General features: G+C 36.2%; 52 protein-coding genes and 5 pseudogenes (1 of these 57 cut by a window edge). 37 read left to right on the top strand and 20 right to left on the bottom strand.

Annotation, left to right across the window (positions count from 1 at the left end; all coding sequences use genetic code 11):
* Positions 1 to 427 precede the first annotated feature (427 nt).
* Positions 428 to 1,012, bottom strand: coding sequence for an SUKH-4 family immunity protein (locus tag M014_RS0104205; protein WP_026590602.1), 585 nt, complete (start codon positions 1,010 to 1,012; stop codon positions 428 to 430).
* A 466-nt stretch (positions 1,013 to 1,478) separates the two neighbouring features.
* Between M014_RS0104205 and licT the strand changes: the two genes are divergently transcribed.
* From licT to M014_RS0104185, 4 genes and pseudogenes are all read left to right on the top strand, one after another.
* Positions 1,479 to 2,339 carry a BglG family transcription antiterminator LicT gene (licT, locus tag M014_RS0104200; RefSeq protein WP_026590601.1) on the top strand — a complete coding sequence of 287 codons (861 nt, stop codon included), beginning with the start codon at positions 1,479 to 1,481 and terminating at the stop codon, positions 2,337 to 2,339.
* Between the two features lie 183 nt (positions 2,340 to 2,522).
* Positions 2,523 to 4,370, top strand: a pseudogene (locus M014_RS0104195) (beta-glucoside-specific PTS transporter subunit IIABC); the annotation flags it as partial.
* A 161-nt stretch (positions 4,371 to 4,531) separates the two neighbouring features.
* On the top strand, positions 4,532 to 5,968 hold the full coding sequence (locus M014_RS0104190; RefSeq protein ID WP_026590599.1) for a 6-phospho-beta-glucosidase: 1,437 nt from the start codon (positions 4,532 to 4,534) through the stop codon (positions 5,966 to 5,968).
* A gap of 84 nt (positions 5,969 to 6,052) precedes the next feature.
* Positions 6,053 to 7,498 carry a glycoside hydrolase family 1 protein gene (locus tag M014_RS0104185; RefSeq protein WP_026590598.1) on the top strand — a complete coding sequence of 482 codons (1,446 nt, stop codon included), beginning with the start codon at positions 6,053 to 6,055 and terminating at the stop codon, positions 7,496 to 7,498.
* A 236-nt stretch (positions 7,499 to 7,734) separates the two neighbouring features.
* Here the strand turns inward: M014_RS0104185 and M014_RS0104180 are convergent, their stop codons facing one another.
* Complete coding sequence (locus M014_RS0104180; protein ID WP_026590597.1) at positions 7,735 to 8,943, bottom strand: MFS transporter; 1,209 nt, start codon at positions 8,941 to 8,943, stop codon at positions 7,735 to 7,737.
* A 192-nt stretch (positions 8,944 to 9,135) separates the two neighbouring features.
* On the opposite strand from M014_RS0104180, the gene M014_RS0104175 reads away from it, so the two are divergent.
* The 4 genes from M014_RS0104175 to yhaM all read left to right on the top strand — a co-directional run bounded on the left by M014_RS0104175 (position 9,136) and on the right by yhaM (position 15,943).
* Complete coding sequence (locus tag M014_RS0104175) at positions 9,136 to 10,014, top strand: LysR family transcriptional regulator (protein WP_026590596.1); 879 nt, start codon at positions 9,136 to 9,138, stop codon at positions 10,012 to 10,014.
* A 771-nt stretch (positions 10,015 to 10,785) separates the two neighbouring features.
* Positions 10,786 to 12,033, top strand: a complete 1,248-nt coding sequence (locus tag M014_RS0104170) for a metallophosphoesterase family protein (RefSeq protein ID WP_026590595.1) — start codon at positions 10,786 to 10,788, stop codon at positions 12,031 to 12,033.
* Positions 12,030 to 14,957, top strand: a complete 2,928-nt coding sequence (locus tag M014_RS0104165) for an ATP-binding protein (RefSeq protein ID WP_026590594.1) — start codon at positions 12,030 to 12,032, stop codon at positions 14,955 to 14,957. The genes M014_RS0104170 and M014_RS0104165 overlap by 4 nt, the downstream gene beginning before the upstream one ends.
* Positions 14,958 to 14,998: 41 nt before the next feature.
* On the top strand, positions 14,999 to 15,943 hold the full coding sequence (gene yhaM, locus M014_RS0104160) for a 3'-5' exoribonuclease YhaM (RefSeq protein WP_026590593.1): 945 nt from the start codon (positions 14,999 to 15,001) through the stop codon (positions 15,941 to 15,943).
* 307 nt (positions 15,944 to 16,250) lie between these two features.
* Here yhaM and M014_RS0104155 read toward each other — a convergent pair whose 3' ends face one another.
* Positions 16,251 to 16,682 carry a VOC family protein gene (locus M014_RS0104155; RefSeq protein WP_026590592.1) on the bottom strand — a complete coding sequence of 144 codons (432 nt, stop codon included), beginning with the start codon at positions 16,680 to 16,682 and terminating at the stop codon, positions 16,251 to 16,253.
* 199 nt (positions 16,683 to 16,881) lie between these two features.
* Between M014_RS0104155 and M014_RS0104150 the strand changes: the two genes are divergently transcribed.
* Both M014_RS0104150 and M014_RS0104145 read left to right on the top strand, forming a co-directional pair.
* A complete protein-coding gene (locus M014_RS0104150) occupies positions 16,882 to 17,976 on the top strand; it encodes a Rap family tetratricopeptide repeat protein (RefSeq protein WP_026590591.1) in 1,095 nt (364 codons plus the stop codon).
* Positions 17,976 to 18,167: a Phr family secreted Rap phosphatase inhibitor gene (locus tag M014_RS0104145; protein WP_026590590.1), complete on the top strand. Its 192-nt coding sequence runs from the start codon at positions 17,976 to 17,978 to the stop codon at positions 18,165 to 18,167. Before M014_RS0104150 ends, M014_RS0104145 begins: the two co-directional genes overlap by 1 nt.
* Positions 18,168 to 18,223: 56 nt before the next feature.
* Here M014_RS0104145 and M014_RS29085 read toward each other — a convergent pair.
* The 5 genes and pseudogenes from M014_RS29085 to M014_RS0104120 all read right to left on the bottom strand — a co-directional run.
* Positions 18,224 to 18,340: pseudogene (locus tag M014_RS29085) on the bottom strand (SMI1/KNR4 family protein); the annotation flags it as partial.
* A gap of 112 nt (positions 18,341 to 18,452) precedes the next feature.
* Positions 18,453 to 18,761: a hypothetical protein gene (locus M014_RS0104135; RefSeq protein ID WP_026590589.1), complete on the bottom strand. Its 309-nt coding sequence runs from the start codon at positions 18,759 to 18,761 to the stop codon at positions 18,453 to 18,455.
* Positions 18,762 to 18,813: 52 nt separating this feature from the next.
* A pseudogene (locus M014_RS27825) lies at positions 18,814 to 18,915 on the bottom strand (YrhA family protein); the annotation flags it as partial.
* Positions 18,916 to 18,975: 60 nt separating this feature from the next.
* Positions 18,976 to 19,263, bottom strand: coding sequence for a hypothetical protein (locus M014_RS0104125; RefSeq protein WP_026590588.1), 288 nt, complete (start codon positions 19,261 to 19,263; stop codon positions 18,976 to 18,978).
* A 93-nt stretch (positions 19,264 to 19,356) separates the two neighbouring features.
* Positions 19,357 to 19,818, bottom strand: coding sequence for an SMI1/KNR4 family protein (locus M014_RS0104120; RefSeq protein ID WP_026590587.1), 462 nt, complete (start codon positions 19,816 to 19,818; stop codon positions 19,357 to 19,359).
* A 316-nt stretch (positions 19,819 to 20,134) separates the two neighbouring features.
* On the opposite strand from M014_RS0104120, the gene M014_RS0104115 reads away from it, so the two are divergent.
* The 8 genes from M014_RS0104115 to glpD all read left to right on the top strand — a co-directional run bounded on the left by M014_RS0104115 (position 20,135) and on the right by glpD (position 30,006).
* Entirely contained in the window at positions 20,135 to 20,782 is a 648-nt protein-coding gene (locus tag M014_RS0104115; RefSeq protein ID WP_026590586.1) for a metallophosphoesterase family protein, read from the top strand.
* 284 nt (positions 20,783 to 21,066) lie between these two features.
* Entirely contained in the window at positions 21,067 to 21,957 is an 891-nt protein-coding gene (locus M014_RS0104110; protein WP_026590585.1) for an alpha/beta fold hydrolase, read from the top strand.
* Between the two features lie 223 nt (positions 21,958 to 22,180).
* Positions 22,181 to 24,568, top strand: coding sequence for an immune inhibitor A domain-containing protein (locus M014_RS0104105; RefSeq protein WP_026590584.1), 2,388 nt, complete (start codon positions 22,181 to 22,183; stop codon positions 24,566 to 24,568).
* 144 nt (positions 24,569 to 24,712) lie between these two features.
* Positions 24,713 to 24,913 (top strand): sporulation YhaL family protein, encoded by a 201-nt coding sequence (locus M014_RS0104100; RefSeq protein WP_026590583.1) that lies wholly within the window; start codon positions 24,713 to 24,715, stop codon positions 24,911 to 24,913.
* Between the two features lie 170 nt (positions 24,914 to 25,083).
* A complete protein-coding gene (locus tag M014_RS0104095) occupies positions 25,084 to 25,641 on the top strand; it encodes a glycerol-3-phosphate responsive antiterminator (RefSeq protein ID WP_026590582.1) in 558 nt (185 codons plus the stop codon).
* A 225-nt stretch (positions 25,642 to 25,866) separates the two neighbouring features.
* Complete coding sequence (glpF, locus tag M014_RS0104090) at positions 25,867 to 26,688, top strand: glycerol uptake facilitator protein GlpF (protein ID WP_026590581.1); 822 nt, start codon at positions 25,867 to 25,869, stop codon at positions 26,686 to 26,688.
* A gap of 13 nt (positions 26,689 to 26,701) precedes the next feature.
* Positions 26,702 to 28,192 carry a glycerol kinase GlpK gene (glpK, locus tag M014_RS0104085; protein WP_026590580.1) on the top strand — a complete coding sequence of 497 codons (1,491 nt, stop codon included), beginning with the start codon at positions 26,702 to 26,704 and terminating at the stop codon, positions 28,190 to 28,192.
* A gap of 131 nt (positions 28,193 to 28,323) precedes the next feature.
* The gene (gene glpD / locus M014_RS0104080) at positions 28,324 to 30,006 is read left to right on the top strand and encodes an aerobic glycerol-3-phosphate dehydrogenase (protein ID WP_026590579.1); all 1,683 of its coding nucleotides are present in this window, start codon (positions 28,324 to 28,326) and stop codon (positions 30,004 to 30,006) included.
* A gap of 567 nt (positions 30,007 to 30,573) precedes the next feature.
* Here the strand turns inward: glpD and prsA are convergent.
* On the bottom strand, positions 30,574 to 31,431 hold the full coding sequence (gene prsA / locus M014_RS0104075) for a peptidylprolyl isomerase PrsA (protein WP_026590578.1): 858 nt from the start codon (positions 31,429 to 31,431) through the stop codon (positions 30,574 to 30,576).
* A gap of 321 nt (positions 31,432 to 31,752) precedes the next feature.
* On the opposite strand from prsA, the pseudogene M014_RS30550 reads away from it, so the two are divergent.
* Positions 31,753 to 31,858, top strand: a pseudogene (locus M014_RS30550) (YjcZ family sporulation protein).
* 31 nt (positions 31,859 to 31,889) lie between these two features.
* On the opposite strand, the gene M014_RS26360 reads toward M014_RS30550, so the two are convergent.
* Positions 31,890 to 32,084 (bottom strand): hypothetical protein, encoded by a 195-nt coding sequence (locus M014_RS26360; protein WP_035414548.1) that lies wholly within the window; start codon positions 32,082 to 32,084, stop codon positions 31,890 to 31,892.
* Between the two features lie 119 nt (positions 32,085 to 32,203).
* Here M014_RS26360 and M014_RS0104070 point away from each other — a divergent pair, with 119 nt between their 5' ends.
* Entirely contained in the window at positions 32,204 to 32,539 is a 336-nt protein-coding gene (locus M014_RS0104070; RefSeq protein WP_026590577.1) for a DUF1878 family protein, read from the top strand.
* A 6-nt stretch (positions 32,540 to 32,545) separates the two neighbouring features.
* On the opposite strand, the gene M014_RS0104065 is transcribed toward M014_RS0104070, so the two are convergent.
* Both M014_RS0104065 and M014_RS0104060 read right to left on the bottom strand, forming a co-directional pair.
* Positions 32,546 to 33,103: an HTH-type transcriptional regulator Hpr gene (locus M014_RS0104065; protein WP_026590576.1), complete on the bottom strand. Its 558-nt coding sequence runs from the start codon at positions 33,101 to 33,103 to the stop codon at positions 32,546 to 32,548.
* A 300-nt stretch (positions 33,104 to 33,403) separates the two neighbouring features.
* A complete protein-coding gene (locus M014_RS0104060; RefSeq protein WP_026590575.1) occupies positions 33,404 to 33,766 on the bottom strand; it encodes a YtxH domain-containing protein in 363 nt (120 codons plus the stop codon).
* 80 nt (positions 33,767 to 33,846) lie between these two features.
* On the opposite strand from M014_RS0104060, the gene M014_RS0104055 reads away from it, so the two are divergent.
* Complete coding sequence (locus M014_RS0104055) at positions 33,847 to 34,038, top strand: hypothetical protein (protein ID WP_026590574.1); 192 nt, start codon at positions 33,847 to 33,849, stop codon at positions 34,036 to 34,038.
* 26 nt (positions 34,039 to 34,064) lie between these two features.
* Here the strand turns inward: M014_RS0104055 and M014_RS0104050 are convergent, their stop codons facing one another.
* A complete protein-coding gene (locus M014_RS0104050) occupies positions 34,065 to 34,499 on the bottom strand; it encodes an HIT family protein (RefSeq protein ID WP_026590573.1) in 435 nt (144 codons plus the stop codon).
* Positions 34,500 to 35,076: 577 nt separating this feature from the next.
* Between M014_RS0104050 and ecsA the strand changes: the two genes are divergently transcribed.
* The 7 genes from ecsA (at position 35,077) to M014_RS29885 (ending at position 41,139) form a co-directional block, all read left to right on the top strand.
* Positions 35,077 to 35,820, top strand: coding sequence for an ABC transporter ATP-binding protein EcsA (gene ecsA / locus M014_RS0104045; RefSeq protein ID WP_026590572.1), 744 nt, complete (start codon positions 35,077 to 35,079; stop codon positions 35,818 to 35,820).
* A complete protein-coding gene (locus tag M014_RS0104040) occupies positions 35,813 to 37,024 on the top strand; it encodes an ABC transporter permease (protein WP_026590571.1) in 1,212 nt (403 codons plus the stop codon). Before ecsA ends, M014_RS0104040 begins: the two co-directional genes overlap by 8 nt.
* A gap of 13 nt (positions 37,025 to 37,037) precedes the next feature.
* Positions 37,038 to 37,757, top strand: coding sequence for an EcsC family protein (locus M014_RS0104035; RefSeq protein ID WP_026590570.1), 720 nt, complete (start codon positions 37,038 to 37,040; stop codon positions 37,755 to 37,757).
* A gap of 413 nt (positions 37,758 to 38,170) precedes the next feature.
* Entirely contained in the window at positions 38,171 to 38,353 is a 183-nt protein-coding gene (locus M014_RS0104030; protein ID WP_026590569.1) for a hypothetical protein, read from the top strand.
* A gap of 88 nt (positions 38,354 to 38,441) precedes the next feature.
* Positions 38,442 to 38,918 (top strand): PH domain-containing protein, encoded by a 477-nt coding sequence (locus M014_RS0104025; protein WP_026590568.1) that lies wholly within the window; start codon positions 38,442 to 38,444, stop codon positions 38,916 to 38,918.
* Positions 38,911 to 40,320, top strand: coding sequence for a PH domain-containing protein (locus M014_RS0104020; protein ID WP_026590567.1), 1,410 nt, complete (start codon positions 38,911 to 38,913; stop codon positions 40,318 to 40,320). Before M014_RS0104025 ends, M014_RS0104020 begins: the two co-directional genes overlap by 8 nt.
* A 381-nt stretch (positions 40,321 to 40,701) precedes the next feature.
* Positions 40,702 to 41,139 carry a hypothetical protein gene (locus tag M014_RS29885; protein ID WP_231503896.1) on the top strand — a complete coding sequence of 146 codons (438 nt, stop codon included), beginning with the start codon at positions 40,702 to 40,704 and terminating at the stop codon, positions 41,137 to 41,139.
* 58 nt (positions 41,140 to 41,197) lie between these two features.
* Here M014_RS29885 and M014_RS0104010 read toward each other — a convergent pair whose 3' ends face one another.
* Positions 41,198 to 41,416 (bottom strand): hypothetical protein, encoded by a 219-nt coding sequence (locus tag M014_RS0104010; RefSeq protein WP_026590565.1) that lies wholly within the window; start codon positions 41,414 to 41,416, stop codon positions 41,198 to 41,200.
* 319 nt (positions 41,417 to 41,735) lie between these two features.
* Here M014_RS0104010 and M014_RS0104005 point away from each other — a divergent pair, with 319 nt between their 5' ends.
* Positions 41,736 to 42,212, top strand: coding sequence for a PH domain-containing protein (locus M014_RS0104005; protein ID WP_026590564.1), 477 nt, complete (start codon positions 41,736 to 41,738; stop codon positions 42,210 to 42,212).
* Positions 42,205 to 43,629, top strand: a complete 1,425-nt coding sequence (locus tag M014_RS0104000) for a PH domain-containing protein (protein ID WP_026590563.1) — start codon at positions 42,205 to 42,207, stop codon at positions 43,627 to 43,629. The genes M014_RS0104005 and M014_RS0104000 overlap by 8 nt, the downstream gene beginning before the upstream one ends.
* Before the next feature lie 38 nt (positions 43,630 to 43,667).
* Here the strand turns inward: M014_RS0104000 and M014_RS0103995 are convergent, their stop codons facing one another.
* Both M014_RS0103995 and M014_RS0103990 read right to left on the bottom strand, forming a co-directional pair.
* On the bottom strand, positions 43,668 to 44,093 hold the full coding sequence (locus M014_RS0103995) for a hypothetical protein (protein WP_026590562.1): 426 nt from the start codon (positions 44,091 to 44,093) through the stop codon (positions 43,668 to 43,670).
* Positions 44,094 to 44,198: 105 nt separating this feature from the next.
* On the bottom strand, positions 44,199 to 44,672 hold the full coding sequence (locus tag M014_RS0103990) for an antibiotic biosynthesis monooxygenase family protein (protein ID WP_026590561.1): 474 nt from the start codon (positions 44,670 to 44,672) through the stop codon (positions 44,199 to 44,201).
* Between the two features lie 130 nt (positions 44,673 to 44,802).
* Between M014_RS0103990 and M014_RS0103985 the strand changes: the two genes are divergently transcribed.
* From M014_RS0103985 to hemY, 4 genes are all read left to right on the top strand, one after another.
* On the top strand, positions 44,803 to 46,920 hold the full coding sequence (locus M014_RS0103985; RefSeq protein WP_026590560.1) for a transglycosylase domain-containing protein: 2,118 nt from the start codon (positions 44,803 to 44,805) through the stop codon (positions 46,918 to 46,920).
* 183 nt (positions 46,921 to 47,103) lie between these two features.
* Positions 47,104 to 48,150 carry a uroporphyrinogen decarboxylase gene (hemE, locus tag M014_RS0103980; RefSeq protein ID WP_026590559.1) on the top strand — a complete coding sequence of 349 codons (1,047 nt, stop codon included), beginning with the start codon at positions 47,104 to 47,106 and terminating at the stop codon, positions 48,148 to 48,150.
* A 14-nt stretch (positions 48,151 to 48,164) separates the two neighbouring features.
* Complete coding sequence (hemH, locus tag M014_RS0103975) at positions 48,165 to 49,100, top strand: ferrochelatase (protein ID WP_026590558.1); 936 nt, start codon at positions 48,165 to 48,167, stop codon at positions 49,098 to 49,100.
* 24 nt (positions 49,101 to 49,124) lie between these two features.
* Positions 49,125 to 50,546 (top strand): protoporphyrinogen oxidase, encoded by a 1,422-nt coding sequence (hemY, locus tag M014_RS0103970; RefSeq protein ID WP_026590557.1) that lies wholly within the window; start codon positions 49,125 to 49,127, stop codon positions 50,544 to 50,546.
* Positions 50,547 to 50,698: 152 nt separating this feature from the next.
* Here the strand turns inward: hemY and M014_RS0103965 are convergent, their stop codons facing one another.
* A complete protein-coding gene (locus tag M014_RS0103965) occupies positions 50,699 to 51,532 on the bottom strand; it encodes a LysR family transcriptional regulator (RefSeq protein WP_026590556.1) in 834 nt (277 codons plus the stop codon).
* 121 nt (positions 51,533 to 51,653) lie between these two features.
* Between M014_RS0103965 and M014_RS0103960 the strand changes: the two genes are divergently transcribed.
* A complete protein-coding gene (locus M014_RS0103960) occupies positions 51,654 to 52,394 on the top strand; it encodes an SDR family NAD(P)-dependent oxidoreductase (RefSeq protein WP_026590555.1) in 741 nt (246 codons plus the stop codon).
* Positions 52,395 to 52,981: 587 nt separating this feature from the next.
* Positions 52,982 to 53,509, top strand: a complete 528-nt coding sequence (locus tag M014_RS0103955; protein ID WP_026590554.1) for a DUF4352 domain-containing protein — start codon at positions 52,982 to 52,984, stop codon at positions 53,507 to 53,509.
* A gap of 191 nt (positions 53,510 to 53,700) precedes the next feature.
* Here the strand turns inward: M014_RS0103955 and M014_RS26355 are convergent, their stop codons facing one another.
* Positions 53,701 to 54,075 (bottom strand): 2'-5' RNA ligase family protein, encoded by a 375-nt coding sequence (locus M014_RS26355; RefSeq protein ID WP_231503895.1) that lies wholly within the window; start codon positions 54,073 to 54,075, stop codon positions 53,701 to 53,703.
* A gap of 8 nt (positions 54,076 to 54,083) precedes the next feature.
* Positions 54,084 to 54,344: pseudogene (locus tag M014_RS0103945) on the bottom strand (HD domain-containing protein); the annotation flags it as partial.
* A gap of 264 nt (positions 54,345 to 54,608) precedes the next feature.
* On the opposite strand from M014_RS0103945, the gene M014_RS0103940 reads away from it, so the two are divergent.
* Positions 54,609 to 56,975 carry a DUF6359 domain-containing protein gene (locus M014_RS0103940; RefSeq protein WP_026590552.1) on the top strand — a complete coding sequence of 789 codons (2,367 nt, stop codon included), beginning with the start codon at positions 54,609 to 54,611 and terminating at the stop codon, positions 56,973 to 56,975.
* Positions 56,976 to 57,017: 42 nt separating this feature from the next.
* On the opposite strand, the gene M014_RS0103935 is transcribed toward M014_RS0103940, so the two are convergent.
* Positions 57,018 to 57,671 carry the 3' portion of a hypothetical protein gene (locus M014_RS0103935; RefSeq protein ID WP_026590551.1) on the bottom strand. It continues 204 nt past the right edge of the window, so the window shows 654 of its 858 coding nt (coding positions 205-858); its start codon lies off the right edge, out of view; its stop codon occupies positions 57,018 to 57,020.

Genomic DNA, 57,671 nt, shown 5'->3' with positions numbered 1-57,671 from the left:
TTATTGTTCCATACTATAAAAAGAATGTACAAAAGAGAAGGGTTTTCCTTGTTTTTATACTTTTTGTCTTACAAGTTCTTTCCGTTGATATTGTTTTTCAACTCATAGGTTGGCCGCAATTGGAAGCATAAGTTGACCAGAAAACACTTATTTTTGTAGGTGATTATCTAATTATTCAACGGGATTGGAAGCATAAATTGGCCTTGAGTTAATTATCAACCCATAAGCTTGCCGTGTGTTTTATTCATGTAGCTTTGGAATAAAGTTTAATCAGAAATATTTTGCAAATCCTTATTTAGTGAGAACCAAAAAGAATCCATTTTGAAAAAAGATTGCTCAAAATGGATTCTATTCTTTTTGAATAAACTTTCCGTTTTAAAACAAAGTTTGATCAAACTTTGTTTTATCTTATTTATTTAGAAACAATCTATTTTTCATTTGACTTTTCCAAAAGGAAGTTTAAATGACCTAGATATAAAGAATTCCAAAATTGTCTATTATAGTCATCATCATTTATTAATATGTTATTATCTAATTCCACTAATTTGTTCTTTAATTCATGAAAAGTGTTTATTAGGTCGCGATTCTTGTATTGTTCCTGCTCTATTAGTTGAACCCAATAATTTTTAAAACAATTGAAGCAGCAATACATCTTCTCTATAGAAGAATTGACAAAATTTCTTTCTACTCTTTCCGTAATTTCATGTTCTAACTCATATATTTCTCCTGTTGGCTGGTAGATTGCAATTAGATTACCTGAATCTATATTGCTCCCAATAACGAGGTATGATTTAAATTTCTCTAAACTTGCTAAAAACTTTTCTGTATAGTCTTTATCTAATATAGATAAAGAAAAATCATTTTGTTTTGTCCATTCTACTACATCTAAAAGAAAACCATTAGAATAAGTATAAAAATCCACGTTGAGACATTCGAATTCATTTTCTTTAATTTGATGATTAAGTATAAAATTTTTACTATCTATGGGTAAATTTAATTTGTCTATTTCCAATGTCTTTCCTCCAAATCTTAATGTTTAATATTTTTTTCGTCTCTTCACAAACTCATTTAAATTTTAGCATAAAGAACTAATTTTCTTTAATGAAATCGCTTCGTAGTCTGGCCGGATTGCTGAACAAAAAAATTCTTGCACAAAACAGGATTTTTGATCAAACTTTTTTATAAATTATCAAACTTTGTTTTAAAGCCACATCAAGTCCTGGAAGCATAAGTTGACCAAAACGGCCATCTTATGCTTCTTGTTACAGATATTATTTTATACTGCTCTTGACAAGTATAAAATAATAAGATAAATTAAAGAAAACGCTTACAAATAGAATTGTGGATTGTTACTGTTCGGCAGGCAAAACCTAAGTTTGGATAAGAATGACTAAAGGTTATTCTTATGTGCAAATTTAGGTTTTTTTATTTAATTATTATATGCATCTACAAAATAATTCAATCGAGGACGAGTGCCAATGGAAATAAAAAAAATATTAAATAATAATGTCGCTGTCACGAATAATGAATTAAATCAAGAAATTGTTGTTATGGGTAGAGGGCTTGTTTTTCAGAAGAAAGTTGGAGAGGAAATTGATACCTCAAAAATAGAGAAGACCTTTGTATTAGAAAATCAAGGAGTTTCCGAAAAACTAGCTACATTATTGAAGGATACTTCTGAAGTATATTTGAATATTTCTTCAAAAATTTTGAATTATGCCCAGTCTCAACTGACATATAAATTGGATGAATACTTATATGTTGCGTTAACTGATCATTTAAGTTTTGCGATTAGCAGGCATAAACAAGGGATCCAGCTGAAGAATGCATTATTATGGGAAATAAAAAAATATTATAAGCAGGAGTTTCAAATTGCTTTACATGCATTAGATATAATTGAAAATGATACAGGTATTCGACTTGGAGAAGACGAAGCTGCTTCCGTTGCCCTACATTTAGTTAACAGTCAGTTATCTAGTGAAAACATGGCAGCTGCAGTACAAGCGACTGAAATGGTTAACAACATCTTGAATATTGTAAAGTATCATTTCAAAATAGAAATGGATGAAAATTCGGTCAACTATGAGCGTTTTTTAACACATCTTCGTTTCTTTTCCATACGATTTATACGTAAAGAAAAACAGGCTGAAAGTAATGATCAATTTCTATATGAGCAAGTAAAACAGAAATATCAAGCTGCATCCCAATGTAGTCAAAAGGTTAGGATTTATTTGGAGAATACCTATAATTGGGTGATATCAAATGATGAAGTAGTGTATTTAACATTACATATTCATCGGGTAACCAGTCGACATGAATTTCATCGTACATCAGAGTAAAGTAGTTTCTAACGGTAGCAGTTTAAGAGATAGAATAACTTCTCTTTGAAAATTAAATATCCTTAGGAATGTTACCAGTATTGGGCATAACCTGAGTCAATGTGAACACACACACTATTTTTGTGTGCTCACATTGGCTCAGGTTTTTTATTTCTAAAAAAGTCATAGAAAGTAGGGATCATCATGAAATATGAACAATTGGCAAAAGACATTATTGAAAATGTCGGCGGTAAAGAAAATGTTAATAGTGTTGTTCATTGTATCACCCGTCTGCGCTTTAAGTTAAAAGATGAAGGGAAGGCAAAGACAGAGGTTTTGAAAAATATGGACGGCGTCGTCACTGTTATGAAAAGTGGTGGCCAGTATCAAGTCGTCATTGGAAATCATGTGCCTGATGTCTATAAAGCAGTTGTAGAAATTGGTAGTTTTCATACACAAGCACCTGTAGAAGCAGATGATAACAAAAGTAAAGGAGTATTTAATACATTTATTGATGTCGTTTCTAGTATCTTTACTCCTATTCTCGGTATTTTAGCGGCAACTGGGATGATTAAAGGTCTTACTGCTCTTTTTGTTGCATTGGGTTGGTTGAACAATACTTCAGGGACGTATCAAATATTGAATGCAATTGGAGATTCTATGTTTTATTTCTTCCCAATCTTTCTTGGTTATACCGCTAGCAAGAAATTTGGTGGAAGTACTTTTATCGGTATGGCAATAGGAGCTGCACTCGTTTATCCAGCACTTTCTGGATTAACAACTGGTGAACCACTTTACACATTATTTGCAGGCACGAAGTTTGAATCACCAATTCATATTACTTTCTTAGGAATTCCAGTTATTTTAATGAGATATGCATCATCCGTTATTCCAATTATTCTTGCGACTTATTTCGGAGCAAAAGTAGAGAATGGGTTTAAAAAGATCATTCCAGATGTTGTGAAAACTTTCTTAGTACCTTTTTTTACATTGCTTGTAGTTGTACCAATTACTTTTATCATTATTGGACCAATTGCAACATGGGCTGGTCAGCTTTTAGGACAAGGAACGGTTTGGATTTATCAATTAAGTCCAGTAGTAGCAGGTGTTTTTCTCGGTGGACTTTGGCAAGTGATTGTTATGTTTGGTCTTCACTGGGGACTTGTTCCAATTGGAATCAATAATATTACCACTATGGGATCAGATCCAATTATACCATTGACGTTTGCAGCTTCATTTGCACAAATCGGTGCTGTTCTTGCAGTGTGGTTAAAAACGAAACAGCAAAAATTGAAAACACTTAGTATTCCCGCGTTTATTTCTGGTATTTTTGGTGTGACAGAGCCAGCAATTTATGGGGTTACTCTTCCTTTGAAAAAGCCGTTTATTATGAGCTGTATTGCAGCAGCTATCGGAGGAGGAATCCTGGGAGTAGCCGGTACAGAGAGGTATATGGCTGGTGGGATTGGAATCTTTGGTATACCAACTTATATTAGTCCAAAAGAAGGACTTACTATGGGGTTTTGGGGGTTAATTATCGCCATTGTTGCTTCTTTCGTACTTGGATTTATTCTTACTTATTTATTTGGACTTGGTAAAGAAAAAGGAACTGCTGAAGAAACAGCAGTTACACAAAAAAATGCTAACCGTGAAGAAACTGTGATGAAAGCGGAAGGTGATGTAATTTCTAGTCCATTTAACGGTGAAGTAATGGCTTTATCTACTATTAAAGATGCAGCATTTGCATCAGGTGCACTTGGAAAAGGGGTTGCCATTGAACCTTCAGAAGGTAAATTGTTTTCGCCAGTTTCCGGGACAGTTTCTGCACTATTTCCAACAAACCATGCGATTGGAATTACAACCGATCAAGGAGTTGAACTGTTGATTCATATTGGAATGGATACGGTTCAGCTTGGTGGGAAATATTTCACTGCACATATCGCACAAGGTGCTCGTGTAGAAAAAGGGCGGCTACTTATTGAATTTGATATAGCGTCAATTCAAGCAGAGGGATATATGGTGACAACACCAGTAGTTATCACCAATCCTGACAAATACGACCTAGCGATAACAGAAGAAAAGCAAGTTGCAACTGGTGATCATTTAATTGATTTGGGAGTTAAATAAAGTTTATCAAAAAAGAAGGGAAGCGTTGTTAAGCTTACAAGAAACATGCTTCCTTTCTAGTTTATATATAGTAAAGGAGTGTTAATATGTCTAATTTTGTATTTCCTAACGGGTTTTTATGGGGCGGCGCAATTGCTGCTAATCAGGCGGAAGGAGCATATTTAGAAGGTGGAAAGGGATTAACAACGGTTGATTTATTACCAACGGGGAAAAAACGTTGGGAAGTTATGACTGGGAAAATCAATTCCTTTAAACAGATCGAGGGAGAATTGTATCCTTCTCATGAATCAATTGACTTTTATCATTGTTATAAAGAGGATATTGCCTTATTTGCAGAAATGGGATTTAAAGCGCTGCGTATTTCGATTGCTTGGACACGAATTTTTCCAAACGGTGATGAACTGGAGCCAAATGAAGCAGGTTTACAGTTTTATGATGAGTTATTTGCCGAACTATTAAAATACGGAATTGAGCCAGTTGTTACAATTGCTCATTTTGATGTACCTGTACACTTAGTTGAAAAATACGGAAGTTGGAGAAATAGAAAACTTGTACATTTCTTTGAGACTTATGCCAAAACTATTTTTAATAGATATAAAGATAAAGTGAAATATTGGATGACGTTTAATGAAATTAATATACTTCTCCATTTGCCGTTTTTAGGTGCGGGCCTTGTATTTCAAGATGGAGAGAATAAAACACAAATCCAATATCAAGCAGCACATCACCAGCTTGTTGCAAGCGCACTTGCTGTAAAAGCTTGTCACGAAATGATACCGGATGCAAAAATTGGTTGCATGCTAGCAGCGGGGGCTACCTACCCATATACATGTAATCCAGAAGACATTTTTGATGCGATGGAAAAAGATCGTAAGTCCTTTTTCTTTATTGATGTACAAGCACGAGGCGAATATCCGGGTTATGCAAAGCGATTCTTTAAGGATCATAATTTGACCATTGAGATGGAACAAGATGATGAAGAGATTTTGAAAAATCATACAGTTGATTATATTGGATTTAGTTATTATTCAAGTAGACTAACAAGTAAAGATCCCGAAGTATTAAAAAATATGACAAGCGGGAATGTATTTAGATCTATTGAAAATCCGTACCTAGAAAAATCAGAATGGGGCTGGACGATTGATCCTAAAGGATTCCGAATTACGGCGAACCAGTTGTATGATCGCTATCAAAAGCCTCTGTTTGTGGTTGAAAATGGGCTAGGTGCTGTTGATGAGGTAACTCCTGGAGGGGAAATCAATGACGATTATCGAATTGAATATTTAAAACAACATATCACGGAGATGGGCGAAGCTATCCAAGACGGAGTAGACATTATCGGGTATACAAGTTGGGGGCCAATTGACCTTGTCAGTGCCTCTACAGGGGAAATGAAAAAACGTTATGGCTATATTTATGTAGATAAGGATAATGCAGGTAAAGGATCACGAAAGAGAATGAAAAAGAAGAGCTTTCACTGGTACAAGAAAGTGATTGAATCAAATGGGGAACAACTCGATTAACCAAATGATCTAAGTTTAGAAGATCAAATCTATTTTTAGTAATTTCGTATTGATGAAGTTAAAAAATTGAGGGAGTGGATTGTAATGGAGAAACAAACGAGAAAATTTCCTGAAGGCTTTTTATGGGGCGGTGCTACCGCTGCGAACCAGATGGAAGGTGGATATCATGAAGGCAATAAAGGATTAAGTATTGCAGATACTCTTCCAGGAGGAAAGGGACGAAAAAAGATATTACAAGAGCCTGGATTTCATTTTGAAATTGATAAAACAAAATACAGTTATCCAAATCATGAAGGCATTGACTTCTATCATCGTTATAAAGAAGATATTGCATTGTTTGCGGAAATGGGTTTTAAAGCGTTTCGGATGTCTATTGCTTGGACAAGGATTTTCCCGAACGGTGATGAACTGGAGCCAAATGAGGAAGGTTTGGTTTTCTATGACCGCGTGTTTGATGAATTAGAGAAGCATGGAATTGAACCAGTTGTTACGATTTCTCATTATGAAATGCCAGTAAATCTTGTGAAGAAATATGGTGGCTGGAGAAATCGTGAAGTGGTTACTTTCTTTGAAAGATATGTGAATGCTATTTTCAATCGTTATAAAAATAAAGTGAAATATTGGATGACATTTAATGAAATTAACGGTGGTTTAGTTATGCCGATTATGGGTCTTGGATTTTTAGTAAAAAAAGAAGAGGATAAATATCAGCCGACTTTCCAGGCATTTCACCATCAATTTGTTGCCAGCAGCATTGCTGTAAAAGCCTGTCATGAGATTATTCCAGATTCAAAAATAGGTTGTATGATTTTATTTGCACCAGTATATTCATATGACTGTAATCCGAAAAATGAACTGTATGCACTTCAGGAAGAGCGTTTGTTCAATTATTTCTGTGCGGATGTTCAAGTAAAAGGAGAATACCCAGCATTCATCAAATCTTATTTTAAAAAGCATGGTATTGAGCTGGAAATTCAAGAAGGTGATTTAGAATTAATTAAGAAACATACAGTAGACTATATTGGTTTCAGTTATTACATGTCTCGTACCGACAAAAAAGAAAAGACGGAACAAGAAAAATTGCAAGGAAATATCTTGTCAGGTATGAAAAATCCATTCCTTAAAGCAAGTGATTGGGGATGGGAAATTGATCCAGCTGGTTTAAGGATTTCATTAAATAAATTGTATGATAGATATGAAGTACCGCTTTTTGTAGTTGAAAATGGGCTAGGTGCTTATGATAAGGTCGAAGAAGATGGCACCATCAATGATGAGTATCGGATTGATTATTTGCGAGAGCATATTGTAGCAATGCGTGATGCGATAAATGAAGATGGTGTGGAAATGATGGGTTATACAAGTTGGGGCTGCATAGATTTAGTGAGTGCTTCAACAGGAGAGATGTCTAAGCGTTATGGTTTCATTTATGTAGATAAACATGACGATGGTACTGGAACGTTGGAAAGAAAGAAGAAGAAGTCTTTCTTCTGGTATAAAGATGTTATTGCATCGAATGGAGAGAAGATGTAAAGTCAGTTCTTAAAAAAACTATTTTTCATAATAAAACAAGTAACGTCTCTGCATCTTGTTTTATTCATTTCCATATTACTGTTTTGAAGAAAAAACACATTTCTTTCAATCGCTGTTTTCCTTAATTCTATACAAAAACCCTATAGGGAGACTTTTTTAGTGTCTACCTTATAGGGTACATTTTAAGATCTAAAGGGACTTTCCACTCTTATTATATTCCATGAATTTAAAATCCTCTAAGAAACTTTTTGCTTTACCTTTTTCGCAATAGAACGTGAAGATATTCTACCATGCAGTAAATAGTAAATTCCAATTCCAATTATTGTAAGGAATGAACAATAAAAATATAATGAGCCATGGTCAATTTTAGCTGCTGCAATACCAAAGATAAATGATCCAATACCGAACCCAAAATCGAATATAGAAAGGAATGTAGCCGTAGCCAATGGCCTCTTTTTAGGAGGAGCTACTTGAATGGCAATGGTTTGAAGACTAGGAAACGTGGTTCCCCAACCTAATCCAATAAGGGCTGCTGCTGAAAGAAATAACAAGGATGTATTCGATATACTCAATAAGAACGTACCAACTGCAAAGCATAAAATAGCGGGATAAATTATAGTATTTGCCCCGTATGCATCAAACCATGTTCCAGTAAAAGGTCGGGAAACTAAAAGGACCACTGCGTACACAACAAAGAAATAACTAGAGGCTTCTACTAAACCATGCTCTTTAGCAAATATAGATACGAAGGAAATAATTCCCGAATAAATGAGTGCGAAGAAAGCTGAAACCAGTGATACAGGAATAGCGGAACGCTCTAAAAATTCTCCGATTTTCATGCCTGTTTTTCGTTCAGTTGTCTGTTCTGACATAATAGTTTTCTTAGGTAATTTAACAAATAATCCTGCAACAAGTGCAAAGAGAGAACATAATGCATTTATGATAAACATTAAATGTGTCCCTGCTTGTTGCATAACAGTCAAACCTAAAAAGGGGCCAATAGCCATGCCAAGATTTAGCGTCAGTCCATAGTACCCCATTCCTTCTCCTTTGCGAGATTCCGGGATGAGGTCGGCTACAATTGCTCCAGTGGCAGTTGTTGCCATTCCAAAGCCAATTCCATGAAAAAAGCGAAGAATTAGCAAACCAATAATAGATTGTGGAATAAAATAGAGAATTGAAGCTGCGGAAAGAACCAGGAGGGAACTTATAAAAACGATATACTTTCCTGACTTTTGGATCCATTTACCCGCAAGTGGGCGTGTTAGGATGGCTGCAATCAAAAAAACTGTAGTAATAAGTCCTGCTTCAGATTCGGCGCCGTGCAATTCATGTAAAGAATATATCGGCAGTGTAACCAACAAATAATAAAAGGTTGTAAACACAAGAAAATTAGTAATGGCAATACTGATAAAATCCCTAGTCCATAGTTGGGGTTTATTCAATATTTCCACCTCCCATATAATTAATATTAAGCTCCTACGTTTTGGTCTTTCTCATAAATATCAAAATTCATGTTTGAGTTATTTTCATTCTATTTTATTTGCTTACTTATATTATCACCTGTATATTTATATGGAAAATATCTATAATGTTACTTATATATATCGAAATCATATATATTATGGAGGGAAACGATGGATATAAGACAATTACGCTACTTTCTTAGCATTGCCGAAGAAGGGCAAATTTCTCGTGCTGCTAAAAAACTTCACATGGCACAACCCCCATTAAGCCAGCAACTCCGTCTTATGGAAGAGGAGATTGGTACTGTACTATTAGAACGAAAAAGAAATGGTAAGACTATGGAACTTACTGAGGCAGGTAAAATTCTATATAAAAAAGCCCAGAATATTTTAAATGTATTTGAGGAATCGATATTAGAAGTAAAAGAAGCTGGCGAAGGAATCAGAGGTTCTCTATCCATTGGTATAGTTGTCTCATGTGTTTCTTATCTGCCTAAAAGAATTCAATATTTCCAAGAAAACTATCCAATGATTACTTTTAAACTGCGGGGAGGAGATCCAGTTGAATTGAGTAAACAGTTGGAGAACCGCAATATCGAACTTGCTATTGTTCGTCTGCCTTTAGAAATGGAAGGTCTTTCTATGATTCCGTTGGGAATAGAACCATTTGTTTTTGTAGTGCCGAAAGATTGGGGAAATTTCCATTCAAAAGAAGCTATTCAAATGAAAGATATTGAAGATGTACCTTTATTACTAGTCCACAGAACGAAGGGAGAAGGGCTATATGAAAGGATTATAGAAGAATGTGAGCGATTCGAATTCCAGCCAAATGTTTTGTGCGAATGCCCAGATATTAATATACTTCTTTCTTTAGTTGAAGCTGGCATTGGAGCAAGTATACTTCCTAAATCTTCAGTATCTGCATTTCGTAATATTGGCATTAGGGTATTGGACATCCAAGATTCTTCTCTTCAATCAGAGATAGCATTAGTTTGGTTTAAACAACGATATCTTTCCAAAGCAGCACGTAGATTTATCGAACTATTTTAGCTAACCCTCACAAGTAAGTTATGAATTCCCACTAAATTACAGTGTATACGGCGTAATCATTTATTTTTGGTATCTATAATAGTAAAAAAACCTTCAATATGCATGATTGGAGGGGTTTTACTGGTTGAAAAGATGACGGTTTTCTAATCAAACACGCGAATTATATAGGTTATGACATTACGAATACAAAAGTTGGTCAAATAACTTTTGCGATATAATGATATCACTGTATAGAGGCTTTAAAATTAGTATTTTTCCTTTAATAACTGAAAAAGTAGAGCGTATTCACTATGCGAGAGTAAAATGTGGAAATCTCTCAATATATAATGAACGTTTTTACAATTTTTTAATTGTAGAAAGACAAAAAAGAACCAATGCATCTAATAAAAGCGTTGGTTCTTTCTTGTGAATAGATAAAGAATGTGCGTTTGCGCGTGTTGAGATTATGACATATGCTACCTATTTGAGATAGGTTCACTAAAAATTTTATCATTCTTTGTTCATTATAAAGGTGGAAAATCTGTTTCTAATAACGAAATTTTCAATGGTTTCGTCGTTTGTTTTCTTCATAGCTTCAAATAATTTAGCGAATACTTTGGAACCAGCCTATTCAAAAACTATTCGTGTGCATATACCCATGAAAACTCAATCTAGAATAACTAACCAGAATAGTATATCTGTTTAGTTATGGAACGAACAATTATACAAAAGAAATCTGTGATATATCGTGCTAAAATAAGACTGAGTATCATGGAGAAAGGACGTTACATTGTGAAAGAAGTAAAGTTTATACATGCGGCAGATTTACATTTGGATAGTCCGTTTAAAGGAATGGAAATGAATGTGTCGTCATCTGTTTGGGAGAGAATGAAGCAAAGTACGTTTCGGTCATTTGAACGTATTATCGATAAAGCAATTCAAGAGCGCGTTGATTTCATGCTGATTGCGGGAGATTTATATGATGCGGAAACGAGAAGTCTTAGAGCGCAAGTGTTTGTGAGAGAGCAAATGAAGCGCCTTTCGCAGTATGACATTCCTGTTTATATCATTCATGGTAACCATGATCATTTAGGAGGAAGCTGGGCGGCAATTGAGTTTCCTGAGAATGTTCATGTGTTTACAGAGCCATATGTAGAAGCGAAGCCGTTTTATAAAGATGGTGAACTGCTTGCATCTATTTATGGGTTTAGTTATTTACAACAAGCTGTCACAGATAATATGACAGCGCAGTATGAAAAAATGAGCGATGCGCCTTTTCATATTGGGATGCTTCACGGAAGTGTGGAAGGTGGCGATGCAGAGCATAATCGCTATGCGCCGTTTCTAATTCGTGAGCTGAAGGAGAAAGGGTTTGATTATTGGGCACTTGGTCATATACATAAACGCGAGATTTTAGCAGAGGAGCCATATATCATTTATCCAGGTAATATACAAGGGCGCCACCGGAAGGAAACGGGAGAAAAGGGAGCGTATCTTGTTGAGATTACAGAGCGAAAGGCGAATTGTTCTTTCTTTAGTACGGCAGATGTAGTTTGGGGAGAAATGGAAATTAGTATCGATGAACTACAGACGGTTGATGACCTTATGACGGCTTGTTCAAAAGCGCTGAACGAATGGCGTAAAGAAGAAGAGAAAGGAACTCTTCTGACAGCTGTGTTTACTGGCCAAGGCCCTCTAGCTTCTTATTTACGTGATGAAAAACGTGTGGAAGAGATTTTTCATATTTTAGCAGCGGGAGAAGAGCGTAGAGATTTTGTATATGTAATGAAGTGGAAGAATGAGACGATTTCATTTGCTGAAACCGAGCGTTTAAAAGAGGAAAATCATTTTGTTGGTAGTGTATTGCAAGAACTAGAATCCTTTACGAATATGGATGCGGTGCTGCGAACGATTTGGACATCTCCTGTCGCGCGTAATGTGATTGAGTCTTTTTCAGAAGAGGAGAAAGCAGAGATTCAAAAGGAAGCGGAAAATATTATATTAGAGCAATTATTCCAGCAAGAGAGGGATAAAAAATGAGAATTGAGAAACTCCATATTTATGGCTATGGGAAATTAGAAAATGTGGAAATGGATCTTTCATTGCTGACGGTGTTGTACGGCGAAAATGAAGCGGGAAAATCGACGATTCGTTCGTTTATGAAGAGTATTTTATTTGGTTTTCCAATGAGAGGGCAAAGACGCTACGAACCGAAAGAAGGCGGGAAGTACGGCGGTAGGGTGACCGTTATGACAGAGCAGTATGGAAGACTCAAAATCGAGCGTCTTCCGAAAACGGCTGCTGGAGAAGTGACGGTTTACTTTGAAGATGGAAAAACAGCTGGTGAAGAAGTACTGCAGACTCTGCTAAGCGGGATGAATGAGAACCTGTTTGATTCTGTCTTTTCGTTTGATATGCATGGTCTCCAAAATATACATCATGTTGGAGAAGCTGAAATCGGAAATTATTTGTTTTCGGCGAGTGCAGTTGGAAGTGATGCGCTCTTGCAGTTAGATAAAAAGTTAGAAAAAGAAATGGAGCAGCGTTTTAAGCCGAATGGCCGTAAGCCGGAGATTAATGTGTCGCTTCAAGAAATAAAGAAACTGCAAGAAAAGCTTGGGGCGTGGCAAGGGAAAATTGGTACGTATGAAAAGCTAATGGGGCAGTTAAAAGAAAGTGAAGGGCGTCTTGCTCACATTCGGGATGAAAAAGAGATGGCAGAGAAACGTAAGCAAGACTATGAAGTGTTGGCCACGCTGCAACCTCTTGTCATTGAAAAACAAGCGTATGAAAAAGCGCTAGAAGAGCAGAAGAATCCGTTTCCAGTTCGAGGTGTAGAACGTTATGAAACGATAAAAGCAAAACTGGAGCCGCTTTTGGTGCAACTTGATTCAATCCAGAAACGGATGGAAATGGTGCAATCGGAATTGGATGGGATAGAAGTACAAGAAGAACTGTTGCAAAAAGATAGTTATGTAGAAGAACTTCGTATGCAGCATATGTCATATGAAAATGCGCGCCAAGAAATGCGCGATATTACAGTAAGCATCGGGAATATGAAAGAAGAGATAGAAGAGCTCGAGCAGCAAATTGGTACTACTTTTGAAAAAGAAAAGGTACTGTCATTTGATACAAGCCTTGCGGCAAAAGAAATGATAACGCAAACGGTGCAAAAGGCGAGAGAGTTAGATAATCGGAAAGAGCAGCTTGATGAGCGCTTTAAAGTGGCGCAGGAGCAATTAGAAGAACAGGAAGAAAACGTAGGGCATATTCGGAAGCAGATGTTATCGGATGAAGAGCGGCAGAACCTTGTAGAAAAAGAAAAGTCGTTTCAAGATACAGTCTTGATAGGTACTGGTGCGGAGCGCATTAAGCGTAAATATGAAGAAAGAATGAAAACCGCGCGGGAAAAGAAAAAGCGTTGGCAGACGATTTGTTTCCTTTTGTTAGCTGTTAATACAGTGATATTGCTGACAAGTGTATTTCTAGATAATCATGCGTTGTTATTTACGAGTGTTATCTTTTTTGTCTTAATTGTACTTGCACTTGTTTTGTATAAAGATAATTCTTCAGATAGCTTACAAGAAGAACTGCTCTCGCTGCAGCAAAGTGCAGGTGGAAGGCAAAATGAAGAGGCACTATCTATTCGTTATCAAGTAGAAAAAGATGAAGAAATACGTAAACTATTTGAGCGAGAGTCTTATAAGTTACAACAAATTGAAAGAACCTATGAAAGAGTGGTTTCTGCATATGAAGAATGGGAGCGAGATACGTTTCATGTGGGAGAGCAAGTCGATACATATAATGAGCGTTATTCGTTCCCAAATTTTTATACATATGCGCATGTATTGCCAGCATTTGAACGTGTGGAAAAGATGCAACAGTTATATCGCGAAGTAGGAAAGATGGCAGAGCGAAAAGAGATATTATATGAAATGATTTCGCAGTTTGAACATAAACTAGAGAACGTTATGAAAAATACAGAATGTGATCATCTTCATATGATTCGTGATCGCATTCAAAAGGAAAAAGAAAAAGGGCAAAAGAAGGAGCAACTTGTAGGAAAGCTTGCTGATTGGAAAGAAGAGCGGGAAGTACTGCAGCACCAAGTAAAACAACTTACAGTAGAACGAGATGCGCTCTTAGAAATGGCAGCAGTTACTAATGAAGAAATGTTTTTAGAGGCTGGTAAGAGAGTAGAAAAGCTTGAAGAGGCAGAGAAGCAAGTAGAGCGGCTATCACCTCAAATTGATATGTTAGAAAAGCGTTTAACAAGCTTATCATTAGTGGAACACTACCAAGTGAAAGGATATGAAGAAAACTTAAATCAAGAAGAACTTCGTATACAAGGCTTCCTTTCAGAAGAGAAGAAATTGACCGAGAGTATTGCGGAGCATCGCGTGGAGATTGCGAATTTAGAAGAAGGTAGTACGTACGGTGATTTATTACATGAATGGGAAATGAAAAAATCGCATGTACGTGAGCAAGTGAAAAAGTGGGCTGCATACGCGACTGCTAAAACGGTGTTAACAAAAACAAAGCAATATTATCATGAAGTACAGCTGCCCCGTATTCTACAAAAGGCCGAGGAGTATTTTGTATACTTAACAGGTGAGAAGTATAGTAAGATTTTTTCGCCATCAGAAAGTGAGCCGTTTATTGTAGAACGAAGTGATGGTATGCGTTTTTATAGTCATGAACTAAGTCAGGCGACAGCGGAGCAACTGTATTTGTCACTAAGATTTGCACTAGCCCGGACGTTTGAACATGATTATCCATTTATTATTGATGATAGCTTTGTACATTTTGATGCAATAAGAACAGAACGAACAATCCAATTAATAAAAGAAATTGCGAAGGATAGACAAGTGATTTTCTTTACATGTCATGCCCATCTATTATCATTCTTTACAGAAAAACAGATTATAAAATTAACACATGAACGTAAAGAAAATAAGGTGTAGTGTGCTATACTAAAAGTACTTAAGTTGGTGGAGGAATCAGGATGAAAAAGAAAATTGCAGAATATGAAGTTGGTGAACAAGTCGATGTCTTTTTGCTAATTAAAACAGCAACAAAAGGTATCGCAAGTAATGGGAAGCCATTTTTAACAGTAATCTTACAAGACCAAAGCGGGGATATTGAAGCGAAGCTATGGGATGTATCACCAGAAGTAGAGAAGCAATATGTAGCCGAAACGATTGTAAAAGTAGCTGGAGATATTCAAAACTATAAAGGGCGCATTCAACTTCGTGTGAAGCAAATCCGCGTTGCAAATGCGAATGAAATAACAGATATCTCAGACTTTGTAGAAAAAGCTCCAGTGAAAAAAGAAGATATGGTAGAAAAGATTACACAGTACATATTTGAAATGAGAAATTCGAACATTCAGCGTCTGACAAGACATTTATTGAATAAACATCAAAATGAATTTTTAGAATATCCAGCAGCAACGAAAAATCATCACGAGTTCGTATCAGGACTTGCGTATCACGTTGTGTCGATGCTTGATTTAGCGAAAGCAATTTCTACGCTATATCCATCTTTAGATAAAGATTTACTATATGCAGGCGTTATTTTACACGACCTTGGTAAAGTCATTGAATTATCTGGTCCGATTTCAACAACATATACACTAGAAGGAAACCTACTAGGTCACATTTCCATCATGGTAAACGAAATTGGAAAAGCCGCAGATGAACTGAAAATTGAAGGCGAAGAAGTACTAATTCTTCAACATATCGTCTTATCTCATCACGGAAAAGCCGAATGGGGTAGCCCAAAACCACCATTAGTAAAAGAAGCAGAAATCCTGCATTACATCGATAATTTAGATGCGAAGATGAACATGATGGATCGTGCCCTTGGCCGCACGAAACCAGGTGAATACACAGAGCGTGTCTTTGCCCTTGATAATCGTTCGTTTTATAAACCTACTTTTCACAACTAAATAGTACTTATGAGGCAAGTGATTTTAGCAAACTTCTAACATTGCTTGCCTACAATTTGCCCACGAGATTTTAAAAACTCGTGGGCAAATTGGTTTACGGCTGTTTCCTCTATCATATCTTTCGAGAGGACTCCCACCTGTATGACATTGTTGAGAAAAAGCTGTGTAAAAAGTCAGGGTGTCCTGCCTCATAGAAAAATACATCTACAGAAAATCCTACTGTCATTTTTTGTTAGTCCTTTTTTACCTTGTTTGAAAGTGCTAGTTGGTAAGGTACTTTAATAGTCTACGTTTATCCAAATAATATCTAGAAAGAAAGCATAGCTCCTCTGTCATCAAAGATAGAATCAGGATTCCATGCTACTTCCCAAAGGTTGTTTTCTGGATCGGCAAAATAAGCCGTTCTTCCTCCCCAAAAAGCATCGCTTGGTTCCCTTAAAATTTTTCCGCCTACATTTCGAATTTCCTCAATTGTTGTATCAACTTGTTCAGGCTTATCTATATTGATAGCAAACGTTACACCACGAAAGCTGTTTACATCTTGAGTAATGGAAACACCAGCATCTCTTGCTAATTCCTCAATAGGAAATATTGAAAGAATAACACCTGCCGTTTTAAATGCCGCATAAGTATCTGAACTGATTTCTGTCTCTTCCCACCCTAGACTTTTATAAAATGCCCGAAGAACAGGTAAGTTAAAAGCACCAATTGTTATTAGACTTACTCTTTGTAGTACCATCCGTATATGACCTCCATAATTTTATATCTTTATAAATTCAATATAAGATTTAAATACCCTTTCTTTCACTCAATTCGTAATTGTATTGGTAAAAATCTGAAAATTATTTCTCAACTTATGTAGAAAAGAAATTATATAAAATTTGTGGAAAAATGTTAATATTTAGATAATTACAGAAAGAAATGAGGGGAGAAATTCTATGAGTGCACATGTAGTAACGAAAGAACAGATTAAGCATTCATTAGACGCTTGGTATCAATCGATGCTGAAGCAGCAAGTGGAGAAAGCGACAGAATTGAAAGAAGAAATTGATGAGAAGATTGTTAATGCCGAAGAAGATCAAAATCTATTGTTATATTATTCTTTACTAGATTTTAGATATAAGGTGTTAACTGATAGTTTAAGCATTACAAAAAATAGTTTTGATGTAATTGAATCATGTAACACAGCTTCTGACGAGGTTCTTTCGTATTACTATCACTTTTTCAAAGCGATACATGCCACATTAACAACGAACTATAATGAGGCTAGTGAATATTATGAGAAAGCTGAGAAATTGTTGAAGCATGTGCCTGATGAGTTAGAACGTGCAGAATTCTATTATCGTATTTCTGCATTTTTTTACTATAAAACGCAGCCAATGAATACTATAAAATATGTTAACAAAGCTAAAGAAATTTTCTTAAAGCACACAGGATATGAAAAGAGTATTGCTTTATCTGAAAACCTTTTAGGATTAACTGCTATCCAAATAGGACAATATGAACAAGCTGAGGAATTCTTGAGTTCCGCAATAGATATTTTACAAAAACAAGATAATGAAACTTTGCTTTTGAGGGTGCGTCATAACTTGGGGTGGTTATATGCAAGTCAAAATCTTTCTATATTAGCTATTCGACACCTTTCAGAAGTAACCGGAAAAATGCCGACACATTTTAAAGCGATTTTTCTACAAGCTAGAGAACATCATAAACTAGGTGAAATAAATATTGCTGAGGAATTACTTACAAATGGGTTAAACATTTGTACTGAATTGAATAATGAAGAATATATACATCACTTTACTATTTTAAAAGCACTAAATAATAATGTTCCAACAGAAGAATTAGAAAAGATTATTCTTGAAGGAATTAATTATTTCGACAAAGAATCACTATATAATTACACTCAAGAATATACAGAAAAACTAGCAGTTAAATTTTACGGTGAAAACAATCATGTAAAAGCAAGTGAGTACTTCTACACAGCATTACAGGCAAAAGAAAAAACGTTTGAGAAAGGGGCATTAAAATAATGTTTAAAAAAATTCGTGTGGTGGTAACAGGTTTAGCGTTAGTTGGTATCGTGTCTGTTGGTTTAAATAGTTCATTTACACAGCAAGCTAATCATGGGGATGTACCGGCACCTGCAAACCCTGACTTAGCATACAATGTTGGAGCACCTGATAATAGTCACGCAGACTGCCCAGCACCAAAAGAAATTTAATTGAATTTCCAGCAAAAACAGAAGAACGTTTACCCTCACTAATAGGCGTTCTTCTTTTATTTGTTTTCTTCATCGTCTATACCATCTAAGTTTGGGCCATATTCATAGATATCTTGCCTCAAACGAAAATCCGCAACTGAAAATGGATACATAAACCGATTAAAAAACACCCTATCTTATCCAGCATTAACGGACAGTAAGCCCCCCATCTCAAAGTTCAGTGAAAGTAAAGAAGTTAGGTAGGGGCTTAAGTCCGCCGCTGATTAAGGTTTCACTTTATAAAGCTTATACAATAAACTCAAGGTATTCCGGGAAATCTATCTGATTCATATTTTCCATACCACCATTTTCTCTTACGTGAACATATATTTTGTGAATACATTTATACAACAAGGAAATATGTTTTTTTGGCATATCATCTAGACAAACAAATGCTTCATTAGGGTTAGTTTCATTCTTTAAAACTTTAAAATTCCATCTACTATAAAGATCTGGATATAACATACAAGATTCAGTATTTGGACCAAAACTGTAAATTACATTTTCTTTATCCTCATACTCTTTCATTATTGCAATCAGTGGATATCTTCCCATTGTTTTAAACACTCCTTATTTCTTTGTTAAGGGGGATTGAAGGTATCACACGTTCTCTTAATCTCTGAACCTCAGTATCTAGAGCGGGTGTATTCAGCTTATAACCAACGCTTTTCAGTATGTTTTCAATTTCTAAAATCAAGTTTTTCCACATATAAAAAACTCTTTTTTTAATCTATTTTAGGATAGATAGTATCTTTTGGCATCGGTCAATTTATCTCCAGCGCCATGCGATCGTTGTATCTTCTATGTAAATAGCCGGTATATCGATCCCTAAATATTTACCTTCATTTTCATCTAAAATAGACCAATTACTTTCCGCCAAAAATTCTGAATCTGCGACTTCAAAATCGAATTCATTGTCTTCATCAACCATCCCGTGAAAATATTCATGAAATGGCTTACTATTTTCATTTAAGTGAATCGTCCCATACATCCACGGTGTGTCTGTGGATACTTCTGTAATATCACCTAATTCAATATCCTTAAAGTATAGTTTCATATGAACACCTACTTATCCTTGAAATAAAAAGGCACTTATTATCATGAGAGTTCCATTCAAATAACACGATTGATATTGTGAATCTTTCAATCATCAATTCTCCTCATATTCATAAACGAATAGGCCGTTAATTAGTGTTTCAAAATCAGGAGCTAATTCTAAAGTGAAAATATCTTCTTCCCATTCTAAATCGATGTATAGGATTGGTGGATTTTCTTTTGTGTGTCTATAATCCAGCGCAATCCACCAATGTCCGTCTCCACATAAAAGCAGAATATCTTTTGGTAATTCCCACTCTTCAATGTAATAAGCGCTTGATAGAATTCCTTTTTCTCCAATCCCATTTATGTAGTTAACGCTAACATGGTCTTCTGCCCAACCTGTTGGAACAGAAGTAGGATAAGCATCATAAATTAAATACCCTCCGTTTTGTATTTTACATAAGTCAATATATGATTTCGGTAACTTTACGCCTAGCTTATTTTCAGCGGAAACAACCATTTCATCTGTTAAATCTTCTAGTTTTTTACTAGATGTATCCCAAATGTTTCTCATTTAAATTTCTCCTTTTATTCAAATAAGTTTTTTATTTTATTATAAATAATTCATTCCCTTTTTTACAAAAAATCACAGACATAGATTTATAGTGATTCCAAATAGCTGTTTTCTTCCGCTATTTACGTATATAAAATCCCCGCTTCAAAATTCAGCAAAAGAAAAGAAGTAAGGTGAAGGATGAAGAAAACCCTACTGATTAAAGATTCCCTTTATTAAAATGAGGATGTATGTCTTGCCCTAATTTCACTAGAGGGGTAAGTTAGTTAAAGAGGGATAAACGTTTTCATTTAAAATAAGGAGGAGTCTGTACCCTATGAATTATTTTATTATAGGCGATGTCCATGGGTGTTATTATACATTTAAGAATTTGCTCAATAAATATTGGGATAAAGAGAATGAAATGGTTTTCCAATTAGGTGATTTAATTGATAGAGGAAAAAACTCACCTCAAATGGCCCAATTTGCAATACAATTAAGTGCTGATTTTCCTAGTCAAGTCAAATTTTTAAAGGGGAATCATGAGTTTGAAATAATTAGTCATTTTGATAATCCACCGAATAACAATTGGCTAAGACAGTGTGGGGAAGAGACACTGAATCAATACAGAAAAATGAATAGAGATTATATGAATGATGTTAGATGGTTTAGAAATCTTCCGCTATATTGGGAAAATGAACACCTGTTTCTAAGTCACGCAGGAATTTCCAAACAATCAGAAAATCCATTCATAGAGGAAGATGAGTATGGCGTTTTATGGAATCGCAGTCCGTTAAAGAATATTAATAAATTGCAAATTATAGGACACACACCTTGCGAAAATCCGCATTATGACATTGAAAGTAATACATGGAATATAGATACAGGTGCTGCTTATTTAGGGTATTTGACAGGTGTGAAAATTAAACCTAATGGAGAAATATTAGAATTTATTAGGGAAGATACAGACGTAAGAGATAAATAGAATCATTTCAAGCTTTTAGTAGAGTAAAAGGAATATAAATTTCTCTGAAAAGAATTGACTTACTTTTTATTTGTAACTAAAATAATTACAGGTGAGTTGAATAGTATAAAGGTAATCAAGAAATATTCCAATGCATTCCTATTTAGAGAGAAAGCATATTTTTTTACTATAGTTGTAACCTGATTTGTTACAACTATAGTGGCTATAAAATACGTACAAAATGTAAAAGCTTATTTTAAGTGTATTCGTTCTTGATTCACAGCAATAGAAAGGAGACAGTTAACTTGAAACAATTAAAGTTCTATATAATTAGTGGTCTTGCACTTGTATTATTAGTGGTTTGTAACGTTGTGGAAAAGCCTACAGCGAAGGTACAGGAAGTAAAGGATACAATGGTAACAAGACTGAACACAGAAGAAAAGATGGCGGAAATTGATGGACAAACGATATATTTTAAACAAATTGGTGAAGGAAACTCGCCGCTGCTTATGCTTCATGGCTTTGGTGGTTCTTCTGATGGATTTGGTGATATTTATCCAGGATTAGCGAAAGATCATACGATCATTGCGGTTGATATTTTAGGATTTGGTCGTTCTTCTAAGCCGGTGGATTTTCAGTATTCATTTCCAGCACAAGCAAATTTATATTATAAGTTAATGAAAAAATTAGGCTACGATAAGTTCGCTGTTCTCGGTCATTCCATGGGAGGAGAGATTTCTCTTAATTTGACGTATTTATATCCTGAAGCGATTACGCACCTTATTTTAGCGGACTCGACAGGAATAGAATCCTTCCAGCAAAAAGAAGGTTTTCAAAAGCCGAATTTATCGGTTGATGTAAATACGGTATCTACCATTACGGATTATGATAAAAATGCGGTGAAAAATAGAAGAGATGATAAAGAGCATTATAGTGAATTGACGAAAATGAGAGAGCGCCGCATTGCGATGGATGCGAATGAAATCAAGGTGCCAACCTTAATTATTTGGGGCAGAAATGATAAAAGTGTTTCATGGAAAAATGGTGAAACTTATCATCAACTATTGAAAAATAGTACATTCCATATGATTGAAAAAGGGTATCATGCTCCGTTTCGTCAAGAGCCGGAAGAGTTTATGAAATATGTCCAAGCTTTTTTTGAAAAGCATGCTGTATCTACCAATAGAATTTTTTAATTATAAACCCGTTTCTTCTTTCTTAAGAAGATGATTCGAACGAAGGTTCTGCTATTTAGGGCAGAACCTTTTTGTTTTGCTGTCTTATGTGTTTCATCCTGCATAAAAAAATATTTCTCAACATTTTATTTGTTGAAAAATATTGAATATTCGTCATAATACGAATATTATATTGTTATTGGCAAAAAAAACAGATAATTTGCAAACATGGGGAGGAAGTACATTGAAAAACAATGGGAAGAGAAAACCTTTATCAGTATTAGCAACAGCGGCAGTATTAAGCAGTACTTTTGCATTTGGGGGGCAATCTGCATATGCTGAAACGCCATCATCATCTCTACCAATCGATGAACATTTAATACCAGAGGAACGTTTAGCAGAAGCGTTAAAAGAACGAGGCGTTATTGATAAATCTGCATCACAAGCTGAGACATCAAAGGCTGTTGAAAAGTATGTTGAGAAAAAGAAAGGGGAAAACCCTGGGAAAGAGATTGTTCCTGGAGATAGTTTGACGCAAGAAGCATCTGATTTTATGAAAAAAGTAAAAGATGCAAAGATGCAAGAAAAGGAACAAGCAGATAAACCGGCTGAAGGAACAGTAGCTGGACAAGCATCTGGATTTACCCCTGGTAAGTTAAATGGAAAAGTTCCGACTGCACCAGCGAAGCAAGAAGGATATAACGGTGCTGTTCGAACAGATAAAGTGCTTGTTTTACTCGCGGAGTTTAGTGATTTTAAACATAATAATATTGATCAAGCGCCAGGATATATGTATTCTAAAGACTTTGATCGTGAGCATTATCAAAAAATGTTATTTGGTGATGAGCCATTTACGTTATTTGATGGATCGAAGATTAACACATTTAAACAATATTATGAAGAACAATCTGGTGGTAGCTACACAGTTGATGGAACTGTAACGGAATGGCTAACTGTTCCAGGGAAAGCTTCCGATTACGGTTCAGATGCTGGTACTGGTCATGATAATAAAGGACCTTTAGGACCACGTGACTTTGTGAAGGAAGCATTAAAAGCAGCAGTAGCAAAAGGAATTAACTTGGCTGATTTTGACCAATTTGATCAGTACGATCAAGATGGTGACGGAAATAAAAATGAGCCAGACGGCATTATTGATCATTTAATGGTTGTTCATGCGGGTGTAGGACAAGAAGCTGGCGGCGGTAAATTGAAAGATGATGCAATTTGGTCTCACCGTTCAAAACTTGGATCAAAACCATATGCAATTGATGGCACACAAGCTTCTGTTCCGAATTGGGGCGGAAAGATGGCTGCATACGATTATACAATCGAACCTGAAGATGGAGCGGTTGGTGTGTTTGCGCATGAGTACGGTCATGATTTAGGTTTACCAGATGAGTATGACACAAAGTATACAGGACAAGGTGAACCTGTTGAGTCATGGTCTATTATGAGCGGAGGCAGCTGGGCTGGAAAAATTGCAGGAACAGAGCCAACGAGCTTGTCACCACAAAATAAAGAGTTTTTCCAAAAGAATATGGGCGGAAACTGGGCGAATATTTTAGAAGTAGATTACGATAAACTTCGCAACGGCATTGGCGCTGCAACATATATCGATCAAAGTGTTACAAAGTCAAAACGACCAGGAATTGTTCGTGTTAACTTACCGGACAAAAATATTAAAAATATTGAAGCGGCATTTGGTAAGAAGTTTTATTACAGTACAAAAGGAAATGACATGCATACAACACTTGAGACACCAGTATTTGATTTAACAAATGCAGCGAATGCTAAGTTTGATTATAAGGCATTCTATGAGCTTGAAGCGAAGTATGATTTCCTTGACGTGTACGCTATTGCAGAAGATGGAACGAAGACACGTATTGATAGAATGGGAGAAAATGATGTAAAAGGCGGTATGGATACAACTGATGGTAAGTGGGTTGATAAATCATACGATTTAAGCCAATTCAAAGGGAAAAAAGTAAAACTACAGTTTGAATATTTAACAGATATCGCAGTAGCTTATAAAGGATTTGCGTTAGATAATCCAGCGTTAACTGTAGATGGCAAAGTTGTTTTCTCTGATGATGCTGAAGGTCAACCAGCAATGACGTTAAAAGGATTTACTGTATCTGATGGATTTGAACAGAAAAAACATAACTACTATGTAGAGTGGAGAAATTATGCTGGTTCTGACCAAGCATTAAAATATGCGCGTGGTCCAGTATTTAATACAGGAATGGTTGTATGGTACGCAGATCAAAGCTTTACAGATAACTGGGTAGGCGTTCATCCAGGTGAAGGATTCCTAGGTGTAGTAGATTCTCATCCAGAGGCAATCGTAGGTACATTAAATGGACAACCGACTGTGAAGAGCAGTACGCGTTATCAAATTGCCGATGCGGCATTCTCATTTGATCAAACGCCAGCATGGAGAGTAGATTCACCAACTCGCGGAATCTTTGACTATAAAGGATTACCAGGCGTTGCGAAATTTGATGATTCTAAGCAGTACATCAACAGTATCATTCCAGATGCAGGACGTAAATTACCGAAACTAGGCTTAAAGTTTGAAGTAGTAGGCCAAGCTGAAGACAAGTCTGCAGGTGCAGTTTGGATTCATCGATAGAATAAGATAAAACTAGAAGCAGTACTCTTAAGGGGTACTGCTTTTATGATGTGAAAAAGAATGTATGGAAAAGAGTCATAATCTTGTCCTTCCTCTCATACAGTGAAACTAACAAGGCTTGTCTTAGGAAAGGAAGGAAATCAATTGGAAACTTTACCATGGTGGGTTTATCTTGTTATTATCGGGATTGTCGTAAGTGGCTACATGGTTTTATATACTTCAAAAAAAGAGCAAGAGATGGATAATGAGTTTATTGAAAAAGAAGGCGAAGTATATATGAAGCGTTTAGAGGAAGAGCGCGAGCGACGTAATCAAGAGAGTGATAAGGATTCTGTGTTGCTGTAATGAGAGTAAGTGGTGAATAACGAGTCGGTTATTCACCTTTTTTTTATGATATCGACCGCTCGACACGACGTAACAAGAAAGTAGGATAAAAAATTCTTCTACTAGCTTTTCTTTTTCCTTAATTTGTGTACTATAAAGAATAGGATGATGTAAAGAAGGGGACTTTTTGAATGGAATTTCATGAGCAAAAGATTTTGCCAGCTGTTCGGCAAATAAAAGATTTAGAAAAATTATTACATAGTTATTATGAGTATATTGTTATTTTAGACATTCATATCGGTCAATTGAAGAGTGTTGTGAAACTTGCGAAGCAGCATGGTAAAAAGGTATTTTTACATGTCGATTTAATTCACGGGTTGCAAAGCGATGGCCATGCGACGGAGTTTTTATGCCAAGAGTATAAGCCATATGGACTATTGTCGACAAAGGCAAGTGTGATTATGAAGGCGAAGCAAAAGGGTGTTGTCGCGATTCAGCGTATCTTTTTAATTGATTCGAGTGCAATGGAGAAAAGTTGTAATCTGTTAGAGAAGACAAAACCAGATTATATTGAAGTGCTTCCAGGCGCTTTAACAGGTGTGATTGCCGAGATGAAAGAACGGACGGGCGTACCGATTTTAGCAGGCGGCTTTATTCGTACGGTTGATGATGTAGAAAGAGCGTTAGCAGCTGGTGCAACAGCGATTACAACATCGAAAAAAGAACTATGGAAACATTTCCAAAAATAGTGTCGAAAATGTGAAAAAATTTGTTGACACCGCTTTCATTTGCGGTTAACATTATAGACAAGTTAATAAACGTGACGGAGAAAAAAGAGATCCACATTTCATTGTTTCTATATTTTTATATAGAAGCGTGCCAGGTGTGGATCTTTTTCTTTGGGAAAAAATGAATGTTCATTCATTTTACCTCTATCACATTGAAAGCGTTTAAATTGATTATGGGGGGATTTTATGTCAGCATATTTAGGGGAGTTAATAGGGACAGCGTTGTTAATCTTACTTGGTGGCGGCGTTTGTGCTGGTGTAAGTTTAAAGAAGTCATTTGCTAAGGATTCAGGATGGATTGTTATTACGATGGGATGGGGCTTAGCGGTTGCCATCGCAGCATATGCAGTAGGATCAATTAGCGGGGCACATTTAAACCCGGCAGTAACAATTGGGCTTGCTTTTAAGGGAGCGCTTCCATGGAATGATGTACCAGGTTATATAGCAGCGCAAATGATTGGGGCAATCATCGGTGCAATTATCGTATATTTACATTACTTACCTCATTGGAAAGAAACAGAAGACCCAGGTACAAAGTTAGGTGTTTTTGCAACAGGACCAGCAATTCCGAACACATTTGCAAACCTTTTAAGTGAAATGATTGGAACATTCGTTTTAGTATTTGGTATATTAGCAATTGGAGCAAATAAATTTGCGGATGGTTTAAACCCATTTATCGTAGGTTTCTTAATTGTAAGTATCGGTTTATCATTAGGTGGAACAACAGGTTATGCAATTAACCCAGCTCGTGATTTAGGACCTCGTATTGCACACTTCTTCCTTCCGATCCCAGGAAAAGGCGGATCAAATTGGAAGTATGCATGGATTCCGGTTGTGGGACCAATCTTAGGTGGATCACTTGCAGGTTTATTCCATCAAGTTGTATTTGAAGGAAAACAAAATGCAGCACTTATTTATGTGATAATTGCAACTGTGATTGTACTAGCAATCTCTTATATGACAAGCAAAAAGAGCGAAAACAATACAAATAGTAGAAAAGTAGCATAAGGGGGAACCGAGTATGAAAAAATATATTCTTTCATTAGACCAAGGAACAACAAGTTCACGCGCAATTCTTTTTGATAAGGAAGGAAAAATTGTTCATTCAGCTCAAAAAGAGTTTACACAACATTTTCCAAAGCCAGGCTGGGTAGAACATAACGCGCACGAAATTTGGGGATCTATTTTAGCGGTTATTGCAACTTGCTTAAGTGAAGCAGATGTAAAACCAGAGCAAATCGCGGGCATTGGGATTACAAACCAACGTGAAACAACGGTTGTATGGGATAAAGAAACGGGTAAACCAGTTTATAATGCAATCGTATGGCAATCACGCCAAACAGCAGAAATTTGTGATGAGTTAAAAGAAAAAGGCTACAACGACATGGTTCGCGAAAAAACAGGTCTTTTAATTGATGCATATTTCTCTGGTACGAAAGTAAAATGGATTTTAGATAACGTTGAAGGTGCAAGAGAAAGAGCAGAACGCGGCGAATTATTATTCGGTACAATTGATACATGGCTTGTATGGAAATTGTCTGGTGGTAAAGCGCACGTAACAGACTATTCAAACGCATCACGTACATTGATGTTTAATATTCATAACCTAGAGTGGGATGAGGAACTGTTAGACATGTTAACAGTGCCAAAGAGCATGCTTCCAGAAGTACGACCATCATCTGAAGTATATGCTCATACAGTTGATTATCATTTCTTCGGTCAAAATGTACCGATTGCAGGTGTAGCTGGTGACCAACAAGCAGCATTATTTGGACAAGCTTGCTTCGGTGAAGGTATGGCGAAAAATACATACGGAACTGGTTGCTTCATGTTAATGAATACAGGTGAAAAAGCAGTTGCGTCTGAGCATGGTCTATTAACAACAATTGCATGGGGTTTAAATGGTAAAGTTGAATATGCATTGGAAGGAAGTATTTTCGTAGCAGGTTCAGCAATCCAGTGGTTACGTGATGGCATGCGTATGTTTAAAGATGCAAGTGAGAGTGAAGAATACGCCAATCGCGTTGAATCAACAGATGGCGTTTACGTTGTTCCGGCATTCGTAGGACTTGGAACACCATACTGGGATAGTGAAGTGCGCGGAGCAGTATTTGGCGTAACGCGTGGTACAACGAAAGAGCACTTTATCCGTGCAACGCTAGAGTCATTAGCATACCAAACGAAAGATGTATTATGCGCAATGGAAGCAGATTCCGGTATTAAGCTGAAAACATTACGCGTTGACGGTGGAGCAGTTAAGAACAACTTCTTAATGCAGTTCCAAAGTGATATGTTAGATGTTCCAGTAGAGCGTCCAGAAGTAAATGAAACAACGGCTTTAGGTGCAGCATATTTAGCAGGTCTTGCGGTTGGATATTGGGAAAACCAAGACGAAATTAAAGCGCAGTGGAATATGGATCGAAGCTTTGCACCGGCAATGGAAGCGGAAACAAGTGAAGAGCTATATGCTGGCTGGAAAAAAGCAATTGAAGCAACAAAAGCTTTCAAATAATCATAAGCAGTGTTATAATGATGATAAGTTAATAATTCGGTAGGAGATTTGGAGAGACCACAACGCGCTATAGATTGATTTCTATAGCGGAGTTTGTGGTCTCTTTTTTCGTATAATAGGGAGGAATTACCATGGAATTTTCAAGTAAACAACGTAAGGACGTATTAAACGGAGTAAATAAACAAGAGTTAGATGTGATCGTAATTGGTGGAGGGATTACTGGTTCTGGTATTGCATTAGATGGAGCAACACGTGGTTTATCAACAATTGTATTCGAAATGCAAGACTTTGCAGCAGGTACATCAAGTCGTTCAACGAAACTTGTACACGGTGGTTTACGTTATTTGAAACAACTTGAAGTGAAAATGGTAGCAGAGGTTGGGAAAGAGCGTGCGATTGTATATGAGAACGGTCCCCATGTAACAACACCAGAGTGGATGTTACTTCCATTCCATAAAGGTGGTACGTTCGGTTCATTCAGTACATCAATCGGTCTTCGTGTATATGACTTCCTAGCAGGGGTAAAACGAAGCGAACGTAGAAAAATGTTTAGCCGTGAAGAAACAATGAAGAAAGAACCGCTTGTAAAACAAGAAGGATTAAAGGGCGGCGGCTATTACGTAGAATATCGTACAGATGATGCACGTTTAACAATTGAAGTAATGAAAGAAGCAATCAAGCGCGGTGCAAAAGCAGTTAACTATGCAAAAGTAGACGGATTCTTATATAAAGATGGAAAAGTATGTGGTGTACGCGTTATCGACTTATTAGATGGCGAAGTATATGAAGTGTACGGTAAGAAAATTGTAAACGCAGCTGGTCCTTGGGTAGATACATTACGTGAAAAAGATAATTCGAAAAAAGGAAAAGTACTGCAATTATCTAAAGGTGTTCACTTAGTTATCGATCAAAAACGTTTCCCGCTAGGGCAGGCGATCTATTTTGATACACCAGACAAACGTATGGTCTTTGCAATTCCGCGTGGCGGGAAAACATATGTAGGTACAACTGATACATTCTATGATAAAGACGCAGCAGTACCACAAATGACAACAGAAGATCGCACATATATCATTAATGCAATCAACTATATGTTCCCAAGCGTGAAAATTACAGAAAAAGATATTGAATCAAGCTGGGCTGGTGTTCGTCCATTAATTTATGAAGAAGGTAAGAGCGCATCTGAAATTTCTCGTAAAGATGAAATTTGGACTTCAGAATCTGGTTTAATTACAATCGCTGGTGGTAAGTTAACAGGATACCGCAAAATGGCAGAGATGGTAGTAGACTATGTAACGTCTCTATTACAAAAAGAAGGCCACGGTTCTTATCCGAAGAGTGAAACAAAGCATATGCCGATCTCTGGTGGGCATGTAGGTGGCTCTAGTGGGTTCCCAACATTTATTACGAAAAAGGCTGGGGAAGGAACAAAATATGGTTTAACAACGCAGCAGGCAGAAGAATTCGCGAAATTCTATGGTTCTAACGTTGATGTTCTCTTTAGCTTAGCAAAAGGATTGAAAGCAGATGCAAAAGAATATAACATGCCGTTAGACGTGCTTGTACCGCTTGTATACGCAATGGACTATGAAATGACAGCAAAACCTGTTGACTTCTTCGTACGCCGCAGAGGAGCTGTATTCTTCAATATTCACTGGGTATATGAGTGGAAAGAAGCAGTAATTGCATATATGGCGGCAAAATTAGGCTGGAGTAAAGAAGAACAAATGAAATACACAGCTGAATTAGAGAAAGCATTAACGGACGCTGTAGTCCCTGTAGATCAGCAGGAGCAAGCAGCAGCGTTAGCGTAATCGTTTATACGTAGAATAGAAAGAAAAAGAGTTGTTCGATGGAACAACTCTTTTTCTCTTGCATCATTTACATTTTCCAAATATAAATGATTAATATACTCGTATTGACGATAAGAGCAAATAGTATAAACCGTTAAGATTTAAATCCATTCCTTACAAAATAGAAAAAATCTAGCTGAATAAATTCTTATTTCAGCTTCCTCTAATGACAATAGGAAAGTTCTCCTAAGGCACTTTTTTAGCTAGGCGAAATAATAGGTAAGGTTCATTTGATATGAAGAAATGGAAGCATGAATGATTCGGAGAACGTAGGAAGAGGGGGAAGGTGAGCTAACGCCTCAACACAATGGCTTTATTCCTGAAAAAACATTAGTAAGGTTTGAAAAATAAAAAATAATATTTTTTATGCTTTTTCATGTTTTTTTGTTATAATAGCATACGGGTTAAGGGAAGATTTTTTATCTTCTCTTGTGTTTTTATCTGCATCTAGCTATTTGCTAGATGCTTTTTTAGTTCCATTCCATAAAAAGAGCTGTCAGGTTTCCCTGACAGCTTTTTTTTATTACATTATTTTTTTTCTTTTTCTTCTTTTTCAGCTTTTGGCGTTTCGAAAGTATCTTTTAAATCTTTATCTTGGACTTTCACATCAGCCTTTTTAAGTTCGTCTTCTTGAAGTTTCATCATGAATTCGCCATCTTGCATCTTTTTCGCAACAAGTTGTTTTTTGATGTCAGCTTTTGAATCTTCAAATGATTTCTCTTGTTTTTTAATGTCTGTTACTTTAATGATGTGGTAACCGAAGTCTGATTTAACAGGTTCACTTACCTCATCTTTTTTCATTTTATATGCAGCATCTTCGAATGGTTTTACCATTTTACCAGGTCCGAAATAGCCAAGATCTCCGCCTTTTTCTTTTGATCCTGGGTCTTCAGAGTATTGTTTTGCTAACTCTTCAAAAGATTTACCTTGATTAAGTTCTTCTTTTACTTTTTTCGCAGTTGCTTCATCTTTTACAAGAATGTGGCTTGCCTTAATTTCAGGCTTGTAATTTTCTTTTAATTCTTTTTCAGTAATTGTGCTTTCAATTGCTTTTGTCATTGCTAATTCAGCACGAACGCTCTCTTTGAATGATTTCTCTGTAAAGCCTTGTTGTTTTAGAGCAGCGTCAAATTGATCGCCAAGTTGCTTTTTGTATTCGTCGTATTTTTTGTCGACTTCTTTATCATCGACTTTATGGTTTTTAACAAGTACTTGTTCTAGTACCATACCACGTAACATTTGTTTACCAACTCTGTCTTTCATTTTGTTGTAAAATTCTTCTTTTGAAATGTCACCAGCTTTAGAGGTAACGACTTTATCAGATGATCCACATGCTGATAAGGCAAGCAAACTTGTTGCTGCTAAGGCAAGCATAGCTTTCTTCATTCAATAAACACTCCTACTATTATGTATTTTTAATTCATCCCGCACAAATGAACGGTTGCCTCATGTGAGGTTATGTTTGTTCATAAGAGCCCGATTAAGTCTCATCAGTTTTGCTTTCTTATAGAGTGAAAAGTCTGCTTAACAGGGCTTACCGAGGCTAAGGATGAAATTTAGCTGAAAGTCAATTTATTCTATAGTATAAGCAATATGTACAAAATTTAATATATCATATTTCGACGTCTTTTCCTATTGATAAAGAAAAATTCTCCATTTGTTTATCGTGATTGTCAGATTATGTAGAGGGTACCATATTGGGCGAATGTGCATATAAAGGAAGGGGAGGGGTGGGCGAATGAATGCATCACTTATTATTTTATTGCTTGTACTGTTTATTTTATTAGTTATTATAGGTATAATTTGCTTATAGAGGAAAAAAGTGAGGAAGGGGCTTTCCTTCCTCACTTTCCATGAAATATAATTTCTATATAACTAGAAATTAATAGAATCGTAATACATACATTAATCACCCGAAAAGCGTTCGTTTGACGGTTTTCGGATAGTTGTTTTCGCACGCACAGTGTATGCGTCAGGAAATTCGTGTAGAATAGAACAATAAGTGCGAATGTGACAAAAACAATTTCTATAAGAGTCACGAGGAGATACCTCCTTTTGGCCAAAATACATATACTTTTATATATTGTATCATACGATATTTTGTTCGTGTTATAAAATTCAGAAATAGAAGACATTGGGTTAGAAAGTGAGGGTGAAAATGGACGTTGTAAAGCGACTAGAGCAAGCTGAATATTATGTAGAATTACTTTTTCAAATGATCGATGAAGATAAGTGTCCATTTTATTCTTTAATTATAAAGAAAAAAGCACGTAAAAAGGATATTGAACGTATACTAAATCTTTGTGAACAATTGAACGAACAATACATAGCAGAGAAACAAGAAGGTTTACTTTTGTTTGATGCTCTTTTGGAGCAATTTGAAAAAGCGCTTCCACATCAGCTCGAAGTAAACGAGACTGCGGAAGCGCTACATAGACAAGGCTTATTTCAGCCAATTATGCAAGAATTTTTAAGTATGAAAGCGAAAAAATAACCGGTATTATTTTTTAACTAATTTTTGATCGTGTTCTGTAAAGTTTTCCTCAATATTTTCTAATGATTTCTCAAAAATATCGATAAAATCTTGTCCGTAAATATTTCTTAAAATCGCGATCAATTCGATATTTTCTGGGAACTTACCATAAAAATTGCGAAGAGCAAGAGCTCCGTTAAAGACAGAATTGTTTTCAGGGTCATACTCCTCCATTAATTGCAGCAGCAATTTTTCCCCTTTTTCTGTAATTTCAATATACGTATTTCGCTTATCATCCTCTTTTTTTGAGAATACAAGATAGCCACGCTCTTCAAGCTTTTTAGAGAAGTTAAATGCGGTGGATACGTGCATCACACCAAACTTTGCAATCTCAGAAATAGAAGCCCCTTTTAAATGATAGGCAATAGATAAAATATGGTGTTCGTTAATGTTTAAATCATACGGTTTGATCCACTGTTGCCAATCTTTCTCTACACATTTCCATAATGCCTTCGATAATTGAGCAATGCGTTGGCTAAAAATCATTGCTTCTTTGACCGAATACTCTTTTTCTCCACTTTTCATATACTCACCCACTTTTACATTCTTATTCATTAGTATCTATTATGCCAGTAAAATAAAAATTAATAAAGTCTTTTTGTGAGAATTGTGAAAATTTTTCGGAAAAATTATAATTTTGTACAAATCATGCATAACTGTGGAAGCGTTTTAGATGTCACAACTATAAGTGTTATCTTCACGTAGTAGAGGATAACATATATTGTAAATGCATAAAAACACGACATATCTATGTGATATGTCGTGTTAGGAGAAATATTTATAAAAAATATTTGTTATATGCAAAAACTAAGAATGGAACATCATTTATGCTTTTTCTGGAACTGTTTGTTGTAGTTTTTCAATTGATTTTTGAATGTCTAAAATCTCTTGTTCAATATGACGTTTGTTTTGAGAAATATCTTGTTTCCATGTGGAAAGTGTGTCCTGCATATCAACCTTCAATTCTTGAAAAACTTCTTTACCTTCTGAAGCTGTTTCAACAATTTGACGTTTTAATAATTTTGTATCAGCTGCAATATCTGAAAACGTCTTTTTTACATCATTTCCTTTTTCCTTTAGTTTATTGCGCATAACTTTACCTGAAGAAGGAGTAGAAAAAAGAACGGCTAGTCCAGCGACAGCTCCGCCGCAAATTAAGCCTGTTACAAAGGATTTAGCTTTTGACATAAAAGGAAACCTCCTTATTTTTTTGTTCATATTCATGATGTACAAAACGGTGCATATGCTTAAGACAAGGGGGGAGAAAAGTGAAACTCGTGACAACTATTTGTTTTATCGTAAGTCTTTTCTTTCTTGTACGTGCTATGCATTTACTGTTATTTATAAAACAAAAAAGATCGTATCCTCCAGCATTTTGGGTTAAGAAACAAGCCAAGCAGTATATCTCTTTTGGAGGAGTAGGCTTGTTATGTACAATCTTGTTTTATATGCTACTATAGTCCATTTTATAAAGCGTGTTCTATCCTTATTTTACACTATTTGCAATGGTACTTGCGATGTTTTGTAAATTTTCTGTCGTATATTCATTTTGGTTTGACTTCCAAACAGCGCCAAAACCATCGTTTTCACCGTAGCGTGGAATTAAATGAAGGTGGAAGTGGAATACAGTTTGTCCAGCTTTTTCACCGTTGTTATTTAGAAGATTAAAGCCGACTGGGTTAAATTCAGATTTAATCGCATTTGTGATTTTTGGAACGACAGAAAAAATATGTGATGCGATTTCTGGCGTTAAGGCAAAAATGTCTTGTTTATGTACCTTTGGAATGACAAGTGTATGACCTTTTGTCACTTGGCTAATATCTAAAAATGCAAGCACATGTTCATCTTCATATACTTTTGAGCAAGGGATTTGTCCTTCAATAATTTTACAAAAAATACAATTATCCGCTGTGTGATTCATTGTCCTCATCCTTTCAAGTAGGTCTTAGCCGTATTTTACCATACTTACATAGGAGAACAAATACGAAAAACAGGAAGCTGACTCAGCTTCCTGTTTTCTGAAGAGGGATTGAAAAAGCATTTCATAATAATCTACCGTTCGCAGACACCTCATTTATTTAGGAAATATGTGACAATTCGGCTCGTATTCTGCCTTAGACACCCCATTTACAATGAAATGATAATCCTTTATAAAATGAACTTGTTTATTTTATAAAACAGTATATACTCTCCTCGAGACACCCCGTTTCTAAAATTAAACAAATTATCTGGTTTCGTGTAAATTTTCTTTGTCCATTATGGACACCCCATTTCATGATGATTTCGCTAGGCTGTATTCATCAATTTGGTGGTTGCTTTTTCAATGTGTTCCTTCTTCACTAATTATGATGTCCCGTTTTGCAAGAGATATGTAAAGAAATTAAATTTTTTTTGAAGAAATTTAGGTACTATGTAGTATCCTTTGTTTTTTGATAAGATGAAGGTATACGTTCTGATGGAATACAAGCAAATGAATATAATGAAGAAAGTGGTGTCATATGGGACAGTTATTACGTGTAGAAAATGTCACAGGAGGATATACGAAGCGGCCGGTGCTGCAAGATGTTTCATTTTCTGTTAATAAAGGCGAGCTTGTTGGCTTAATTGGTTTAAACGGAGCTGGAAAAAGTACGACGATTAAACATATTATTGGTTTAATGGAACCAAAAAAAGGTAGCGTTACAATTAATGGAAAAACAATTCGAGAAGATATGACAGCGTATCGATCTAGTTTTTCATTTATTCCTGAAACACCTGTATTATATGATGAATTAACATTAGAAGAACATTTAAAGTTAACAGCAATGGCATATGGAGTGGAGGAGAAGCAATATGAAGAACGCGTAGGGCAACTATTAAAAGAATTTCGAATGACGAATCGTTTAAAATGGTTCCCGGCTCATTTTTCAAAAGGGATGAAGCAGAAAGTAATGATTATGAGTGCTTTTCTTGTTGAACCGTCTCTTTATATTGTCGATGAACCTTTCGTTGGACTCGATCCATTAGCGATTCAATCGCTACTTCAAATGATGGACAAGATGAAAAAGAGTGGTGCTGGTATTTTAATGAGTACCCATATTTTAGCGACTGCGGAGCGCTATTGTGATTCCTTTATTATTTTACATCAAGGTGAAGTGCGGGCGAAAGGAACATTATCTGAGTTGCAATCGCAATTTAATATGCCGGGTGCAACGCTAGATGATATTTATATTGCATTAACAAAGGAAGAAGATTATGAATAGCAAAGCATTGTGGAAAGAACGGTTCAAGTATTTCTTAAAAGAAGTTCGTACATATAGTAAGTATGTTTTTAATGATCATTTAAAGTTTATTTTCGTATTTATCATTGGTGCCGGTGCATATTATTATCAACAATGGTTGCAGACACTAACACCTTCATTTCCGACCGCACTTGTAATGGCAGTATTGCTAGGGCTTGTGTTAACAGCAGGATCCATTCAAACGTTATTAAAAGAAGCAGATCTTGTGTATTTGCTTCCAGTTGAAGAGAAATTAAAGCCATACTTTACAAAAGCGTTTCTCTTTACGTTTATGATTCAGCTGTATGTGATAGCAATTGCAGCGGCAGCACTTGCTCCGCTATATCTTCAGCAGATGAAGCAAACAGGAGAGGCTTACATATGGATTGTGGCCGCACTTATTTTCGTTAAAGCATGGAATTTATTTGTAGCGTGGGAAAAATCATTTTTAACAGATCCAAGTATGCAGCGTGCGGATTGGTTCATTCGCTTTATATGTAACGGATTATTTGTGTACTTTCTTGTAGAACGTACGCCTGTAATTTATATAGGAGTGATTCTCTTTGTAATGGTTGTATATCTCGCATTCATGTATCAAACAGTAAAGGGAAAACCGTTAAACTGGGAATACTTAATTGCAGAAGAAGACAAGAAAATGATGCGCCTGTACCGCATTGCCAATATGTTTGTCGATGTACCAGCATTAAAAGAGCGAGTATCACGCCGAAAATGGCTTGATTTTGTGCTTTCAATGATTGGGGAAAATCGTACATATTTATATTTGTATACACGTACATTTTTAAGATCTGGCAACTACTTTGGTCTTTATATGCGCTTACTTACTATTGGCGGTGTGATTCTTTACTTTATACCGTTTTTATATGGACGTTTCATTGTAAGCATCGTATTTCTATATTTAATTGGTTATCAATTATTAAGCCTTTGGAAACACCATCGTTTAAAACTTTGGCTTGATTTATATCCAGTGAACGCTGAAGAAAAGAAAAAGGATTTTCTGAAACTGTTAAATGCGATTTTATGTATAGGCAGTGTTGTATTTACCATCATTTTTGCGGTCGCAACAAAAGATATGATCATGACTTGTATTGTATTTGCCGTTAGCATAGCTTTTAGTATTGGTTTTGTATATCAATACGGTGCAAAACGTATCGAACGCTTAAACTGAAAGGAATGAAATTATGACTGAATATGAAGAGAAGGTCATAAAAAAATTGCAGCAGTGGAAACTTACAATCATGAAAGATTCTTCTATAATGAATCGTTTTTCAAAAAAGGTACAAACGAAAATGCAACAGCTAATTCCGGAAAAAGTGCAAAATGTATTAACAGAAACGATTAAAAAGATGGTCCAAGGTATTAGTGCAGGATCGAATTTTATAAAACCGAAGTTAAAAGAAACAGATTGGTCGCTTGAAAGAAGAGATGCAGAGGTTTTAAAGAAAATGGATGAGTATAAAAAGGTTGCGGCCGCAGAAGGTGCCGGAACAGGAGCAGGTGGTTTTCTTTTAGGGCTTGCAGATTTTCCGCTTTTACTCAGCATTAAAATTAAGTTTTTATTCGATGCAGCGACAATGTATGGATTCGATACGAGTAAAGAAGAAGAGCGCCTCTTTATCCTACACGTCTTTCAGCTTGCTTTTTCCAGTGACAATCATCGCAAGGAAATATGGAAAGCAATCGAAACGTGGGACACAGCGAAAGAAAATCATATGGACTGGGAGAAATTTCAGCAAGAGTATCGAGATTATATCGATTTAGCGAAGATGCTGCAACTTGTACCGGTTATTGGTGCCCCGGTCGGTGCCTATGCAAACTATCAATTGTTGCAACGGCTTGGCGAGGTGACGATGAATTGCTATCGCCTTCGTTTCCTTCAGCAGAAGGGAATATCGATTTGATATGCCGCTTTGAAATGAAGTCATGAAGTTTCAGCCCCTTTGGTTATCTTACCAAAGGGGGTTTTTGTGTCTAAGAGAAGAATAGTTGAAATAGGAATGTGGATGAGACTGTAGTAAAAAAGGTATTACCTCAATCGTTCGAGCTAAACGTAGTCGTTATGAATACTCCCCCACTTAACTTCGTTTGAAGTAGGGATACTCTTTCGGTAAAATCTGATAGAAAAACGATTGGGGGAGTATCGTTCAACGATGAGGGGATGGTGTTATGAGTGATAGTATGAATATTATTATCGGTTTAACTGATTACGATCAGAGCCCGTTTTCGCCATATGTCACATGAAAACAGTGCAGGCCCTATTTTATTTTTTTTTGAATGTTGAGAATCAATGAATCGATAGAGGGGAGAGGGAAATATGAAATTTCGAAAAGACTGGTGGCTAGGTTTCCTCGGGTTTATTGGAGTGTATAAAATTCCAAACGTAATAAATGCATTTCAAGGTGAACAGGACCGGACGGCATTGATTAGCCTGATTTGGTTCATTTGGTTCGGCTATTTCATTCCGGAGAAGAAAGATGATGAAAAGAAAGAATTGTAATAAAAATGATTCTCTTTCTATGTAATTTTCTGTAAAATAGTAAGATGAAAGAATTCATATATTAGATTACTAAATTTGGAGTGATTCGATGCAGCCACTGGAAAATGAAATTCATCCTGATATGGTCAAAGTTTGGAAAGCTCGTGTTGTAATGGAGCTGGGCATAAGTGTGTTAGTTATTCTTGCTTATCTCTTTTTCATGATTAAGTTTAATTGGTGGGCTTGGCTGTTTTATATCCTAATTGGACTAACGGTTGTGTATACACCGCTTGATTATTTTGTCTTTCCAAAAATACGGCAGCGTTATTACAGCTACCGCTTAAATGAAGAAGAATTAGAAATTCAGCACGGCATGTTTACAGTTAAACGTGTATTAGTTCCAATGATACGTGTGCAACACGTTACAATTGAGCAAGGTCCAATTATGAGAAAATATGATCTAGCAGAATTACAAATTTCAACTGCCGCTACTTCTCATAGTATTCCAGGTTTAAAGATGAGAGAAGCAGAACAATTGAAACGACAAATTGGAGAACTTGCGAAGGTGAGTGATGAGGATGTATAAGAGGCAGCATCCAATCACGATGTTACTTGAATTAAAGATAACAGACTTTATACCATTCATTATTTTTCTGTTTAGTTTAAAAGGGAAATTTCCATTTTGGTATTTAGTACCGATAGGTTTCCTAGTGATTTCAGTTATCTCTATTATTGTTGAGTGGTACTATAAAGTATATTGGGTTGAAAATAATGTACTGCACATTAAACAAGGGTTATTTGTGAAGAAAGAAAGTTACTTGAATAAAGAGCGCGTCCAAACAATTAATACAAGTTCAAGTATGTTATATCAAGTATTAGGTTTAACAAAGCTGAAAATTGAAACAGCTGGCGGTGGTAATGAGCCTGAGGTCAGTTTAGCAGGTATTACGATGGATGAAGCAAAATCATTAATTACAATGTTAAATGAACAGGCAGTGGAAGCTGTAGAAATACAAGAGGATTCTTCACAAATTCGTGTGGAAGAGGAGAATAAGACGGAATATAAGTTGACTTGGAAAGAGATCTTATTAGCGTCGGTTACGTCCGGTCAATTTGGTTTGTTGTTCTCTCTCTTATTCTTTGTTTATTCGCAAGTAGATGAGTATATCCCGAAATGGATGAAAGACAAAGCAGAAGCATATGTGATGGATCATGATGTATATGGCTGGATTTATCTAGTTGCGATGTTACTTGTGGTTTCTTGGATCGTATCTACAATTGGCTACGCCTTAAAGCATGCGAATTTTACTGTGCACCGGAAAAATGATGAAATTCGTATTTCACAAGGGCTTCTTGAGAGAAAAGAACTTGTGTTAAAGCTACACCGCATTCAAGGGATCACGATAAAAGAAGGGATATTCCGTCAACCATTTGGCTACTGTTCTATTCATGTAGAAGTCATTCAAAATAATGAAAAAGGTGAGGAGAACGTTACACTTCATCCAGTTATTCGGAAAGACCGCGTCGCAGAATTGCTTGCACATTTACAGTTGCCATATGAACTAAATCCTACTATTACAGCCTTGCCAAAAACGGCACTGCGTCGCTATTTATTAGACAGTTTTATTTTCTTTTGTATATTAGCAGTTCCGGTTACAGGCGCAAGTATATATTTTGAAAAATACTTTATTATTTGGCTACTGTTACCTCTGTTTGTATTACTGATGTCACTTGGTTATGCGACATTCCGTGCAGGTGGTTACAGGGTAGAAGAGGAACAGTTGACAATGGTGTATCGTAATATTGCTAAATATACGGGACTCGTGAGAAGAAGGCATGTACAATCAATCGAGAAAACACAGTCTTATTTTCAGCGTGGAGCCCATTTATGTTCGCAAACTTTCTCTAGTGCATCCACAAATTATAAATTAGAGCATATGCGTTTGGAAGATGCAGAGCGTATGGTGGATTGGTATAAGGATAAATAACATCTATATAACAGTAGCGCAGTTCAATTGATTTGAACTGCGCTATTTGTATTTGCAAGAGTAGAATCTTGATAGGAAATGAATAGAATAGACGATATTTTTTTATGTTTTGAGGTATCAGATGAACTTACTTCTTTTTCCTCACGAGCTCCCCAATAGCTGGCCAAAAAGGTAGGGAGTAAGTAGCAAGATAAAAGCTTCATAATGTTAAAAAATGACCTGTTTCAGGTTTGTTATGTCACTTTGAAATTAATTTGTACAAGATTTTATATTAAAAAAAGAAACGCTCAAGCCCTCCAGAATTTGTGTCCAATCACTCTTTTTATATCATTCATACATTAATGTGGGAGGGGGGGGAATCCTATCGTAACGTTACTACAATTGATTAGACCGTCCGCATTTAGAGCTGTAAAAGCATTTAACCAGAATATACCTACAGCACAATTTAAACAGATTACGTATGAAACGAAACAATTCGATTTAAAAAATGAGTATAATATATCCGACTCAACCTTTGTTCCTGCAAGAAAGGGAGTATATGCTATTACTGCAGGTGCAGCATTTCTTGCTACTTATCCTTTTGATATTTCTCGTACTATAACAATGTTAATACGTGTAAATGATATCGATATTGTTAGAGAAGATCACTATTTTGTGCCAAAATTAGTTGGGCGGCCTCATGCCGTAAGAGTAAGTACGATTCTACAATTAAATAAAAGGGATAAAGTTCAAGTATGGACAATGATTAGCGGAGGAAATATGACTATTTTGAATAACGAAGGAACACGTTTTGAAGTAGCTAGATTTTCATCTCCATAAAATTGCATCAGTATAATCAAAAAAAGAGCTTTTTGGAAAGCTCTTTTTTTTCATCTAATTATTCAATTCGAAGTGCTAAAATATCTCCACAATCTAAAACAAGTATAGTTCCTGGTTCTGTTTCATTATCTACAAAAGTTGCACAAAAATTGTCCGCATTGAAATTAACAAAAATAACATCTTCGAGTGTATTTCCACTTAAATAAATATCTACTTCTGTACCCAATGGTAAAGTTACTAACTGTTCACATACGCATTTATCATGATTATTAGCCATTTAAAAGCACCTCCTTTTAGAAATATTTTATGTTTAAATGCAAGAATTGCTTGTTTAATAGTCTATATTTCAAAGAAATGGTGGTTTAGTCTCGTATACAAAAAAGAGAATAGGAAAAAACAGTTTACCCTATAATTTAAATGTGGAGAGATAACAGTTTCGTTTAGGTATGGGATGCGTTCTACATATTAAGAAAAAATAATAAATTGCACTTTTACAAAAACTGTTTATTTTACCTTGTTTTGTATGAGAATGACATATTACAATGAGGGATAAATAGTATATGTATTCAATAGATTTCTAAATTTGGAGTGATTACATGCATCCATTAGAAAATGAAATTCATCCGAATATGGTGAAAGTGTGGAAAATCCATGCATTAATTGGTGCCGGGGTACTTGTAAGCATCGTTTTAGCATATCTCTTTTTTATGATTCAATTTCATTGGTGGGGCTGGTTGTTTGGTGTATTGGTCACCTTGACGATACTGTATGCACCGCTAGATTACTTTATTTTTCCGGCATTACGCCAGCGGTACTATAGCTACCGGCTAGATGAAGAAGAGATTGAAATTCAAAAAGGGATGTTTGTTGTAAAACGTGTACTTGTTCCGATGATACGTGTTCAGCACGTTACGATCGAACAAGGGCCGATTATGAGAAAATATGAGCTAGCAGAATTACAAATTTCAACGGCAGCGACTTCTCATAGTATTCCAGGATTAACAAAGAGAGAAGCAGAAGAGTTGAAACGACGAATTGGGGAACTTGCGAAAGTGAGTGATGAGGATGAATAAAAGGCAACATCCGATTACGATATTATTTGATATAAGGATTTCTAGTTTATTTCCGCTTATTATCGTTGTTTTATTTGGTCCGAAAGATGAAAGAGAGCCTTGGTATTGGTTTCCCATTTTCATTGTAGGTTTTTTATTGATTTTGGCCATCTTTTCGTTTGTGAAATGGTACTTTAAAGTTTATTGGATTGAAAACAACATTTTACATATAAAACAAGGGGTACTTGTTAAAAAGGAAAGCTATCTAAATAAAGAGCGTGTGCAAACAATTAGTACGACTTCAAATATTATCTATCAGTTATTTGGATTAACGAAGCTCAAAATTGAAGCGGCTGGTGGTGGGAAGGATCCAGAGGTAACGTTAGCTGGTATTAAGGAAGAGGAAGCGAAAGAATTAATCGCCTTATTAAATAAAGTAGAAGACGAGAAGCCTATAAAAGAAGAGGAAAGCTTGCGACAAGGAACAAACACAACTGTTTATCAGTTAACAGCAAAAGAAATTTTGCTAGCGTCTATTACATCCGGTCAGTTTGGCTTGTTATTTTCAGGATTGTTCTTTCTTTATACACAGTTTGATAACGTTCTTCCGAAATGGTTAATAGATGAAATAGAATCATATGTGAAAGACAATAGTGTATATAATTTGTTATACATGGGCGCGATTTTCATCGTAATCTCATGGATCATCTCTACAATTGGCTATGCTTTCAAACACGCGAACTTTACCGTGCAGGGAAACGGAAATGAAATTCGCATTTCACAAGGGCTACTCGAAAAGAAAGAGATTGTTTTAAAATTGCACCGGATTCAAGCGTTGACAATGAAAGAAGGAATTCTTCGTCAACCGTTTGGCTATTGTTCTATGGAAGTAGAAGTCATTCAAAGCATAGATACAAAGAATATGAATGTCATATTGCACCCGCTTATGAAGAAAAAGGATGTACAAGAGCTATTGACCTATTTAAAGTTGCCGTATGAAATAGAAGAGGAAATTGTACATTTGCCAAAAGCTGCGCTGCGTCGTTACTTGATTATGGGCTGGATTATTTTTGGACTTGCATCGGTACCGATTATAGGGACAAGTGTGTATTTTCAGCAATATAGTGCGTTATTAACATTAGTGCCATTATTTTTGTTCTTTACGATTCTTGGGTATGGAAAATATAAAACGGGTGGATATGCGATAAAATCTGATCAGTTAACGCTTGTATACAGGGGCATCGCCAAGTATACAGGATTCGTGAGAAGAAGACATGTACAAGCAATGACAAAAACGCAATCGTATTTTCAGCGTAAAGATAGGCTGTATACGTATATTGTAGCGGTAGCTTGCAGCGCTATTGGGCGTCATTATGAATTGAAGCATGTGCATGAAGAGGATGCCAATTACATACGAGATTGGTATAAAAAAGGATAAGTAACGGCTTTCGTTAAAAGATAAAAAAAGAGCTTGGGTTATCTCCCAAGCTTTTCTCCTATTAAAATCTCAAATAGGGAGGATGAATCTTCCTTACTGAGTTGAACGTACTCACGACCACCTCTTACAACTTCTACTTTATCTTTATTGGGACTGATCCAAAGTTCATATAAAACAGCTTTTGCTTCTATTTTAGGATTTTTAAATTGAAATATAAAACGGTAATCAGCAGGACGTGTCATATCTACTTTTACATTTTCCCAATTCGCTTTATCTAATATTTTTTTCACTTTACGAACTTGCCCATTATTCGTAATTTCATTGAAATCTTCATAGTTATTTTCGTTACCGATACATTGTTGAACTTTTATATTCTGTTTTTCGTTTTCTATGCCGATTGAACAACCTGTCATCACTAATAAAATCAGTGCGAACAAAAGGAGAAAATACTTTGTGAATTTCATATCCAATGCCCCTTTACTCTACAAATATAATGAAAAAGACGAAATCATTGGGATTTCGTCTTCTGCTGATGTTGTTTGCACCTTTGAAAAGGATAAGGGTATTTTTTACGCTAACACATCAAATGTTGTCACAAAAGATGGTCTTGAAAAAATACTTTTTTGCGGCTCTGCACTTGCTTGTGCAGGGCGTTTTTTATGTGCATTTTCGAAAGAACGTGATTCCGTCCAATCTTTAAAGTTTTGCTCCGTTTCCCACATTGTCATAATGATATATGTATCGTTACTTAATGGGCGAAGAACGCGGATTGCTTGGAAACCGGGTTCGTTTTCAATAAGACCTGCGCGGCTTTTGAAACGATGTTCAAAGGCAGGGCGGCCTTCATCTGTAACAGAAATGTTGTTACAAACAATAAAGCCAGGTTGTCCTTTAAATTCTCCGACTGCGTCTAGCACGTCATAGTTAAGTGAACCTTCTACAGTTTCTTCTGTATTTTCTTTATAAAACATATTTTTTTCATCATTCTTTGCAGTGAAATGCGGTTGTTCTAGAGGTGTTTCGTATGAAATGATTGCTTTCATTTATAATGCCCCCCTTAATGATTTTGCTTTCATTATAGCAACTCTTGCCAAAAACTTCGAAGATTATATACATAAAGATTATTCTTTTTCAAATAATAAATGTACCATCATTTGGAAAGAAGGACGATGAATGAAGAAAATAATGTGGACCTTAATGGGCGGCGTGGCGGTGTTTGTAGTCGCAATTGTATTCTATAAACTCATTGTGTTAGCTGGTGGTTATATGATGGATGAAAAGCAGCTGGTTTTCCACTCTTCATCACGTATTGTTGATCAACAAGGAAAAGAAATTACAAAATTATATGTAGAAAATAGAGATCTTGTATCGATTGAACAAGTTCCGAAACATGTACAACAAGCATTTATCGCTGTAGAGGATGCTCGGTTTTATGACCATCATGGGATTGACTATCCTTCTGTGTTTCGCGCATTGTATAAAGATATTTTAGCAAGAGAAAAAGTCGAGGGCGGTAGTACCATTACGCAGCAACTTGTTAAAAATGTTTTTTTAACTCATGAAAAAACATTTACACGTAAATTAAAAGAAGTGGCAATCGCACTTAAATTAGAACAAAAATATACGAAGGGGCAACTTCTCGAAATGTATATGAATCATATTTATTTTGGTCATGGTGCCTACGGAATTCAAGCAGCAGCAAAATTGTATTTTAATAAAAATGTAGAGGAGTTGACGGTTGAAGAAGGAGCGATGCTTGCGGGTCTTCCGAAAGCACCAAACGGGTATTCACCGTTCTTATATCCAAAAAAGAGTAAGGAACGCCGTGATTTAGTATTGTCACTTATGCATAAACAAGGCTATGTATCAGCGGAGGAAAGTGTTCGCTACCAAGGGAAAACAATTGCGCTTTATAAAAATTTAAATGAGCGAGAACTTGCTTATATGCCCTATGTAGATATGGTAATAGATGAGGCGGCACGCTTATATGGTTTGTCGCATCAAGAAGTTCTGCGCGGTGGATATACATTTGTTGTTTCAATGGATGAAAAAATTCAAAAAGTCGCTTACGATCAATTTCAAGATGCGCGCAATTTTCCAGGAAAAGAGGGCGGAGCACAAGGTGCCTTTTTATTAATGGATAATATGACAGGAGGAATTAAAGCAGCGATTGGCGGACGAGAGTATGTGCCAAGAGGGTTTAATAGAGTGTTCGCGAAAAGACAGCCAGGGTCTGTTTTAAAACCGCTCATTGTGTACGCACCAGCGCTGGAAACGAAAAAGTATAATCCGTATTCTTTATTAACAAATGAACGAGTCTCTGTTGAAGGATATGAACCAAGAAATTATAATCATCGGTATTCAAAAGAAGTAACAATGTACGATGCGCTCTTAGAGTCAGCGAATGTACCAGCTGTATCTTTATTACATGAAATGGGGATAGAAGAAGGAAAGCAATATTTAGAGAAGGGGAATATTCATATTGCAGAATCTGGTTTAAGCACGGCACTTGGCGGGCTGAAAGAAGGGGTTTCTCCATTTGAACTTGTAAAGATGTACCGTTCGTTTTTAGCGAATGGAAACATTATTGAGCCACATGTGATTGAAAAGGTACTCGATCGACACGGAAAGGTGATTGGAGAATCACCGAAAAACGAAACGAAAGTGTTTTCAAAACAAACAGCATGGTATATGACAAAAATGCTAGAAGGTGTCGTAAAAGAAGGTACGGCAAAAGCGGGAGAATATAAAGGCGCACTAGCAGGAAAAACAGGTACAACGTCTCTTCCGAATCAAAGCGAAGGCGCTAGAGATTTTTGGTTTGTTGGATACACGCCGAGTTTAGTAGGAGCGGTCTGGATTGGGTACGATCGTACGGATAACGAGCATCAACTGCATGATGAGAGTGCGTCTGCAACACAATTATTTAAAAAGATTTTAACGAAGGCGAACGTACAAGATGATTCAAATTTCAAGAAGCCAAAAGGTGTTGAAACGATCGGAACACCAATCCGCTTAAGTAAAATTGAAAATATAGAGGCGAAATTATCGTTTAGTCCGTTTGGTTTATTTACGATGAAATTGAACTGGAAACCACTTCAAGATAAAAGAGTTATCTATCGAATCTATAAGGTTGAGAACGGAATCCATACCCATGTTGGAACAGTAAAGGGAGTTGGTGAGTACGAAGAAAAGTTTATTAACATATTCTCTAAACCAAGTTTTTATGTTGTTCCGTATAACTCACAAACAAATCGAGAAGGTGAAAAGACAAAAGTAGCTAAACCGTAGTTTTTGCTTGTGATATAATAAGAATGTTGTGAAAATAGTAAGCGGTTTTACGAACGTTTGTGTCAATTTCATGAACAACGTATATAATGTTATGCATTTTGTTTTACAAGCTGTATAGTAAAAAAAGATAAATAAGTAGGATAGGATTCGCTAGAAGCATTGGTAAGGAAGGGAGCAAGGGTCTTGGTAAGAACTATAAATGAGACATTTTTAAAAGCATGCATGGGGGAACAAACAGAATATGTACCAGCATGGTATATGAGACAAGCAGGTCGTTCACAACCTGAATATAGAAAAATAAAAGAGAAGTATTCTTTATTTGAAATTACACACAATCCAGAGCTATGTGCATATGTTACAAAGCTTCCAGTTGATCAATATAATGTTGACGCAGCGATTTTGTATAAAGATATTATGTCACCACTTCCAGCAATCGGTGTCGATGTTGAAATTAAATCTGGAATTGGACCGGTTATTGATAATCCAATCCGTTCTTTACAAGACGTAGAGAAGCTTGGTGAAATTCATCCAGAAGATGATGTTCCATACATATTAGATACAATTCGTTTATTAACAAATGAGATGTTAGATGTTCCATTAATTGGTTTTTCAGGGGCGCCATTTACATTAGCGAGTTACATGATTGAAGGAGGACCTTCTCGTAACTATCATAAAACAAAGGCGTTTATGTATGCAGAGCCGAAAGCTTGGTTTGCCTTAATGGATAAGCTTGCCGATATGGTAATCACATATTTGAAAGCACAGATTAAAGCAGGAGCAAAAGCAGTACAAGTCTTTGATTCTTGGGTTGGAACGGTGAATGTAGCAGATTACCGCACATTTATTAAACCTGCAATGGAGCGTATTTTCACGGAAGTTCGCACAATGAACGTTCCGATGATCATGCACGGCGTTGGAGCAGGGCATTTAGCAAATGAATGGAATGACTTACCTCTTGATGTAGTTGGGCTTGATTGGCGCTTGTCAATTGAAGAAGCGCGCGGCCGCGGTATTCATAAAGCGGTACAAGGTAATATGGATCCTTCATTCTTACTTGCACCATGGGACGTTATCAGAGAACATGTAAAAACAATTTTAGATCAAGGGATGAAACAACCTGGTTATGTATTTAACTTAGGTCACGGTGTATTCCCGGAAGTAAATCCAGATACATTAAAGCGTTTGACGTCATTTATTCATGAGTATTCTAAAGGACAGTTAGCGAAGTAAAGGAGAATAGGTGTATGAAAAAGAAAATTGGTTTGCTTGTAATGGCATACGGAACACCATATAAAGAAGAAGATATTGAACGTTACTATACACATATTCGCAGAGGACGAAAGCCAAGTCCAGAAATGTTAGAGGACCTGACAGAACGTTACCGCGCAATTGGTGGTATTTCTCCTTTAGCTACTATTACATTAGAACAAGCGAAAAAGTTAGAAAAACATTTAAACGGGATGCAGGATAACGTAGAGTTCCATATGTATCTTGGATTAAAGCATATTGAACCTTTCATTGAGGATGCTGTAGAAGCTATGCATAACGATGGGATTGAAGAAGCAATTGCCCTTGTTCTTGCTCCACATTATTCTACGTTCAGCGTAAAATCATATGTCGGCAGAGCACAAGAAGAAGCAGAGAAACTCGGAAATCTAACAATTCACGGTATCGATAGCTGGTATAAAGAACCGAAATTTATCCAGTACTGGGTAGATGAAGTGAAAAAAGTATATAGCAGTATGACAGAAGAAGAACTTGAAAAAGCAGTGTTAATTGTATCTGCGCATAGTTTACCAGAGAAAATCATCGCTTTAGGTGATCCTTATCCAGAACAGTTAAATGAAACAGCTGATTATATTGCACGTGGTGCAGAAGTTCCTAATTATGCGGTCGGTTGGCAAAGTGCGGGCAATACACCGGACCCATGGATCGGGCCAGATGTACAAGATTTAACGAGAGAACTACATGAAAAATATGGCTACACTTCATTTGTATATGCACCGGTTGGATTTGTAGCTGAACATTTAGAAGTGTTGTATGACAATGATATTGAATGCAAAATTGTTACAGAAGAAATTGGAGCGAAGTATTATCGTCCGGAAATGCCAAATGCATCAGATGCATTTATTTCTTGCTTAGCAGATGTCGTGTTAAAGAAACAAGCAGAAGCTTCGTGAGACAATGGGAAAGGAGGAGCCATTTTGAAAAAGAAAGTTGTTATCATCGGTGGTGGAATTACAGGTTTAACAACAGCGTATTACTTACAAAAAGAAGTTCGCGAAAAAGGATTGCCGATTGATACATTGCTAATAGAAGCGTCGGGTAGGCTTGGCGGCAAAATTCAAACCGTTCGAAAAGATGGATTTACAATTGAGCGCGGTCCAGATTCTTTCTTAGAAAGAAAAGAAAGTGCAGCCAGGTTAGCCAGAGAATTAGGCCTTGGAGATGCGCTTGTAAACAACGCAACTGGTCAGTCATTTGTTCTTGTGAACAACCGATTACATAAGATGCCGAGTGGATCCATGATGGGAATTCCAACGCAAATTACGCCCTTTCTATTTTCAGGATTGTTCTCTCCGATTGGTAAAGTAAGAGCAGGTTTTGATTTTGTATTACCTCGTTCAAAGCCTGTTTCTGATCAATCACTTGGTCAATTTTTCCGTCGTCGTTTAGGAAATGAAGTGGTTGAAAATTTAATCGAACCATTGTTATCTGGGATTTATGCAGGAGATATTGATCAAATGAGCTTAATGGCGACATTCCCGCAGTTTTATCAAGTAGAGCAGAAATATCGGAGTATTTCACTCGGTATGCGTAATTTGGCCCCGAAGAAAGAAAGGGATGCAGCGCCGCAAGGGATCTTTTTAACATTGAAAACAGGGCTGCAATCTATTGTAGAAAGAATAGAAGAGCAGCTAGAAGATGGAACTATTGTGAAGGGGACTCGGATTGAAAAAGTCGCAAAAATGGGCGATGGTTATACGATTACGCTGAGCAATGGAAAAGAAATTGAGGCGGACTCTATTGTGGTTGCTGCATCTCACAAAGTATTGCCGTCTATGTTTGCACAGTATAAGGAGTTTCGTTTCTTCCGCAATGTTCCATCGACGTCGGTTGCTAATGTTGCATTAGCCTTTCCAAAAGAAGCTATTAAGCGTGATATTGATGGTACAGGCTTCGTTGTATCCCGAAATAGCGATTTTTCCATTACAGCATGTACGTGGACACATAAGAAATGGCCCCATACAACACCGGAAGGTCAAGTGCTTCTTCGCTGCTATATGGGGCGTCCTGGTGATGAAGCAATTGTCGAACAAACAGATGAAGAAATGGTTCGTTTTATATTAGAAGATTTACAAAAAACAATGGATATTACAGCAGAGCCGGACTTTACGGTTGTCAGCCGCTGGAAAGATGCCATGCCGCAATATACTGTGGGGCATAAAGAACGTATGACAAAGTTAAAAACATTTATGGATAAAGAATTACCAGGCGTTTATTTAGCTGGTAGCTCTTACGGCGGATCAGGTCTTCCAGATTGTATCGATCAAGGTGAGGCAGCAGTAAAGCATGTGTTGTCTTATTTGGAAAAAATAAATGAAGCGGAATTAATTGCGCAATAAAAAAAAGGAGCCAGTAGGCTCCTTTTTTTGTCGTTGTTTGCTAAAGTGACGATATATTCGAGTTTGCACCGATAAACTTTCATTTACTATATATTACCTCACTCATCAGTCATCAATATATCTAGAAACCTGAAGGGGCTTTTGCTTTACACTTATAACTCTCGCAAAAAACGAATGAATTTCTTTAAGCCTTGCGATTGCTGTTTTCTACGTTTAATCACAAAATCAATTTCGACTGTTTCGGGCAGTTCTTCATAATGAATTGTTTTTGGCTTATTTCGGCTATATACAACATTAGTAGGTACGATCGTAATACCAAGCCCATCGTGAGCAGCTTGCATAATCGATTCAAGTGAATCAAATTCCAGTATCGCCCTTTGGTCAAAGTTATTCATATGACAATAATCTAATAGCTTCTTTCTATATATACAATTTGGATTACTGTTTACAAGTAAAGTTTGATTTTCGGGCAGAGTATCTTTTGGTAAAACGAGTATCATATTTTCAAAATAACTGTACACACTTTCGAATTGTGAATCATTATATGCATCGCTTAAAAAAATCCCATCAAGTTCTCCATACAAAAGCATTTCTTGTAACTTTGCGTTATCATTCGTTCTTAGCTTCATATCAATATTTGTATGTAACTCCAAAAAAGAAGAAAATAGCTGAGGTACTTTCACCGCAGAAATAGTTTGAGATGCCCCAAGTGTTAAAGAATCTCTCCATTTCTCAGGGTTTATTTTTGATTTCGCTTCATTCATTAAAGACATAATTTCATTTGTGTAATCTAATAATACTTTTCCTTCTTCCGTTAATGTTACTCCTCTGTTATTGCGCTTTAATATTTTAACGCCGAGTTCATCTTCTAAGTTTTTAATTCGCTGACTTATATTTGGTTGTACATATCCCAACTTTTCAGCAGCTCTAGAGATTGATTGTAGTTCTGCAACATGCTTAAAAATCCATAAGTCATGGCTTTCCAAGAATAGATCCCTCCACCTAGGTATTATTTAAAATGATACCATAGTCATTATTCAGTATTATACTCCTCAAACGAACGAAGATAAAATGAAATCAAATCAGATACAGTGAGGAGATTTTAAAATGAATATAAAAGATAAAGTAGCCATTATAACAGGCGGTGGCACAGGTATTGGAAAGGCTGTTGCGTTGAGATTAGCGAGTTTAGGAGCGAAAGTTGTGGTGAATTATAGCCGTTCCGAAAAAGAAGCGTTAGAAACTGTGAATGAAATAAAGCAGCGAGGAGGTACCGCGGTGGCTTTGAAAGCAGATGTAGCCAAAAAAGAAGAAGTAGAGGATATGGTATCTCAAACTGTTCATTTTTTTGGAACAGTCGATTGTTTAGTGAATAATGCGAGTATAACAGCTCAAATACCTATGGATGATTTAGAGTCTGTAACGGATCAAGTGTGGGATGACCTTTTTAGTGTGAACGTGAAAGGGATGTTTCATTGTATACAAGCTGTTGTTCCTTATATGAAGGAGAAAAAATCAGGTGCGATTGTGAATATGGGAAGCGTTGCAGGGATAACGGGATTAGGATCATCTGTACCATATGCCGCAACAAAATCAGCCATTCATACGATGACAAAATCGCTCGCAATTGCATTAGCACCTGATATTAGAGTAAATAGTATTTCTCCTGGTGCAGTCGATACAAGGTGGTGGGCAGGTAATGAAGAGAAAATGTACCAACTGGCGGGGAATCTACCACTTCAAAGAATTTCAACACCAGATGATATTGCCGAAGCGATTCTTTTTCAATTAATCCAGGAATCTATTACGGGACAAATATTTACAATTGATAATGGACAGACGCTTTAATCTTGCGGAGCATTATGGAGTAAGATTATCGACTTACTAGAAAGTTGGATTTATCCCGCATTAACGGACAGTAACACTCCCACTTCAAAATTCAGCGAAAGCAAAGAAGTTAGGTGGGAGATGCACTGTCCGTAAAAGCTCGATTGGTTTAACTAATAATCAGTGGGGAGGGAGAAAACCCCCACTGATTAAAGCTTCACTTTATAACAGCGAAGGCATTCTGGTTCATTAAAGATCCCTTTGTTGTTGATTGAAAAGATGCTTTCTATACGTGAAAACACCTTTTGTTAATATAGATTCGGTTATGGGATACCACCACATCGCTATCAAGCTAAGAAAATACAACTACCCCCAGAACGAGATTTTGTCCTAACTTGTAATAAAAAAGCTCATTTTTTCGTTTTGGGATAGTTCTGAATTCTTAAGTTGATGGGCATGTATGGTAACCCCTTGTAGAAGAAACATTTTCCATCTGAGAGCTTATGCTCTCTTTTTTTTATGTTCGACATAATCTGACAAAAAAGTTGTAACCATATTTGTTATGATAGTTCAGGAATCATATATTTTATATAATTGGAGGAAACGAAATGTATAAGAAGATGGGTACACTCGTTATAACTGGAGCGCTTGCTATCAGTCTAGCGGGATGTAGTGATACAGAAGAAACTGCCAAGAAAGTATCAAATGATACAAAAACAGAACAAACAACTGAAAAGAAAGAAGAGAAAAAAAAATTTAAAGTTGGCGAAACAATTAATCTTGGAAATCACAAATTAACTGTTACAAATGTTGAAAAGTCTCCAGGTGGAGAATTCGATAAACCTAAAGAGGGTCATGAATTTTTAATCGCTAATGTAACTATAGAAAACGGCGGAAAAGAAGAAATACATTATAATGCTCACGATTTCAGTTTACAAAACAGTGAAGGAAATATTGTAGATCCAACGTTAACTATGATTAACCAAGATACTCAATTGAATTTTGGAAAACTTGCACAAAATGGGAAAATAACTGGAACTATTGCTTTCGAATCAAAACAAGGAGATCCTAAGCTTCAATTAATCTTCAAACCAATTTCCTTATCAGAAGAAGAAGTTCGAGTAAATCTTCAATAATATTATCTACAAAAAGAAAAGACACTCGAATTGAGTGTCTTCTTTTAAAATTTCACATACTATATCTAATTAATGGGGTATCGCCAGCATTTCGGAAAAAAATCACGCTAAGCAAAAAAATAAAATAAGCCATCCATTTGGATAGCTCATTTACATAATTATCGTTATCAGAAGTCAATGTATCTTTAAGTTTACAAATTTAAAAACGGAATGTCTTTGTATGGTTGATATTTATTCTCTTCTATTTCTTGATAAATTCTTATGAAATTAACGGTCCACTCAGGATATGGTGTAAATTCATCTCTAGCCACTTGTTCCATTTGTACCAATTCATCCGAAGTTAAACCCCAATGGGTTTGTCCAAGCGTTAAATGGAGATGATACTGTTCCATTTCTATATACCTTTTAATCAAATCATCTGATGGAGGGACTGCTTGTACTAAAAGACGATGTAGTTTATAAACTTTTGAGTCTTCTACACTTAAGAATAAAACTTGTTTTCCAAAGAATTGTGGTTTTCCTAAAGATAAAGTGAAAGAAGGCATTTGTTTACAAAATTTCTCCACTTTTTTTCACCAAACGTATCACGTATTTCCTCAATTGTGTAATTTGTATCTTCTACCACATCGTGTAGTAATGCTGCCACTAAAGTTATGATATCGGCTTTACAGTCTAGTAAGATTTCTGTAACTGCAAATGGGTGAGTAATATAGGGTTCACCTGAAATTCGAAATTGCCCTTCGTGAGCTTTCTCGGCAAAGTATATAGCAGTATTCAAACGCTCTAATTCGGATTTATCTAAATAGGAAGCTTTGTTTATTAATACTCTTTTCATGTTTTCACCCTTATCTTAATATTTTATTATAATAATTCCCCTTCAAAAGTAAAATACCTGTCTGCAAGATACAAGATTAACATCTCACTTCTTTCTGTATGAGTTCTACTTATATTAAAAGAATGATGTGGAAATTGTAATATCAGACTCATACGGAAGTATGAGATTAATTTTTTGTAAAATTTGTCGAATTTTAAGTTCTTTATAAAGAATTTTTTGTTATGATAATACATGCTAAGAGAATATTAAAATTAGGGGAGGACGATGAATTTGAAGAAACTAGTAAGTATCTTGCTATCATTTATACTACTGATTTCATTTACTGGAACTTTAGTAAAAGCAGAAGAACATTCTGTATTATCTGTGCAGGATGCAATTCAACTGTTTAAGCAGCAAGGAAGCAGTAAAGGGATAGTGGAAGGGTATATTGTTGGATATACAGAAGGGCCTTCTAAGTACACGAAAGATCCTGCGAAATTTGGAGATACGAATGTTGCAATTGCAGATTCTCCAAATGAGACAGATCCTGCGAAAATCATGCCTGTTCAGTTGCCAAAAGGTGACGTGAGAGCAGCAGTGAATGTAAAAGATCATCCTGAAAATGTTGGGAAGAAAGTTCAATTAACAGGGACGCTTGAGCTTTATTTTGGTAGCCCTGGTTTAAAGTCCGTAACAGCATATAAGTTTCAAGGACAAACGGAAAACCGTGTAAGTGATGTGACTGCATCACCAAATGGTGGGGAAATTGAAAAAGGAACAGCAGTAACATTAACCACAAGTACAGAAGGAGCAACAATCTACTATACATTAGATGGCTCTGTTCCAACAGATAAAAGTATTCGTTATAATGAATCGATTGTTATAAATGAGAACAGTGTGATAAAAGCAATTGCAGTGAAAGAAGGACTTGCACCTTCAGAAGTTTCGACATTTTCTTTTACAATTATAAAAGGTGAGCAAGTTCGTATTCATGATATTCAAGGGAAATCACATGTTTCTCCTTATAATGGGAAGAAAGTACGAAATGTAGAAGGTGTCGTAACAGCGTTAGATAAGAATGGTTTTTATATGCAAGACTCGCAGCCTGACGAAGACACGGCAACTTCAGAAGGAATTTATGTCTATAAGAAAGAAGCGAATGTAGCAGTAGGAGATCTTGTGCACGTTGATGGTGAGGTAGAAGAATTTATTGGAGCTGGATACGCTGACAGATTTGATACAGATTTAGCCATCACAGAAATTAAAGCGAGCAATGCCTCAGTGAAAGCAAATCATCAACAGTTGCCAGAAGCAACTGTATTAGGTGAAAAGGGTGTAAAGATTCCAGATCAAATTATTGATAATGATGCATTTGGTGTATTTGATCCAGAGGAAGATGCAATTGATTTCTATGAAAGTATAGAGGGTATGCGCGTGACAATGCCAACTCCTCAAATTGTTGGACCGCAGAAAAATGGAAATTTATATGTAACAGTTGCAAATGGTGGAGATAAGGTCACTACAAAATATGGAACACCATTGTTAGGCGAGAATCAATTCAATCCAGAACGTCTTTCTTTAAAAGTACCTCGTGATTATGTAGCAAAATCAGGAGATACATTTAATGGAGATATCACAGGTGTAGTCGGCTATGACTATGGTGCGTATCGTATTTCGCCGGTAACAGAATTACCATCTGTAACGGATGGCGGGTTTAAACAAGCAGGCGCTAATATTCAGCCTCGTCTTGGAAAATTAACAGTGGCAACATATAACATTGAAAACTTTTCAGCGAATGCAAAAGAAACATCTGATGAAAAGGTAAAAGCAATGGCATATGCTATTAAATATAATTTAAAGATGCCAGACATTATTGGTGTACAAGAAATGCAAGATAATAATGGATCAACGAATGACGGAACAACAGATGCTTCATTAAGTGCAAAGCGTATTATTGATGCTGTGCAAGAAATTCATGGACCTAAGTATGAATATGTAGAAGTTGCTCCGCAAAACAACCAAGATGGCGGGGCACCGGGAGCGAACATTCGCGTTGGTTTCTTCTATAATCCATCACGTGTGAAATTAGAAAAGAATCCAAAGCTGTTAGCAACAAACCCGACGCGCATTGGACAAGATAATCCGGTATTTGATAATACTCGTAAACCGCTAGCTGCGGAGTTTAAATTCCAAGGGCAAAATATTGTTGTTATTTCAAGTCATTTAAATTCAAAACTTGGTGATGCGACGCCGTTTGGAAAAATTCAACCTCTTGTATTAAAGAGTGAAGAGAAACGCGTTCAACTGGCGCAGGAAGTGAACAGCTTTGTAAAAGATATTCAAAAACGAGATGTGAATGCACCAGTGGTTGTAGTTGGTGATATGAATGACTTTGAATTCTCGAAACCACTGCAAGCATTAAAAGGCGATATCATGCAAGATATGTTAGAAACGGTTTCGAAAGAAAATCGTTACACATATATTCATGACGGCAATGCACAAGTATTAGATCATGTTTTAGTAACAAATAATATGGCACCACATACAGTTGTGGATCCGGTACATTTAAATTCCAACATTATGAAGGAACATGGCCGTATGAGTGACCATGACCCAGTGCTTGCACAAATTGATTTGAAAAAAGCATCCTAAGTAAAAGTACCCCTCAGCATAATAGCTGAGGGGTATTTTGTATTACATACTAACTGATTTTTGAATCGATTTTTTACATCGCATTCTTTTTTGAAGTCTCCGCATATATTGCTTCCGATCTTTCTGTATACCTTTCATATACGTAAATAAACTAATTCCTAAAAACAAGGTGCATTGCACGATTCCAATGTAAGGCGACATTCCTTGGAGCGGTTGTTTTGGATCGTATAAATGAATAGGTGCTCCGCCAATTGTAGGGAATACGATATTTAAAATAATATATGGTAGAGAGGTGATAGCAAAAGGGAATAGAATTGCCATGTAATCTTTTCTAGACCATATGGATGCAGAAAGACCCAATACCGCCATAAGACCAGCAAATAAAAAATTAATCCCGATATATAGGGAAATATAAGAAATTGGAGAAGAGAAATATAAAGATGAAAACATGCTGTTGTCCTTAATAATACCTAAGTCGGTTGTCGGAATACCATCTGGAATTGTCAGTTTACAAAACAGCAATGAAAATACGAATGGGAGAATATAAAGAAGCCCCCCAATTAGGAAGGTCACGATATATTTCGTAAATACATAAGGGAAAAAGGGAATTTCTTTACTTACAAATGATTTGAATTTATCAACTTTATCAGAGTTATAGCTCGTGCTAAAAGGGAGTGCTGCTAGTACAGGCATTAA

The organism is Bacillus sp. UNC437CL72CviS29 (genome assembly GCF_000482345.1).
GTDB lineage: Bacteria > Bacillota > Bacilli > Bacillales > Bacillaceae_G > Bacillus_A > Bacillus_A arachidis.
This window is presented reverse-complemented; position numbering and strand designations above follow the sequence as displayed.

What these genes read in the sequence shown, in the direction of transcription:
- M014_RS0104050 (WP_026590573.1), bottom strand. Translation starts at nt 34,499, where the DNA reads ATGAATCACACAGCGGATAATTGTATTTTTTGTAAAATTATTGAAGGA.
- ecsA (WP_026590572.1), top strand. Translation starts at nt 35,077, where the DNA reads ATGGGACAGTTATTACGTGTAGAAAATGTCACAGGAGGATATACGAAG.
- M014_RS0103990 (WP_026590561.1), bottom strand. Translation starts at nt 44,672, where the DNA reads ATGAAAGCAATCATTTCATACGAAACACCTCTAGAACAACCGCATTTC.
- M014_RS0104150 (WP_026590591.1), top strand. Translation starts at nt 16,882, where the DNA reads ATGAGTGCACATGTAGTAACGAAAGAACAGATTAAGCATTCATTAGAC.
- M014_RS0104135 (WP_026590589.1), bottom strand. Translation starts at nt 18,761, where the DNA reads ATGGGAAGATATCCACTGATTGCAATAATGAAAGAGTATGAGGATAAA.
- M014_RS0104145 (WP_026590590.1), top strand. Translation starts at nt 17,976, where the DNA reads ATGTTTAAAAAAATTCGTGTGGTGGTAACAGGTTTAGCGTTAGTTGGT.
- glpK (WP_026590580.1), top strand. Translation starts at nt 26,702, where the DNA reads ATGAAAAAATATATTCTTTCATTAGACCAAGGAACAACAAGTTCACGC.
- M014_RS0104060 (WP_026590575.1), bottom strand. Translation starts at nt 33,766, where the DNA reads ATGTCAAAAGCTAAATCCTTTGTAACAGGCTTAATTTGCGGCGGAGCT.
- M014_RS0103960 (WP_026590555.1), top strand. Translation starts at nt 51,654, where the DNA reads ATGAATATAAAAGATAAAGTAGCCATTATAACAGGCGGTGGCACAGGT.
- glpD (WP_026590579.1), top strand. Translation starts at nt 28,324, where the DNA reads ATGGAATTTTCAAGTAAACAACGTAAGGACGTATTAAACGGAGTAAAT.
- M014_RS0103995 (WP_026590562.1), bottom strand. Translation starts at nt 44,093, where the DNA reads ATGAAATTCACAAAGTATTTTCTCCTTTTGTTCGCACTGATTTTATTA.
- M014_RS0104165 (WP_026590594.1), top strand. Translation starts at nt 12,030, where the DNA reads ATGAGAATTGAGAAACTCCATATTTATGGCTATGGGAAATTAGAAAAT.
- M014_RS0104020 (WP_026590567.1), top strand. Translation starts at nt 38,911, where the DNA reads ATGTATAAGAGGCAGCATCCAATCACGATGTTACTTGAATTAAAGATA.
- M014_RS0104040 (WP_026590571.1), top strand. Translation starts at nt 35,813, where the DNA reads ATGAATAGCAAAGCATTGTGGAAAGAACGGTTCAAGTATTTCTTAAAA.
- M014_RS0104010 (WP_026590565.1), bottom strand. Translation starts at nt 41,416, where the DNA reads ATGGCTAATAATCATGATAAATGCGTATGTGAACAGTTAGTAACTTTA.
- hemH (WP_026590558.1), top strand. Translation starts at nt 48,165, where the DNA reads ATGAAAAAGAAAATTGGTTTGCTTGTAATGGCATACGGAACACCATAT.
- M014_RS0104035 (WP_026590570.1), top strand. Translation starts at nt 37,038, where the DNA reads ATGACTGAATATGAAGAGAAGGTCATAAAAAAATTGCAGCAGTGGAAA.
- M014_RS0104000 (WP_026590563.1), top strand. Translation starts at nt 42,205, where the DNA reads ATGAATAAAAGGCAACATCCGATTACGATATTATTTGATATAAGGATT.
- yhaM (WP_026590593.1), top strand. Translation starts at nt 14,999, where the DNA reads ATGAAAAAGAAAATTGCAGAATATGAAGTTGGTGAACAAGTCGATGTC.
- M014_RS0104065 (WP_026590576.1), bottom strand. Translation starts at nt 33,103, where the DNA reads ATGAAAAGTGGAGAAAAAGAGTATTCGGTCAAAGAAGCAATGATTTTT.
- licT (WP_026590601.1), top strand. Translation starts at nt 1,479, where the DNA reads ATGGAAATAAAAAAAATATTAAATAATAATGTCGCTGTCACGAATAAT.
- M014_RS0104070 (WP_026590577.1), top strand. Translation starts at nt 32,204, where the DNA reads ATGGACGTTGTAAAGCGACTAGAGCAAGCTGAATATTATGTAGAATTA.
- M014_RS0104125 (WP_026590588.1), bottom strand. Translation starts at nt 19,263, where the DNA reads ATGAAACTATACTTTAAGGATATTGAATTAGGTGATATTACAGAAGTA.
- M014_RS0104030 (WP_026590569.1), top strand. Translation starts at nt 38,171, where the DNA reads ATGAAATTTCGAAAAGACTGGTGGCTAGGTTTCCTCGGGTTTATTGGA.
- M014_RS0104120 (WP_026590587.1), bottom strand. Translation starts at nt 19,818, where the DNA reads ATGAGAAACATTTGGGATACATCTAGTAAAAAACTAGAAGATTTAACA.
- M014_RS0104025 (WP_026590568.1), top strand. Translation starts at nt 38,442, where the DNA reads ATGCAGCCACTGGAAAATGAAATTCATCCTGATATGGTCAAAGTTTGG.
- M014_RS0103940 (WP_026590552.1), top strand. Translation starts at nt 54,609, where the DNA reads ATGAATTTGAAGAAACTAGTAAGTATCTTGCTATCATTTATACTACTG.
- M014_RS0104005 (WP_026590564.1), top strand. Translation starts at nt 41,736, where the DNA reads ATGCATCCATTAGAAAATGAAATTCATCCGAATATGGTGAAAGTGTGG.
- M014_RS0103955 (WP_026590554.1), top strand. Translation starts at nt 52,982, where the DNA reads ATGTATAAGAAGATGGGTACACTCGTTATAACTGGAGCGCTTGCTATC.
- M014_RS0104155 (WP_026590592.1), bottom strand. Translation starts at nt 16,682, where the DNA reads ATGGTACTACAAAGAGTAAGTCTAATAACAATTGGTGCTTTTAACTTA.
- glpF (WP_026590581.1), top strand. Translation starts at nt 25,867, where the DNA reads ATGTCAGCATATTTAGGGGAGTTAATAGGGACAGCGTTGTTAATCTTA.
- M014_RS0104115 (WP_026590586.1), top strand. Translation starts at nt 20,135, where the DNA reads ATGAATTATTTTATTATAGGCGATGTCCATGGGTGTTATTATACATTT.
- M014_RS0104190 (WP_026590599.1), top strand. Translation starts at nt 4,532, where the DNA reads ATGTCTAATTTTGTATTTCCTAACGGGTTTTTATGGGGCGGCGCAATT.
- M014_RS0104175 (WP_026590596.1), top strand. Translation starts at nt 9,136, where the DNA reads ATGGATATAAGACAATTACGCTACTTTCTTAGCATTGCCGAAGAAGGG.
- M014_RS0104185 (WP_026590598.1), top strand. Translation starts at nt 6,053, where the DNA reads ATGGAGAAACAAACGAGAAAATTTCCTGAAGGCTTTTTATGGGGCGGT.
- M014_RS0104095 (WP_026590582.1), top strand. Translation starts at nt 25,084, where the DNA reads ATGGAATTTCATGAGCAAAAGATTTTGCCAGCTGTTCGGCAAATAAAA.
- M014_RS0103985 (WP_026590560.1), top strand. Translation starts at nt 44,803, where the DNA reads ATGAAGAAAATAATGTGGACCTTAATGGGCGGCGTGGCGGTGTTTGTA.
- prsA (WP_026590578.1), bottom strand. Translation starts at nt 31,431, where the DNA reads ATGAAGAAAGCTATGCTTGCCTTAGCAGCAACAAGTTTGCTTGCCTTA.